Source organism: Leptospira mayottensis 200901116, assembly GCF_000306675.2.
In the GTDB taxonomy this organism is placed as follows: domain Bacteria; phylum Spirochaetota; class Leptospiria; order Leptospirales; family Leptospiraceae; genus Leptospira; species Leptospira mayottensis.
In genome coordinates this window covers 3,130,001-3,187,671 of the sequence record NZ_CP024871.1, presented here as the reverse complement: position 1 = coordinate 3,187,671, position 57,671 = coordinate 3,130,001, and the positions used below count along the sequence as shown (strand labels likewise).

The 57,671-nt window shown below is 38.6% G+C and carries 45 protein-coding genes, 4 tRNA genes and 3 pseudogenes (2 of these 52 running past the window's edge); 27 read left to right on the top strand and 25 right to left on the bottom strand.

Annotation, left to right across the window (positions count from 1 at the left end):
- Positions 1-678, top strand: the 3' portion of a protein-coding gene (locus tag LEP1GSC190_RS14550) for a motility protein A (RefSeq protein WP_002748557.1). It extends 57 nt beyond the left edge of the window; 678 of the gene's 735 nt are visible here — the last part of the coding sequence; the start codon falls outside the window, past its left edge; the stop codon is at positions 676-678.
- A 311-nt stretch (positions 679-989) separates the two neighbouring features.
- On the top strand, positions 990-2,330 hold the full coding sequence (locus tag LEP1GSC190_RS14540) for a PQQ-binding-like beta-propeller repeat protein (RefSeq protein WP_002760490.1): 1,341 nt from the start codon (positions 990-992) through the stop codon (positions 2,328-2,330).
- Positions 2,331-2,545: 215 nt separating this feature from the next.
- Here LEP1GSC190_RS14540 and LEP1GSC190_RS14535 read toward each other — a convergent pair whose 3' ends face one another.
- A complete protein-coding gene (locus tag LEP1GSC190_RS14535; protein WP_002748497.1) occupies positions 2,546-3,979 on the bottom strand; it encodes an SBBP repeat beta-propeller lipoprotein, LipL53 family in 1,434 nt (477 codons plus the stop codon).
- A gap of 183 nt (positions 3,980-4,162) precedes the next feature.
- On the opposite strand from LEP1GSC190_RS14535, the gene LEP1GSC190_RS14530 reads away from it, so the two are divergent.
- Together LEP1GSC190_RS14530 and LEP1GSC190_RS14525 are read left to right on the top strand one after the other, a co-directional pair.
- Complete coding sequence (locus LEP1GSC190_RS14530; RefSeq protein WP_002748438.1) at positions 4,163-5,176, top strand: DUF2804 domain-containing protein; 1,014 nt, start codon at positions 4,163-4,165, stop codon at positions 5,174-5,176.
- Positions 5,177-5,635: 459 nt separating this feature from the next.
- The gene (locus LEP1GSC190_RS14525) at positions 5,636-6,208 is read left to right on the top strand and encodes a DNA-3-methyladenine glycosylase I (protein ID WP_036048386.1); all 573 of its coding nucleotides are present in this window, start codon (positions 5,636-5,638) and stop codon (positions 6,206-6,208) included.
- Between the two features lie 493 nt (positions 6,209-6,701).
- Here LEP1GSC190_RS14525 and LEP1GSC190_RS14520 read toward each other — a convergent pair.
- Together LEP1GSC190_RS14520 and LEP1GSC190_RS14515 are read right to left on the bottom strand one after the other, a co-directional pair.
- A protein-coding gene (locus LEP1GSC190_RS14520; protein ID WP_237578308.1) for an IS5 family transposase occupies positions 6,702-7,498 on the bottom strand; the annotation gives its coding sequence in 2 pieces (ribosomal slippage) (positions 6,702-7,153 and positions 7,153-7,498; 798 coding nt in all).
- A pseudogene (locus LEP1GSC190_RS14515) lies at positions 7,450-7,794 on the bottom strand (transposase); the annotation flags it as partial. The pseudogene LEP1GSC190_RS14515 and the gene LEP1GSC190_RS14520, both read right to left, overlap by 49 nt.
- Positions 7,795-7,903: 109 nt before the next feature.
- On the opposite strand from LEP1GSC190_RS14515, the gene LEP1GSC190_RS14510 reads away from it, so the two are divergent.
- On the top strand, positions 7,904-8,956 hold the full coding sequence (locus tag LEP1GSC190_RS14510) for an IS481 family transposase (RefSeq protein WP_002745363.1): 1,053 nt from the start codon (positions 7,904-7,906) through the stop codon (positions 8,954-8,956).
- Between the two features lie 25 nt (positions 8,957-8,981).
- Here LEP1GSC190_RS14510 and LEP1GSC190_RS19895 read toward each other — a convergent pair.
- Both LEP1GSC190_RS19895 and LEP1GSC190_RS21195 read right to left on the bottom strand, forming a co-directional pair.
- Positions 8,982-9,296, bottom strand: a pseudogene (locus LEP1GSC190_RS19895) (transposase); the annotation flags it as partial.
- 386 nt (positions 9,297-9,682) lie between these two features.
- Positions 9,683-10,467, bottom strand: a protein-coding gene (locus LEP1GSC190_RS21195) for an IS5 family transposase (protein ID WP_420844262.1) whose coding sequence is annotated in 2 segments (ribosomal slippage) — positions 9,683-10,119 and positions 10,119-10,467 — 786 coding nt in all. Because the reading frame shifts where the segments join, the coding sequence is not laid out codon by codon here.
- A gap of 364 nt (positions 10,468-10,831) precedes the next feature.
- Between LEP1GSC190_RS21195 and LEP1GSC190_RS14490 the strand changes: the two genes are divergently transcribed.
- Positions 10,832-11,953, top strand: a complete 1,122-nt coding sequence (locus tag LEP1GSC190_RS14490) for a lipoprotein LipL36 (protein WP_081606760.1) — start codon at positions 10,832-10,834, stop codon at positions 11,951-11,953.
- A gap of 849 nt (positions 11,954-12,802) precedes the next feature.
- On the opposite strand, the gene lsa25.6 is transcribed toward LEP1GSC190_RS14490, so the two are convergent.
- Positions 12,803-13,498, bottom strand: a complete 696-nt coding sequence (gene lsa25.6 / locus LEP1GSC190_RS14480) for an adhesin Lsa25.6 (RefSeq protein WP_002749742.1) — start codon at positions 13,496-13,498, stop codon at positions 12,803-12,805.
- A gap of 454 nt (positions 13,499-13,952) precedes the next feature.
- Between lsa25.6 and LEP1GSC190_RS21190 the strand changes: the two are divergent.
- Positions 13,953-14,194 (top strand): annotated as a pseudogene (locus LEP1GSC190_RS21190) (DUF1564 family protein); the annotation flags it as partial.
- Positions 14,195-14,735: 541 nt separating this feature from the next.
- Here the strand turns inward: LEP1GSC190_RS21190 and LEP1GSC190_RS14475 are convergent.
- From LEP1GSC190_RS14475 to LEP1GSC190_RS14460, 4 genes are all read right to left on the bottom strand, one after another.
- Positions 14,736-15,488: a PPK2 family polyphosphate kinase gene (locus LEP1GSC190_RS14475; RefSeq protein ID WP_002749745.1), complete on the bottom strand. Its 753-nt coding sequence runs from the start codon at positions 15,486-15,488 to the stop codon at positions 14,736-14,738.
- A gap of 18 nt (positions 15,489-15,506) precedes the next feature.
- Positions 15,507-16,193 carry a TetR/AcrR family transcriptional regulator gene (locus LEP1GSC190_RS14470; RefSeq protein ID WP_002749752.1) on the bottom strand — a complete coding sequence of 229 codons (687 nt, stop codon included), beginning with the start codon at positions 16,191-16,193 and terminating at the stop codon, positions 15,507-15,509.
- An 8-nt stretch (positions 16,194-16,201) separates the two neighbouring features.
- On the bottom strand, positions 16,202-17,029 hold the full coding sequence (locus LEP1GSC190_RS14465) for an ankyrin repeat domain-containing protein (RefSeq protein ID WP_002749744.1): 828 nt from the start codon (positions 17,027-17,029) through the stop codon (positions 16,202-16,204).
- A gap of 588 nt (positions 17,030-17,617) precedes the next feature.
- Entirely contained in the window at positions 17,618-18,712 is a 1,095-nt protein-coding gene (locus LEP1GSC190_RS14460; protein ID WP_002749747.1) for an IS110 family RNA-guided transposase, read from the bottom strand.
- Between the two features lie 277 nt (positions 18,713-18,989).
- Here LEP1GSC190_RS14460 and LEP1GSC190_RS14455 point away from each other — a divergent pair, with 277 nt between their 5' ends.
- Genes LEP1GSC190_RS14455 through LEP1GSC190_RS14445 form a run of 3 tightly spaced genes read left to right on the top strand, consistent with a single transcriptional unit; the run spans position 18,990 to position 20,401 of the window.
- A complete protein-coding gene (locus LEP1GSC190_RS14455; RefSeq protein WP_002748893.1) occupies positions 18,990-19,340 on the top strand; it encodes a PadR family transcriptional regulator in 351 nt (116 codons plus the stop codon).
- A 2-nt stretch (positions 19,341-19,342) separates the two neighbouring features.
- Complete coding sequence (locus tag LEP1GSC190_RS14450; RefSeq protein WP_002748902.1) at positions 19,343-19,849, top strand: hypothetical protein; 507 nt, start codon at positions 19,343-19,345, stop codon at positions 19,847-19,849.
- 6 nt (positions 19,850-19,855) lie between these two features.
- The gene (locus tag LEP1GSC190_RS14445) at positions 19,856-20,401 is read left to right on the top strand and encodes a GyrI-like domain-containing protein (RefSeq protein ID WP_002748811.1); all 546 of its coding nucleotides are present in this window, start codon (positions 19,856-19,858) and stop codon (positions 20,399-20,401) included.
- 708 nt (positions 20,402-21,109) lie between these two features.
- Here LEP1GSC190_RS14445 and LEP1GSC190_RS14440 read toward each other — a convergent pair.
- Together LEP1GSC190_RS14440 and LEP1GSC190_RS14435 are read right to left on the bottom strand one after the other, a co-directional pair.
- The gene (locus LEP1GSC190_RS14440) at positions 21,110-22,801 is read right to left on the bottom strand and encodes an acyl-CoA dehydrogenase family protein (protein ID WP_002748877.1); all 1,692 of its coding nucleotides are present in this window, start codon (positions 22,799-22,801) and stop codon (positions 21,110-21,112) included.
- 262 nt (positions 22,802-23,063) lie between these two features.
- Positions 23,064-25,694, bottom strand: a complete 2,631-nt coding sequence (locus tag LEP1GSC190_RS14435; RefSeq protein ID WP_002748725.1) for a [protein-PII] uridylyltransferase family protein — start codon at positions 25,692-25,694, stop codon at positions 23,064-23,066.
- Positions 25,695-26,409: 715 nt separating this feature from the next.
- Between LEP1GSC190_RS14435 and LEP1GSC190_RS20410 the strand changes: the two genes are divergently transcribed.
- Positions 26,410-26,637, top strand: a complete 228-nt coding sequence (locus tag LEP1GSC190_RS20410) for a hypothetical protein (protein WP_002748795.1) — start codon at positions 26,410-26,412, stop codon at positions 26,635-26,637.
- 594 nt (positions 26,638-27,231) lie between these two features.
- Here the strand turns inward: LEP1GSC190_RS20410 and metG are convergent.
- The gene (metG, locus tag LEP1GSC190_RS14425) at positions 27,232-29,346 is read right to left on the bottom strand and encodes a methionine--tRNA ligase (protein WP_002748821.1); all 2,115 of its coding nucleotides are present in this window, start codon (positions 29,344-29,346) and stop codon (positions 27,232-27,234) included.
- A 116-nt stretch (positions 29,347-29,462) separates the two neighbouring features.
- On the opposite strand from metG, the gene LEP1GSC190_RS14420 reads away from it, so the two are divergent.
- Complete coding sequence (locus LEP1GSC190_RS14420) at positions 29,463-29,966, top strand: tellurite resistance TerB family protein (RefSeq protein WP_420844312.1); 504 nt, start codon at positions 29,463-29,465, stop codon at positions 29,964-29,966.
- A gap of 65 nt (positions 29,967-30,031) precedes the next feature.
- Positions 30,032-31,006: a hypothetical protein gene (locus LEP1GSC190_RS14415; RefSeq protein WP_002748729.1), complete on the top strand. Its 975-nt coding sequence runs from the start codon at positions 30,032-30,034 to the stop codon at positions 31,004-31,006.
- 435 nt (positions 31,007-31,441) lie between these two features.
- On the opposite strand, the gene LEP1GSC190_RS14405 is transcribed toward LEP1GSC190_RS14415, so the two are convergent.
- On the bottom strand, positions 31,442-32,614 hold the full coding sequence (locus LEP1GSC190_RS14405; protein ID WP_002748762.1) for an AraC family transcriptional regulator: 1,173 nt from the start codon (positions 32,612-32,614) through the stop codon (positions 31,442-31,444).
- A 1,015-nt stretch (positions 32,615-33,629) separates the two neighbouring features.
- Between LEP1GSC190_RS14405 and LEP1GSC190_RS14395 the strand changes: the two genes are divergently transcribed.
- Both LEP1GSC190_RS14395 and LEP1GSC190_RS14390 read left to right on the top strand, forming a co-directional pair.
- Positions 33,630-34,208: a DUF1569 domain-containing protein gene (locus tag LEP1GSC190_RS14395; RefSeq protein WP_002748823.1), complete on the top strand. Its 579-nt coding sequence runs from the start codon at positions 33,630-33,632 to the stop codon at positions 34,206-34,208.
- A gap of 272 nt (positions 34,209-34,480) precedes the next feature.
- Positions 34,481-34,557, top strand: a tRNA-Val gene (locus LEP1GSC190_RS14390).
- 165 nt (positions 34,558-34,722) lie between these two features.
- On the opposite strand, the gene LEP1GSC190_RS14385 is transcribed toward LEP1GSC190_RS14390, so the two are convergent.
- Entirely contained in the window at positions 34,723-35,598 is an 876-nt protein-coding gene (locus LEP1GSC190_RS14385; protein ID WP_002748862.1) for a HEAT repeat domain-containing protein, read from the bottom strand.
- Positions 35,599-35,649: 51 nt separating this feature from the next.
- Entirely contained in the window at positions 35,650-36,210 is a 561-nt protein-coding gene (locus LEP1GSC190_RS14380) for a polyhydroxyalkanoate synthesis regulator DNA-binding domain-containing protein (RefSeq protein WP_002748788.1), read from the bottom strand.
- A gap of 76 nt (positions 36,211-36,286) precedes the next feature.
- Here LEP1GSC190_RS14380 and LEP1GSC190_RS14375 point away from each other — a divergent pair, with 76 nt between their 5' ends.
- A complete protein-coding gene (locus tag LEP1GSC190_RS14375; protein ID WP_036034677.1) occupies positions 36,287-37,159 on the top strand; it encodes a hypothetical protein in 873 nt (290 codons plus the stop codon).
- 228 nt (positions 37,160-37,387) lie between these two features.
- Here the strand turns inward: LEP1GSC190_RS14375 and LEP1GSC190_RS14370 are convergent, their stop codons facing one another.
- The gene (locus tag LEP1GSC190_RS14370) at positions 37,388-39,055 is read right to left on the bottom strand and encodes a GGDEF domain-containing phosphodiesterase (RefSeq protein WP_162882183.1); all 1,668 of its coding nucleotides are present in this window, start codon (positions 39,053-39,055) and stop codon (positions 37,388-37,390) included.
- A gap of 574 nt (positions 39,056-39,629) precedes the next feature.
- On the opposite strand from LEP1GSC190_RS14370, the gene LEP1GSC190_RS14365 reads away from it, so the two are divergent.
- Positions 39,630-40,037 (top strand): hemerythrin domain-containing protein, encoded by a 408-nt coding sequence (locus LEP1GSC190_RS14365; protein WP_002748812.1) that lies wholly within the window; start codon positions 39,630-39,632, stop codon positions 40,035-40,037.
- A 6-nt stretch (positions 40,038-40,043) separates the two neighbouring features.
- Here the strand turns inward: LEP1GSC190_RS14365 and LEP1GSC190_RS14360 are convergent, their stop codons facing one another.
- Entirely contained in the window at positions 40,044-40,910 is an 867-nt protein-coding gene (locus tag LEP1GSC190_RS14360) for an MBL fold metallo-hydrolase (protein ID WP_002748759.1), read from the bottom strand.
- Positions 40,911-41,323: 413 nt separating this feature from the next.
- Between LEP1GSC190_RS14360 and LEP1GSC190_RS14350 the strand changes: the two genes are divergently transcribed.
- On the top strand, positions 41,324-42,991 hold the full coding sequence (locus LEP1GSC190_RS14350) for a hypothetical protein (RefSeq protein WP_002748882.1): 1,668 nt from the start codon (positions 41,324-41,326) through the stop codon (positions 42,989-42,991).
- A 348-nt stretch (positions 42,992-43,339) separates the two neighbouring features.
- Here LEP1GSC190_RS14350 and LEP1GSC190_RS14345 read toward each other — a convergent pair whose 3' ends face one another.
- On the bottom strand, positions 43,340-46,453 hold the full coding sequence (locus LEP1GSC190_RS14345) for an efflux RND transporter permease subunit (RefSeq protein WP_036034679.1): 3,114 nt from the start codon (positions 46,451-46,453) through the stop codon (positions 43,340-43,342).
- Positions 46,454-46,504: 51 nt separating this feature from the next.
- Between LEP1GSC190_RS14345 and LEP1GSC190_RS14340 the strand changes: the two genes are divergently transcribed.
- The 8 genes from LEP1GSC190_RS14340 to LEP1GSC190_RS14305 all read left to right on the top strand — a co-directional run bounded on the left by LEP1GSC190_RS14340 (position 46,505) and on the right by LEP1GSC190_RS14305 (position 50,349).
- A complete protein-coding gene (locus LEP1GSC190_RS14340; RefSeq protein WP_237578307.1) occupies positions 46,505-46,813 on the top strand; it encodes a hypothetical protein in 309 nt (102 codons plus the stop codon).
- Positions 46,814-46,845: 32 nt separating this feature from the next.
- Complete coding sequence (sppA, locus tag LEP1GSC190_RS14335) at positions 46,846-47,799, top strand: signal peptide peptidase SppA (protein WP_036034728.1); 954 nt, start codon at positions 46,846-46,848, stop codon at positions 47,797-47,799.
- 8 nt (positions 47,800-47,807) lie between these two features.
- A complete protein-coding gene (locus LEP1GSC190_RS14330) occupies positions 47,808-48,407 on the top strand; it encodes a hypothetical protein (protein WP_002748797.1) in 600 nt (199 codons plus the stop codon).
- Entirely contained in the window at positions 48,404-49,156 is a 753-nt protein-coding gene (surE, locus tag LEP1GSC190_RS14325; RefSeq protein ID WP_002748832.1) for a 5'/3'-nucleotidase SurE, read from the top strand. Before LEP1GSC190_RS14330 ends, surE begins: the two co-directional genes overlap by 4 nt.
- 211 nt (positions 49,157-49,367) lie before the next feature.
- Positions 49,368-50,060, top strand: a complete 693-nt coding sequence (locus LEP1GSC190_RS14320; RefSeq protein ID WP_002748840.1) for a tetratricopeptide repeat protein — start codon at positions 49,368-49,370, stop codon at positions 50,058-50,060.
- A gap of 35 nt (positions 50,061-50,095) precedes the next feature.
- Positions 50,096-50,167, top strand: a tRNA-Pro gene (locus LEP1GSC190_RS14315).
- A 13-nt stretch (positions 50,168-50,180) separates the two neighbouring features.
- A tRNA-Arg gene (locus LEP1GSC190_RS14310) sits at positions 50,181-50,257 on the top strand.
- Positions 50,258-50,273: 16 nt separating this feature from the next.
- A tRNA-His gene (locus LEP1GSC190_RS14305) sits at positions 50,274-50,349 on the top strand.
- A gap of 43 nt (positions 50,350-50,392) precedes the next feature.
- Here LEP1GSC190_RS14305 and LEP1GSC190_RS14300 read toward each other — a convergent pair.
- A complete protein-coding gene (locus LEP1GSC190_RS14300; RefSeq protein WP_051066347.1) occupies positions 50,393-51,022 on the bottom strand; it encodes a hypothetical protein in 630 nt (209 codons plus the stop codon).
- Between the two features lie 89 nt (positions 51,023-51,111).
- On the opposite strand from LEP1GSC190_RS14300, the gene LEP1GSC190_RS14295 reads away from it, so the two are divergent.
- A complete protein-coding gene (locus LEP1GSC190_RS14295) occupies positions 51,112-52,032 on the top strand; it encodes a TIGR01777 family oxidoreductase (RefSeq protein WP_002748727.1) in 921 nt (306 codons plus the stop codon).
- Between the two features lie 202 nt (positions 52,033-52,234).
- Here the strand turns inward: LEP1GSC190_RS14295 and LEP1GSC190_RS14290 are convergent, their stop codons facing one another.
- The 5 genes from LEP1GSC190_RS14290 to obgE form a co-directional block, all read right to left on the bottom strand.
- Positions 52,235-53,410: an Lcl C-terminal domain-containing protein gene (locus LEP1GSC190_RS14290; protein ID WP_002748845.1), complete on the bottom strand. Its 1,176-nt coding sequence runs from the start codon at positions 53,408-53,410 to the stop codon at positions 52,235-52,237.
- Positions 53,411-54,162: 752 nt separating this feature from the next.
- Positions 54,163-54,753, bottom strand: coding sequence for a nicotinate (nicotinamide) nucleotide adenylyltransferase (gene nadD / locus LEP1GSC190_RS14285; protein ID WP_002748833.1), 591 nt, complete (start codon positions 54,751-54,753; stop codon positions 54,163-54,165).
- 3 nt (positions 54,754-54,756) lie between these two features.
- On the bottom strand, positions 54,757-56,007 hold the full coding sequence (locus LEP1GSC190_RS14280; protein WP_002748829.1) for a glutamate-5-semialdehyde dehydrogenase: 1,251 nt from the start codon (positions 56,005-56,007) through the stop codon (positions 54,757-54,759).
- A complete protein-coding gene (gene proB / locus LEP1GSC190_RS14275; protein WP_002748857.1) occupies positions 56,004-56,870 on the bottom strand; it encodes a glutamate 5-kinase in 867 nt (288 codons plus the stop codon). The genes LEP1GSC190_RS14280 and proB overlap by 4 nt, the downstream gene beginning before the upstream one ends.
- Positions 56,871-57,129: 259 nt before the next feature.
- Positions 57,130-57,671 carry the end of a GTPase ObgE gene (obgE, locus tag LEP1GSC190_RS14270; protein WP_002748732.1) on the bottom strand. 556 nt of this gene lie beyond the right edge of the window, so only the last 542 of its 1,098 coding nucleotides appear in the window; the start codon falls outside the window, past its right edge — the gene reads right to left on this strand; it ends in the stop codon at positions 57,130-57,132.

The window sequence follows — 57,671 nt, the reverse complement described above, 5'->3', positions numbered from 1 at the left end:
TCTTTGGAAGGCGCACATTTTCTTTCCTTTTTCAAAATCTCCGCTCTTTTACTCATCATCGGGGGAACGGCGGGCGCGACCTTTGCAAGTTTTTCCCTTGAACAAATCAAAGATCTCATCTTGAATCTTCAGACCGCAGTTTTTCCAAGACGTAAACCCCCTCTTGGCGAACTCTTTTTGGATTTTGCGGAACAAGCCCGTAAAAACGGTCTACTTTCTCTTGAAGATAGTCTTAAATCTATCCAAGATCCGTTTCTTCAAAGAGGAATCCAATTGATTGTGGACGGAACGGATCCTCGTGCAGTGGAAGAAATTCTTTTTGAGTCCGCTCTCGCTATGGAAGACAAAGAAGCGAACTCTGCCAAGATCTTAGAAACTGCGGGAGGGTTTTCTCCTACGGTAGGAATTATAGGAACCGTTATGGGTCTTGTGGGAGTATTGGAGAATTTAGGTGCGGGCACTCGGGCGCTCGGAGAAGGAATTGCTACCGCGTTCATTGCAACTTTTTATGGAATTGCGTTTGCAAATCTTCTCTTTTTTCCCCTTGCCAATCGAATCAGATCTTGGTCTAAGGAACAATCGGATCGTAGACAAGCGGTTATTCGGGGGGTCATCGCTCTTCAAAGCGGAGACAATCGCAGAATTCTGATGGAAAGGATGACTCCGTTTATCAGTTGAGAATTTTAGAATTTACTCATATTTTTCTCCGAAAATTTGTCTCAAAAACCCATGCTTAGTTGTCTTGGAATGTAATTTTACTTGGGATGATTTTAAGATGGAAACAAACGTTGTTAGAACGTGAAATTTGAAATATACTTTTTTTTCTACATCGGATGTCACATTTTCCGCGTATTTCTTTTATTAAAAATTTATTTTCGGGGGCTCGTTTTATTGTACAAAATTTAATGCGAAGTTCCGTCCGGATTTGAATAAATTCTTTACAATTTTAAAATCTCTCGAACACTTCACTTTCCACAGGGAAACATACGATGAAACGAATGTTTGTTTTTTTAACTTTTCTAATGTGCGGTACTTCCGCTTTCGCACAAAATAATTTTCTTTGGCAAACCCTTTTCGGAGGGGAACAATACAACGGATTAAAACCAAACGAATGTCCGGAAGAACTTCCATCGGGAGTTGTTTCTTTAAAGGACGGGAATTACGTCGTTGTCGGCTCTTCAAACGATTGTTCGAGACTAGATACGAACTCTAAAATCGAACAAAAAAAATACAGCGCTGCTTGGTCCGCAAAGATCGATTCTTCCGGAAATCCAGTTTGGTGGAGATATCTTTTTACGAGTAAACCGGTGGATATGGAAGGTTATACGGTCAACGTTCACAACCATGATAGTATTCGGGGAGAGAATCTTCTTGCAACTCAAGACGGAGGTTTTGCCACCGCTGGATCGATTGGAAGTGGAACTTATAATCGAAAGATCGTTTTTTCGAAGTACGACGACCGGGGAGGTCTCGCAAACGATCGAATCCTTGAGGCGAAAGAATTTTGCGATGGTTTTTGTGGATTTGAGGATCCTCATATATTTCATCTTCAAGAACTTTCCAATGAAAAGTTCAGAGGACTCGTTTCGGTTTCTTATAAAGCGGAAACTACTGAAAAACAAGGCGAGACCACTGTCATCGTCAATGGGAATAAAACCGGTTTCTTATATACACTTTTCGGTAAGGACGGTTCCGTAAAAAATTCCAAGTATATTCCGGATTTGGAATTTGCCCCGAGTGCTACGGTGGCCTACGAGGAAGGAATCGTTTTTGCAGTAAGTACGGATAACGTGTCTGGAAAGGAACTTCAAAGAGACTTGGTCATTCATCGATATGATTCGGACGGCAAACAACTTTGGAAAAAAAAATTCGGAAGTCCTAACGTGGAGGATATGGCCATTTCTATCCTCAAACTCTCCGACGGAAATTTACTTTTGTCCGGAGGAATTTCCGGGCCGAGTAGTCAAGCGGTTTGGCTCTTGAAGTTTTCTCCGAAAGGTGAAATGATCTGGGAAACCAAACAGAGATTAGGCGGCCATAATTTTATGGGTCCGATCATAGAATCCCCGGATCAGGGTTTTTTCGGTGTACTTTCCGATGGAGAGGGACCGATGATTGTCGTTAAGTTTGATTCTAATGGAAAAAAAGTCTGGGAAAAAAAACATTCTCAAAGACTTTATATGGCGAATAAGATTTTAAGAAACGATAGAGGTTATGTCATCCTTTCTTATACGAAGAAAAAACCGGCTCAGTACGTGGATGCTCTCCTAATTCAAATGGATTGGGATGGAAACGTTTCGAAGGAAGCTTTAAGAAAAAATTTTCCATAGAACAAATCTCAAATCTTGCGAATGAAATTTTTGAACTTTTTATTGAAAACGAATTCATTGAATGATTATGGCCGGGTTCTTAGAACCCGTCTCGAATATTTCTTAAACGGTTCGGCAAAACTCTAAAAAAAACGGGGAGTTCCCGCGTTGTGTTTGTGCGTTTAAAATGTTAGGAACTCCTATATTTTAAGTTTTGAGGCCCCTTTTGCCCTAAGTTATTTGAACTTCAGAAGAAACAGATCGATATCCCCTTGACTGACGGCGATTTCGTTGATTAAAAAAGCGTCCGCTTCTCCCACGCAATAAAGGTTTCCTTCGGGGTCTTGTCCAATTTCCTCGCCTTTTATTCTTATTCCGTCGATTCCGATTTGTCGGATCCATTCCTCGTTCCCCAAAGAATCGTGTTTGGTAAGGAGTAAATCCATTCCGACTTCGTTCCGTCTTCCATCCGTCATATGATTGCTTTGACTGGTCGTAAAAATATTCCCTTCCGAATCCGTTATGATTGAGGTGATGGAACTGGTTCTATGACCGTTGCTCGGACCCAAGTATCGAATCCATTGTCGAACACCAAGAGAATCATACTTTACTAGGATTCCACGATCACTTTCTACAACTTCGCCACCTGGTTCGAAATTTGCATTACTCGTTCCGCCGACAAAAACGTTTCCGAACGAATCTAAAGCTATAGAGTTACCTTCGGTTCTACCCAAGGCTTGACCAAGTTGTGCGAAAAATTGTCTTCTTCCATTTCTATCGTATTTAAGAATAAAAAGATCAAAGTTTCCTATTCCCGGAGCTGTATTGGTTTCTAAGTTTGCATTTGCGGTGCCGGTTACGAATACATCTCCTGTGTTGTCTGCGACTGTGACTCCTGTCAAATATATCCTGGCGCCGGGAATAGAGATAAACGAAGTATCGCCCCAGTTCCCTTGTGTATCGATTTTAATGAGAAATCCACTATCGGTTCTAACGTCGTCAAAATTTCTCATTGCGTTTGATATCGTACCGACTATGTAAGACGTGCCGGATGAATCTACGAAAATTTTTTCAGGGTGAACAGTGTAGTTATTTCTCTCCCCAAGATTTGTTTGTCGTCCCCAGATTGTATTCCCGTTCGTATCGAATTTAAATGCGAATAAATTTTTATTTCCAAAACCGATGCTTCTACCGGCGATTACGTAAACGTTTCCTCTTGCATCCACTCCGACATCGGCAACATCAAAATTTACATCCCGAATTCCGACTTGTTTTGACCAGATAAGTTGTTTTCGAGAATTATATTTTGCGAGAATAAGATCCTGGGTTCCGATAGGATTCTCATTGTAAATGCCAGCGTTTGTGTTTCCGGCAACGTAGATAAATCCGTTAGTGTCAATAGCGAGTCCTGAACCTAAAGTATTTCTGTTAGGTGCTCCGACTAATAAAGTCCATGAGGCGTCGGCGTTTTCATTTAAGACATTTTCTTCGGCGACATCTTCATGCGAAGGTGCTGGATTTTCAATGGGGCCAGGATGGTTATTCCCTTGGAAAAGTCCTATCCACCAGTAATCGTTTGCATTTGAATTGGATCCGCTTAAGTTGAGCAATTCTCCAATGGGCGAACAGGCTTGAATGAATATAAAAAGAAAAATATAAAAATGAACCAAGATAATGTGTACCTCCTAACGTATTTTTCGACTAAAAAGATTGAAGATTCCACGAAAAGAAATTCTCGAAAAAATAGGGCGTTTCATCCTATCCGAACAATGAGAATAAATATGGAAGAAAGAAGTCGACTTTTCGAGTGGGGATGGTATCCGTGCTGATAACTTAAAAAGAGTGTTCTTCAAATGAACTTAGAGACTGAAATTAGACAGGAAACGAATCTTTGCGATAAATTCGGAAACCTCAATTTAAACTCGGTAGGTTGGTCTAAAAAACCCCTACACAGATGTAATTTAAGCAGACATTATTTGAGAAAAAAAAAGTGGAATTACTGGTGCGTCTACGACGAGAACTTTTTGGTATCTTTTACGATTTCGGATCTGGATTATGCAGGGGTCGTTTTTGTTTATTGGTTGAATCGAAAAACGGGAGATTTCGAGGAAGATACGATTCTTACTCCTTTCGGATCGGGGGTCAGTCTTGGTCAACTCGTGGTAAGCAATGCGACGTATATAGGAAATAACGCGCGTTTACAATTTTTTAGAGAAGAAGAAGGTTATCGTCTTTCGGTGAATATCTCGCTCAAAAATAAAATTCCAATTCAGGCTGAGATTTTGGTTCCAGTTCCGGAGAACTGGGAAACTCTAAATGTAGTCGTTCCTTGGTCCAAAAGAAAATTTCAATTTACGGAAAAATTGTTCGGAGTCGGGGCGCAGGGAAGTGTTCGTTACGGAGCGATGGAATATAAATTCGAACTCGAATCTTCCTTTGCCTGCATGGATTACGGGAGAGGCATCTGGCCTTATTCCACAAAATGGAATTGGGCTTCTATGATGACACATAACGCAGGAAATAGAATCGGAATAAATTTGGGAGCTGGCTGGACGGACGAAACCGGTACAACCGAAAACGCTATTTTAATCAATGGGAGAATTTATAAAATTCCTTCCGATGCTGTTTTTGAAGTGGATCGTGAGAATTGGATGAAACCTTGGCGTCTTTATACGAAAGATTCTCAAGCGATCGATTTGCAGTTTATTCCGGGGTTTCATAGAAAGGCCGTGACAAATGCGGGAGTTTTCGCGTCTTCTGTTCATCAGATGATAGGAAAGTTTGAGGGAATTATACGGCTTGGAAAAAACGAATATAAAATTATAAACGGTCAAGGTTGGGCGGAAGATCACATTGCAAGATGGTAATGTAGGATCTGAATTCTATATTACACATTCCTTAATTTCTGAGGATCTTTATAGTTGTTCTACTGATCCCTACATAAAGAAATACCATTAGTTTTAGCAGAAATCCTCCTTATAGAGGCAGAATTTTGGAAACTCTATTATATAGAGATCAGTAGAAAGATTAAAAGTCTGTCTCAAAACCCGAAAAAACGCGAGAGGGATTCCTACAGGTTACGTCTCTTGAAATGGTTGGATTCTAAATAGTCTTTTTCTTTGTTCAATTCCCGTTTGGTTCCCACACTCAAGGTTTTTAGGTCGACTCTAAGTTTGTTAAAGAGGACAAGAAGAATAATTTTTATATGTTTAAAAATATCTCTCTTGTTTTATACTACAAAAACGGAATGTAATCTTAGGAAGATTGAATCTGGTTGGTTTGTCGAAATAAGTCAAAACAGAAATTTGTTACAATGGAGCGAAATTTTGGAGCAATTTTTAAAACGTTGTGATTGGGTTACAAAAGATCCGCTCTATATCTATTACCACGACAAAGAATGGGGGATTCCCGTTCATGACGATCGAATGTTATTTGAATTTTTAATTTTAGAAGGTGCACAAGCCGGTCTTTCATGGATCACGATCTTGAAAAAAAGGGAAAATTATCGGAATGCTTTCGACAATTTCGATCCAGTAAAAGTTGCCGCGTATAAGGAAGAAAAAATTCGTTCTCTTCTTAGAGAAGAGGGGATTGTGCGCAACGAGTTAAAAATTAGATCAACTGTTATTAATGCACAAGAATTTTTAAATATTCAAAAAGAATATGGTTCTTTTGATAAATTCATCTGGGGTTTTGTGAATCACGAAACGATTTATAATTCATGGAAGACGATCAAAGAAGTTCCAAATAGTACCCCTATCTCGGACGAGATGAGCAAAGAACTCAAAAAGCGCGGTTTCAAATTTGTAGGTTCTACGATTTGCTATGCGTTTATGCAAGCGACGGGTATGGTTATGGATCATACTATCGATTGTTTTCGTTTCGTTAAGAAAAAATAGGATTCTCTAAAAGTTGATAAAATCCTTGTAAAAAATCGATATACATAACATATCCCGTCTCAAAACCTCAAAAGATATCCGGTAAGTTTCTAAAAAACGTAGCAGTTCCCACAGATTAGATGTCAGTGTAGTATCCTAGAAAAGTGTCAGAAAAAATGGACAAAAACAAAAGCTGAGAGTAGAATCGATCCTTCAATTCTGGAGGTTCAGCGAGCCATAGAAACGGGGTCAGATCATGTCAGACATAAAAACGGAAGTAACGACAATTGAGAAAGAGTCAACGGGGGCCATTACCTAATTTTTTTGAAAGATTTCAAGAATTGTTTCCCAGAGGGTGTCAGCTTGGTTGTGTAAATGACATATCTTAAAACGAATCGAACTTCAACCGATCGCCGAAAATGATTGAAAATTGGTTCATTGCTTTTCCCCAATCTTGAATAGGCATGGTCCATTTTTTAGACATATGATTCAAAGCTAAGAGCCGGTCTCAAAACTACCTATCAAAAAAGTTAAAAGCAATGATAGAACTTGCGAGATAAAGAGATGCAAGATAATTTTCAGATTTTCTTTCCCAACGAATTAGGATAGCTCTGAATCGATTGTGCCAACTGTTAGTTCTTTCAACGACCCATCGTCTAGATTTTCCATTGTATTTACCGATGAGAGGCTTTTCACCTTTTTTCCGAATATGAGATTGAATGTTTCTTCTTTTGATTAAAACTTCTATATCTTGGAAGTCATAACCTTTATCTAAACAAAGATGTTTTGGCTTTTTTCTTCTTTTTCCGGAAAATATTAGGATTGAATTCAACGTATCTTTTACACCGTGTTTGTCATGAACGTTAGCTCCAGTCAACGTAATTGCCAAAGGAATTCCATTTCCATCCGTAAGGATATGCCGTTTAACCCCTAATTTGGCACGGTCTGTAGGATTTTTCCCGGTTAAACTCCCCCTTTGGGAGCCTTAACCATTGCCGAATCCATCGAAGCCCAGTCCCATGCTATCTGATTCTTTACATCATAATATTTTAAAATAGATTTATAGATCTTTTTGAATACCCCTGCCCGTTCCCATTCTTGAAATCTTCTGTGACAAGTTTGACCAGATCCAAACTCATTGGGAATTGCACGCCACTGACAGCCTGTTTTCATTCGATAGATGATACCTGCCATTACTATTCTTGAAGGAACACGATTGCGACCTCCTTGAAGATTGGGCTTTTCTTTAGGAATCAATGGTGCTATTTTTTCCCAAAGCGCATCGGGGATTTCTGAATAATATTTGTCCATTTCACATTTATATTTTTACACTTTCTCTGTACAACCAGTTTTGAGACCGGCTCTAAATAAAGAAGCTTGATAGCCGCTTCATCGGTAGGAAACGAACCCCGATTCTTGATAATTTTTCTTAAGAGTCCGTCCCAAAACCATTCGATTTTATCAGAATCTCTGGGGATCGGTGTGATCGTTTTGAGTTTTGGGACAGACTCTAAACCCATATTCATAGATTCGATGGCGTTTGTGGTGTAAATCGCCTTCCGAATATTAGGTGGATAAGCCAAAAAAGGAATCACCGATTCCCAATTGTGTGTAGTGATAGTATTCACCTGACAGTCGGGTAAAAATCAGTGGTCCCGATTTCTTCTGAAAGTAAAAATGATTTTACCACAAATTATTTAAACTCAGGAGAAACCGATGACCACCAACGCCAATGCGACGACAAAAGCTACGAGAAGAAAGCTAAATTTATTAGAACTTGCTAACGAATTAGAAAATGTAAGTAAGGCCTGCAAAATCATGGGATATTCCCGTCAGCAGTTCTACGAGATCCGAAGAAACTTTCAAACTTACGGAGCAGAAGGACTTTTGGATCGAATGCCTGGAGCAAACGGACCTCATCCGAACAGAGTCAGCGAAGAAATCGAGAAAGAAGTTTTAGAATATTCTCTACAACGTCCTACCCACGGTTGTTTAAAAGTCGCACAACAACTCAGCCTCAAGGGAATCAAAGTAAGCTCAGGAGGAGTCAGAGGAGTTTGGGCGAGGAATAAACTTGTAACCAAACATCAAAGGCTTCTCAGACTTGAAGAACATCACAAAGATCAAATCATCCCTCTCACCGAGGATCAGATTAAACTCCTTGAAAGATTCGATCCAGAATACAGAGAAAGGCACATACATGCCGATTCTACCGGAGAATTGGTCTCTATGGACACGTTCATGGTCGGTTCCTTAAAGGGAGTTGGAAGAGTCTATTTGCAAACCGTAATCGATTGTCACAGTCGATTCGCTTGGGGAAGGCTTTTTAATACGAAGATTCCTGTTACCGCTGTGCAAACTCTCAACAACGACGTCCTTCCATTCTTCGAAGAACATAACGTTAAAGTTATGACCGTTCTTACCGATAATGGTCGTGAGTATTGTGGAAGAGAAGATCAACATCCGTTCGAACTCTTTCTTCAATTAGAAGAGATCGAACATCGGACTACTAAAGTGCGAAGACCCCAGAGCAATGGATACGTTGAACGACTTCATCGAACTTTGCTCGACGAGCATTTCAGAATTGCTGGTAGAACCAAATTCTACGAGGCGATTGAAGAAATGCAAATCGATCTGGAAATCTTCTTTGAGGAATACAATTACAAGAGAGTCCATCAAGGAAGAAACATGAACGGAAGAACTCCATTTCAAGTATTTTTCGAAGGAATTAAAGTCGAAGAGGACGAGGAGCCTAGTTCAGAAGATTAGTCAATTTCTTTCAGAAGTGTCAGGCGAATACTGTTACTGTACACCAATTGTATCTCCAGGACTTGCTGATCATCGGATATTGACTGTCCCATTTGGTTGAAAAATCATCAAGGCTTTTCTTAGCAATCTCTGCCGACGGAGATTTGTAGATAGCCTTTAAATCAATCATCAACTCTTTCTTCTGTTTGTAAGAAACCCATTTCAAACAATTCCTTACCATATGAACGATACAAAGTTGAACTTGTGCATTAGGAAAAACTGATATGATCGTATCCGGAAATCCTTTTAACCCGTCAGCGCAGGCGATTAAGATATCTTCAACTCCGCGATTCTTTAAATCTATCTCCGTAACCTGGACTAAACTCTTGTAAAGAACATTCTCTATCGTCACATTCGATAACGCTTTTTCAAGTTCTCAAGTTCTTTCTCTGTCTCTTTGAGAAGGTTCAATTCATTCTCTGTTTCCACTCTCACTACTTTACTCATCAGATGATTCTTGCCATGCACCACAGCCTCGGATCCTCACTGAAATTTGTGTACCGTAGTTTCTCATCGCCTGGGTCTGTTATATGGGCCATCCTTATTTTCTGGATCACTTTTCTCTTGAACGCTTCGCTGTAACGTTTGATCGTTATTATGGCACCTGTCTGTTTCTGACAACTTTTTCTAGGACGATACATGCTACATTATCCACTGGCATCTAGAAACTAATTACTAGAGGTTATCTCAAAAACTCCTAATAACGATCATGATACATGCGAGTATCAGAATTCCATAAAAGTTTTGATCGTTTCGTTCGTATCGAGTTGCAAATCTTCTGAAGTTCTGTAGCCAAGAAAAAGTTCGTTCAATTTTCCATCTTTCACGATATTTCCGCAACTTACGTCCATCCTGTGTCTTTTTCTTTTTTCGATTTGATTTGTGTGGAGCGATCAAATTTACTTTATATTTCTTTTTAAGATATTCATCTAAAGGATCAGAATCGTAAGCACGATCTCCGACTAAATCTTTGATTTTGCCTTTGACTTTTTTGCGGATGATTGCACCTTCCGCGAGCTTACTTTCATGCGGCGAAGCACTTTCAATCCCGGCGGAGATAGGAATACCATTTTTGTCGACGATAACCATGACTTTTGTACCCTTTCCCCGTTTAGTTTTGCCAATACGTAGGCCCCTTTTTTTCCAGGAACAAAAGTCCCGTCAATGAAACACGTACTTAAATCCATCTTGCCTCTTATTTCTAAGTCATGAAGAAGCGCTTCTAAAATTTTATCCAGGGTTCCATTTTTGCGCCATTCTTGAAATCTTCGATGGCATGTTTGATATGCGGGATATCTATCAGGTAGGTCTATCCACGGAGCACCAGTGCGAAGAATCCATAATATACCGTCCAAAATTGATCTTGAATTTACACGCGGACGACCTTTACCGTCATCTCTTGCTTCGGGTTCTACAAGTAAATCGCAAAGCAAATCCCATTGTTCGTTCGTTAAGTCACCTAATCGGCTCATAACGATCAATTATATTATTTATAGTTTAAGTACAAGAAATTTTAAGTCTGACTACACGGATGACGGTTTTTGAGATAACCTCTAATTAAATGTAGAAATATCAAGATTTCAATTCTCTGAAACGAAAAGTGAGAATATTAAAGCCACAATAATTTTATATTCAATAAAAATGATTTCATGTTATATTTTGAATTAAAAATTATGAAAATTAGAGTGTCAACCTATCCTTAATTTTTATAAAAAGATGATCTCAAAAATTTCATTTTTCTGTATAGTATTTGACCGAAATTGCCTTATAAAAAGAATATTATGACTTAGATAGTGATTCAAGAATCACTCAAAAATCACAAGAGGTTTTTTCTTTATGAAGAAAAATGTAATGAAATTTGCCGCAGTGGCTGCTTTAACAGTTGCACTTTCGGCTTGTAAAAAAAGCGAAAACAACGATGACGATGCGATCACACTAGCGTTATTGTATTTAGTGGATCAAACTAGCGGTAACTGTGTGACTATAACTAAAGACGATGCTGCACATTCTGGCGCTGCAGGAGCCGGAGACGGAAAACCTACTTATACAGCAACTGGAACTACAAAGCCGAAAGCTGCCTGTGGTTCTACTTTCAATGCTGCTTTTATTGTAAATAATCCGGACGCAGTCGTAGCTTCCGTTCAAGCATCCTACCAGGCGGCTAAAACTAAGGCAACTGACAGTGGCTCCAATTGTGCAGCAGTAAATACTACATTGCAAGCCCTGACTGATAGTGCAACAGTTCTTAGAGTACAGCAAGCTCTTGCAGCCGACGCTGGTAATTGTGTAACTCTATTAGCAGGCGGTCCTTTCCAGACTCTTTGGAACCTAAATCCTTTAACTTTCGGTGGAAGTTCCGTGAGCGTAGACCCTAACCCTGAATATTTCGGAAAAACCGTTTACGCATGTTCTTCCGAACAAGCAAAAGAAAGACGTCTTCTTCAATTAAAGACTGCAACTTTTTCGACCATTACAGGATCGGTTGCAACCGATATGGCAACCAATCTTACTTTTTGGCAAAAAAACGCTGCGGTTCCTGCATTTAATACTAAATGGACTGCAGAGGCTATCGCTGCGGGGCGTTTGATCAATGTTACTGAATTGACAACTGCAGGTAAATCGGGAGCGGCTTTAGTTTCATTTGGAGGAGCCCTACTTAGCGGAAATCGTGCTTGTGCTAAGGATATTTTATCTAAGGAAAGTGAAGCGGTTCAAAATATTGCTTTTTCCATCTTAGATAATAGTAATAATATGTTTTTTGGGGCAATAACAGGCAATTTATTAGACAGCGTTATTACTACTGCTCAAGCAGCAACTGTAAAGGAAGTTCTTTTGACTCAACTTCAATGTAAATACGGTGATTTTGATGAAGAAGCCGCAGGTAACAAAACTACTGTCGGAACTGAAACAAACGTAAAAAATATTGGAACTTGCCCCGCAACCTATCCTAAAAACTAATTCTTTTTTGGAATTCATGTAAATTAGGAAAGACCGCACTTTTTTGTGCGGTCTTTTTTTGAAAAATAGATTTTTGAAAATTTTTCTCATTCTGCAAATGATTCTCTTCGAACTTTAACCATTTTAAATTTTTATCATATCGTATATAAAGTCGTCTTCAGCGATTTCGGTAGAGGGATTTGGTTTCACTCATTTCTAGATGAAACCTATTTCAAAGGTGTCTTAGAGTTTGTCCCAAAGTCTGAAAAGAAATCAGTTATAACTCTTCAGTAAATCTATAATAAAGCGTAAGAGTTCCCACATTCAGAGAACCGATGACAATGTCGCGGTAATACCTCCCACGCTAGAAGGCAGTTTCGGGACGCGCTGTAAAGTATTTTTGAGATAGGTTTTAGTAAACAGAATGGCAAAACGATATTTTTAAGAAATACGAATCAATCACATTGTAATTCTCTAATGTAGATTATTCCAATGGGATTCGCCTTTTTCAGCATTTTGGATATAGGGAAGTGCAATATTGCAGCTTTCTGAACTCTCCGAAGCACTTTCTTTTTTCCTTAAATTCAATGCATCGTCTATGGTCTCGTCTGCAAGTCGTGTTCAAACTCAGGCAAAACACCCTCTATGGATCGAGTTTTGGGTCCGGGCCTTCGAAGACAAAAAAATAGCCCGGTAAGGGGGTGAGCGGAGACTTTGGCTCCGCTCAGGGGGACTTTTCCCCCTTCTAAATTTATTTTAGACAATTAGAATGTATTTGATTTCTATTTATTGATAAGAACTGAAAACGTGATCCTGTTTTTTGTCGGATTGATTCAAATACTTTCTTACATGAACTCACGTTATTCAACTTTAATTTACTGGAAAAAGGCTTTGGCTAATCAACGCTTGATAACGAGGATTTGCGATTTGTTTCGGATTTAAAACCCAAGAACTACTCGCCGACATCGGACTAAAATCCTTTTTTGAGATTTCTTTTCCCTTTTGGAGTTTTGCGAAATTTTCCAACATACGATCTTGGTTGGTCAATATTTGATCCGGTTTTCCATCCTCGTTTGAATCTAACTCCATCCGAGTTTCCGGAAAAATCCATAAACTTGGTTTACCTTTTCCATAAAGATCTACTTCCACATGTGCTACAATCCGCATCGTTTCCTTGGGAATGGCGGATGCGTTGTAATAAACCATCGACTCCCAACGACCATCCTCATCCCAATCGTTTTGTTCGATTAATTTTCTGTTGCCCGGACCGTACCAAGTCCGACTGTGGTTTCCCTTTCGGATGAGTTCCTCAAAAAAGACAAGGCTTGCTTTTGGATCCTTATCATCTCCTCGGACCCAGGTCCAAAGATCCGTCTTACCGTCTAAGTCCGAATCCGTCCGCACCATCACGAGTAGCTTTTCGGGCTGAAGAACGAAGGCGGTTTGATTTTTCTTATCTTTGTCAATTACACCTAAGTCGCTTATTTTGATCCTGTCGTCTTTACAAGCGGATAAAGCGAGTAGGACAAGTACTAAATTCAAATTTCTGATTATACTGAATTTCATTTTGAACTCCTTACACCAGGCTAAATATTAGCCGTCTATATAAAATAAAAAAATAACAATTAACTTGGAGTTTACTATAAAATGGTAGGCTCGGTTCAAAGAAATCCGGAGCTATCTGTTTATAGAAATTTGCAGTTTTTATAAAAAATGAGAGTAGTTGATGCTTTTGATTTTAAGCACGGAGTTTTGGGACTTTGTTATTTGCAGAGGTTCATAAGATTTATATGAATCGATTATTTTGGAAGTATGCCACCAAATGTAGAGACTCCTACTTTTAAAAAAGTTTTTTAATCTTATTATATCAAACTCATGTTAAAATATGTAGGATTTCTTTTCTATGATTTATCAAATTATCTCTTTGGCGCACGGCATTTTGGGTTTATTCTCTTCTTTATTTTTTGAAAATTTTTCTTTTCTGCCTGGGTAAAATTTTCAAAAAAATTGAATCCGTTTCATAACCGTATTCGGACTCAATTCCAATCGTAAAATCGGTTCGATTCTTCAAGAAGGTCGCTCCGAAACGGTCACCTTCTAATTCCGAAAGGCACCTGGTTTTGTTTTTTTCGAAAAAGATTTGAAATTTTTTCCAAAAAAAATCTTCGATTTTTGAAAGCGTATGGAAAGTTTTTTTCTGCCTGAAAACATCTCAGGTAAAAAATCCGGACGAACCTATATCAACCCAGTCCGGGAAACGAATGTCGTAGAAATAAAGGAGAAAGAAGATCGGTGCCTATAACAAAATATGAATTTTTAAAGATTCTTCCACGTATTTTGATGTTTAGAGCAAATTTAAAATGAAATTTTTTCCGATTATAAATCGATGAATCAATCTTACTAAAAACCCTCACTTAAAATCTTAGAATAAATCAGTTACAGTCATTCAGTAAGTTCGTAACAAAACGCGGGGAAGCTCCCGCAGATTTGAGTGGTTGGATTTTAAATGACTTCGTTGTTCAATTTCTGTTGGGATTACTAAGTGCCATATATAATAGATGTCGGGAATTCCAAATTTTAAAAGCGGCTTTGTATCAAAATTCACGATATATTATAGTCAGGATTTAGTAAAACAGACTCTAAGTTGATGATTCGCTTTAGGATACGCCCTAAAGTTCTACCCTAAAAAATATAAAAGCTGATTTTGAATTTATCTCGGCTTGACTTGAGGAGTTTTAATAACAGTAGTATTTATATTTTATTAATATTCTTATTTATTAATATTAGTAAAATATTCCGATCCTTATCGGTGTTGCATGTGATCTTGATCGTTTTTAAGGGAGACGACTTTTTTTAGTTCCTTACAAAGAATTTTTGCGACTTGATAGTTCCGGAACCACTTTTTATCTGAGGGAATTAGGTTCCATTCCTTAATTTGATTTTTATCATTCAAGATCATTTCATAAGCAGATTGATAATCCTCCCAACGATCCTGAGTGGTTTGATCGGACGGATCGTATTTCCAATTTTTATTTGGATTATAAAGCCTTTCTTGAATTCTTTCTCGCTGTTCTTTTTTGGAAATATGTAGGAAAAATTTTAGAATAACGGTTTTGTTTTCTCTGGAAAGATGCTCCTCAAAATCCCGAATCGATTTCATTCTTTCTTTGATTCTTTTGACTGAAAGTTTGCTCTGGATGTTAGGCATTAATACGTCCTCATAATGAGAACGATTGTGAATGTAGATCATACCTTTTGGAGGAACAAATTTATGAATTCTCCAGAGGAAATCGAATTGTGTTTCTTCGGAATTCGGCTTTGCCCAGGATTTAACATAACAACCTTGGGGATTGATTCCCCCAAAAACGTGTTTTATCGTTCCATCTTTGCCTGATGTATCTACTCCTTGCAGAAGAACGAGAATCGAGTATTTTTTCTGAGCATATAATTTTTCCTGAAGATGAGAAAGGTTTCGAATGTATTTCTCCGTTTTTTGAAGAGTCTTTTCTTTGATTTTATTTTTCGGCGGAAGAGTGTCTATTTCCTTTAGACGCATATTATGGTTTCCTTATGATTATTTTTTGAATAAATCTATTATAGATAACGCGGACTTACGGACGGATCGAAAAATGGGCAACGAGGAAAGTTTCAAAAGTTGGAATATGAGATCCAATCCTTTATCGATTAAAAGTTCGGTTTTTCTTTTATGGAAGGATTGGTCGAAAAGCCAAACGTATATGACTCCGAGTTGAAAAAGCCAAAATAAAAAAGGAAGGTCCTGTTTTAAATCGGAAGAAAAAGAATTGTTCGAACCTGAAATTGCGTCTCTAAAAAGAGAAATCGCATCTTCCCGAATTTGTCGCGTTTCCTCGCTAAACGGGGAAAGAGGGTGGTTCGGGTCCCCTCCGTTTCGTGAAAGGACGTGTAAAAATTTTTCGTAACCCCTAAATTGCTCGAGTTTGAATCGAATTATATTTTTCACTCTCGCTTTGAGGTCGAAATCGGTTTTAGAAAATTCAATATTTTGAATATTTGCTTCTTCTTGAGTTGTTCTGTAAAACTCGAGAACTATTTCCTCCTTCGTTTTGAAGTGATAGTAAGAGGCTCCCACAGAGAGGCCGACCTTTTGGGCGACGATTCGCATCGTAGTTTTGTCATAACCTTCCTTTTGAAACAATAAAATTGCGGTTTTAAAAAGAAGAGACCTGGTTTGTTGTGATTTCCCGGTCTCTTTATGTGCCTTGGTCTTTTTCCGAATCATGCCGGGGCTTAGGTTTCTCCGAAGGTATTGGAGATTTTTTTTCTAAATTTTGCAAACAAAAATAGATTGAAAAAATGCATTGCTCCTAAGATCAAAAGAACGATTCCGACTTTTCTAGTCAAAATTTCGATACATTCCGCTAGATCCAAAGGTTTTTGACTGGAAGTCAAGGAAAGGCTTATGTAACCGATATTGATCAGATAAAATCCTACGATCAGAAGATGGTTCACGGAATCCGCGAGTTTTTCTTCTCCGCTGAACATTTTTACAAGAAAGATTCTTCCGTTATTAAAAAGCGTCCTTGCGACCCAGATTGTCATTAGAATGCCGATGATCAAATATCCGAAATAAAGACCGATCGTGTAAGGGCCGGAGTTCATTTTAGAATGTTCAATACCCTGAGCCGCCAAGAAAGAAACGACTGCGGTATTTTTATAGCGCGAAGCGACATCTAACGCATTTTCGCCGTTACGATTCGCATAATCCGCATAAGGATATCGGGAGTAATACAATTCCATAATCCTACTGTCCGGAATTTGAGCGGCAAAGTGGATGGGATAGTCCCCGGCATTATCGGGAGTCGGATCCATTTCAGATTCGTTTATCTTGGATAAAATAAATTTCAACATATTTGTGTTTCCGCTTTCAATCGCAAAAAAGACCGCACTTCTACCTCTGCTATCTTTTTGATCCAGTAACTCAGGTTCCAAAGAAAGCATCTTTTCCACCTGTATCAGATCGCCTGTACGTATGTTCTCGAAGAAATCGGCCCGGGAATTTGCCGAAGTCGAAATGGTGATTCCAAATAATACTGTCCAAAAAATAATCCGTTTCATAGTTAGCTCCAAAATTGAACATATTCAAATATTAAATCGAATACGTTTTGTTTGCAATCTAAAAAATGAACGCGTTTAAATTTATTCTTGTATCGCCGTACAAAAGACGCTTTTGACTTTCATCGTGTGCGATCTGCAATTTGAAGCAAGAAAGATAAAGTGTCTCAATTGCTTTCGCATTTGTTATACAGAATACTCGACTAAGACTTGCCAAATCCGTCGAGCGCTAATAGAAAGCGAGACGCTTGAGTTTCACAAAATGTGGAAACTACTACAATTTCTTTTGAGATTTTGAGACGGGCTCTGATATGGCGCCCCCATCCGGAGCCGTAAATATTTTTTCGCATTTTTTTTTAATCACCCAATAATTTAACTCGTTAGAGAAAAGCATTCGCGACGATTGATCAGACTGATATTCGCGGGTTGGATACCGCAGGATAATCTATACATCGGGAGCTGTTCTTAGTCTTAAAACGAAGGTCAAATTTGAAATTCAAATTTGCTTCAACACTGAGCCAACAAGTATTCCTCCTTTATCGTACATCTTCTCTAACGAATTCAATTATTGGATGAAACATTACTCTAACTCTATGCAACCAGATTCATCGCCGCCCAAAGAAATCCGGATAACTCTCTTGAAACTGCCGTTATTATTACCTGAGGAGTTTTTCCTCTTTGCTGTAGATTACGAAACTTCTTGTGTAATCTGAGAGATGCTTTTTCCGCCAAAGCAACAACTAACGCAGGTTGTCCCGATCTACGTGCGGTTACAATCTTACTTCCTGTTCCAGGGAAACGATGTTGCCAAGCTGCTTCTGTCAATATTCTTCGAAGTCTGGGACTTCCAGTTTTTGTTATCCCTGTTTGTTTTCTTTTGGAACCGCTGGAATATTCTCCCGGAACAAGTCCTAAAAAACTCATGAACGAACCGGCTGTTTTGAATCGTTTGAAGTCACAAACCTCACAAAGTAAAAACATTGCGGTTAGATAATCCACTCCTCGGAAACATCTTAATATTCCTACTTTCTCTCGATACGGTTCACTTTCCGCTATCTCTTGTATCCTCTTATCCATCGCTTTTAAATTCTCTTCTTGAACTCTTACCCGACTATAATAGTCGTTAAATGTCTCTTGAAGGATCTCATTGTTAAACTGTAGAGTGTTCAACCATTTGTTATGACTCACTGTCCAATACTTTGTTTTTGAATAAGTTATACCCTTTCTTAATAAGAATTTCATCAACCTCTGACGATTCCTTCCTAAATCCAAACGAAGGCTGTCACGGGATCTTAGATAATCCCTTACCGCTTCGTCCTCTTCACTCGGTACATGAATCGATTCTAATTCTCCACTTCGTAATAATTTTGCTAATTTGATCGCGTCTCTCTTATCCGTTTTGATCTTATCCGAACTTTGTCTTGGTATCTTTCCGGGTGCTACAAGGATACAGTTCACTCCCAAAGACTTTAGATATCTGTAAAGTGGATAACCGGTTACTCCCGCCTCGTAACAACTATGTATCTCGTTCCATTCTGATTTTAGTTTATTGACGAACTTTTTGATCTGAACCTCATTATGTTTTATCTGCTGTTCTTTTACTATTTCCTTTGTATTGCTCGTTAAATTCGCAATTCTGTTCGTTTCTTTGTGGACATCCATTCCTACATATACTTTTCTTTTCATTACGTTCCTTCTGTTGGTTTTCTTGTTTTGTGGTATATGCTTGCATCTAACCCACGCTTTTCAAGCCCAGAAGGGGCGCCATTTTGTCTTAAATAAAATTTGTTCAAAATTTTACCTTTAAACGGGAATTCGTTTCAAAATTCACGGTAATCTATTATATATAAGCATCTATTTTTTGAAGGGTCGCTTAAGAAGCTTTCGTTGCAAATAGAGAACGATAGCGGAATTCCTTTTGAAAAATGCTTGAGTCCGAGTTAGATATATCTATAATGGATATATGACAACCAAAGAGGAATCCGTTGAAGCAAAAGGGATTACTCCTGCAATGTTTCATATTCTCCTTTCTTTAGCGGAGGGACCACAACACGGATATGGAATTGGAAAATCGATAGAGACTTCTTCGGAAGGAAGTTTTCGCCTTGGACCTGGAACTTTGTATAGAACCTTGGAGTCGATTCGCGGTTTTGGTTGGATTCGATATTCGAAGAGAAAAATGCTGGAAAATGATGATCCAAGAAGGCTTTACTACGAGATCACTTCCGATGGAAAAGAAATACTCGTTTATGAACTTAAAAAGTTAGAAGTAGCCTTAAAAAAAGCGAAAAAGTTGAAGCTTTTAGGAAATTAAAAATGATTTTTCGATATTTTCAAATCCTCATTCAAGTTGTGTATCCTGCTTCTCATTCTAAAAAAATGAAGGATGCCCTTCAGATTCATTTAGAGGATTCTTATCGGGAGGGATCTTTTCGAATATTCTATTTATTTGATATTTTGGCTTCAGGTTTACAGGAGAGAATATCCAGTGAGATAAGATCGTTTCGACTTTTATGGGAATACGATCATCGCTCTGCTTTTGGGCTCATGATACTGATTCCGTGGAATTTATTTTTAGTTATGATTTTTGCAAGTTTGTTCGTAAGGGGCTCGGGATGGTTAAAATTCTTTCATGATTTTCCCTACAAAAGAAACGATTCCGCGGAATTCCTTCTTCTTTTCTTATTATTTCTTGCAGGAATCCTGCTTGTCCAAGATCTACTTCTTTTTAAAAAGAAACGATCCATTTTTAAGAGATACTCTTACATGTTCTATATAAATATGAGTTTGATAGTTCCTTTTTTTCTAATTTTAATTCTTTGAGGGTTTATGAAAATTTTCGCGCTGAGTATTTTAGTTTTGGGATTGTTGCTTGTTGTTTTTTTGTTTTACATGGGTGCGTTCGATCAAGTTCGGATTCAAGAAGAAACGAAAGGACCTTTTTACGTTCTTTCTCATGAAAGAGTTGGTGATTATAGAAACGTAGGTCTTATTTTTGAAGTGCTTCAAAAGGAGTTACCCGAAAAAGGAATCCGTGATTTTAAATTGTTCTCCATTTATTTGGATAATCCAAATGACGTTCCGAAGGAAAAGTTACGATGTGAAGTAGGTGCGCTTTTTGCGGAGCCATTGTCAAAAGTTCCCGAAGGACTTTCTTTGGATCTTAAAACAAGAACCATTCCTTCTCGAAAATATATCTTTGCGGAATTTCCTTTGAAAAATTTTCTTTCCATCTTTCTCGGAATCTACAAAGTTTATCCGAAACTTTTTAGAGCCTGCGAGGAAAGAGGTTGTGATCTAAAAGGGAGGGCATCAATGGAAATTTACGAACCTCTCACGGAACACAAGACAACGTATCTACTTCCTATAGATTGAAAATTTCTACGAAAACGAGGTCTTTACTTTTTTAAACGTAAGTCGCGTTCTTTTCGATATTGTCGATTGAAGCGGATAAGATGACAAATGGGAAAAAGATCATGATTCTGGCGTTTCGTTTACTGGTACATTTTGTAAAATGCGGGAATTGCTGTAATCTCGATTGATGAATCTTGATTTTATATCGCTTAAAAGATCGAAGAACTTTTGTAATTTAATGTGGGTTTGTAGAAAAAGTTTGGGTGAATCGTTCGCAAATTTCATAGTTGAAATGGCTCGCAATTTGAAACGCTTTCTTAAAAAGCGTTTCATTAAGTTTTTTCGTTCAAATTCTTTCGGAATTTCCACTACAATCCCTTTCGTATTTGTTATGCCGGCTCAGGTTAAATTAACGTGAGTTCGATAAGAAAATGAGAAAGAATTTTCTAAAAGTAGGAGTTCCTACAATTGTAAAATTTGTTCGTAAAATCGTGATTTGCGGTAATTTCCACATTTGAACAACCGATTTCGATCCTCTACGAAAAGTTAAGTTATATTAGAAGGAATGCATAGAGTTTAGAGAGGGATCTGTTGAATTTTTTATCGGAATGCAACGAAGGGCTATACGGTTGGAGCAAGCCATAAAAAATCGAGAAACGGATCCGTGGATTTTTTAGAATCGCACGGACTGCTATGGCCTAAGTTTATGAGCAAATTCTAAAATTCTTTTTAGAAATGAATCACCGATTTGAGACGTTCGGCGTTTCCTGAAAAACTCCCTACTTTTGAAAACGAGTGAGGAGAATTTATCAAATCCAGGTAACCGTCTCGATACGTGGACATATCCTTTTGAAGACTTGAAGAGTTTTTACCGGAAACGTCTGATAGTGCCGCTAAAGCGAACGTTTCAAAAGCCAAATCCGCGATGTAAATCCGGTTCAGATCCAATTCTTCTGAACTTGAATTGTTCAGCAATTCTTGTAAAAGTGTCGATTTTTTTCGAATCGTTTCCGCGGCTTTTGAATCCGTTATCTCTTCCACGTATCTGAAGAACGCTTTTGCCACCTTTTCTCTTTTAAATCCGCGAAGGACGTGTTCGCTTAACAGTAAATGTGTCCCTTCCCATGTCTCATTAATGATGGAATCGTTGTGTAATCTGGGAAGTACGGAGAAATCTCCCACAATTCCGTTACCGCCCAATACGAGGATTGAATTGTATGTAATCTCAGTGGAAGTAGCGGAGCATTTATACTTCAGAAGAGGAGCCAGTACTTCTCCTGCAAGTTTTAATGGTTCTGGGGTATGGAAATGTCTGAAGATGGAAGTCAACATTGCGGTGTGCTTGAGTCTTTGATCGCTTAGTTGTTTCAGTAAAGAAGGGAATTCTAATATTTTACTTCCATAGGCGGTTCTGAATTTTGCGTATTCGTAGGCCTCCATCCAAGCCCTTCTAGAAATTCCAGAAGCCGCAAGCGATACGTGCAATCTAGAAATTCCGATCACATATTTCATAAGATTTGCGATTCCGTGAGTAGGTCTTCCTAGAGCCTCTGCTTCGACTCCGTCATAAATGATTTCGACGGTAAGCTTTCCTCTGGAACCGATAATGTCTTTTTTGCGGAGAATATGATGTCCGTTTAACGTTCCGTCATCTTTGATTCTCGGAACTAAAAACATTCCGATCGTGTTTGTATCTTCAACTCTTGCTGTGGTCACCCAGAGATCTCCCGGATTGGAGCAGAACCATTTTTCTCCGGTAAGAATCCATTTACCGTTTTCCTGCTTCCTTGCGATCGTTCGATTTGCACTTACGTTGGAGCCACCGACTCTTTCGGTCACATACTGTCCCGCCATAAAATGAGAATCGCTTTTTTCTCCTGCGACAAGAGATAGATACTTTTCTTTTTGTTCGGGAGTTCCAAGCGCTTCTAAAACTTTGATCATACCTTCAGTCATTGCAAGCGGGCAAGTGACTCCTCCTTCTCCGTTTTGGTTGGCAAGATAGGCAAGCGCGTAACGATGCAAGTCAGTGAAAGGGTGTTTCCAGGAGGAATGGTAATTGAGATTAACGATTCCATAGTCATAGGAAATCTTCCTGGAAAGTTTTTGTTCGTTAGAATACACCACCGCATCGATTCGATTTCCCGTTCGATCGTATTTTATGACTTCTCCGTATTTTCCTTCTTTGTGGGAAGCTTCCGTGAGTTCGTCGAGAACTCCTCCTACTAAGGCACCGTAGCCTAAGAGATGTTCGATCATCGCTTTCTTATGTGGGACATCATAATCTTTGGAATATTTTTCCACAAGTGTCTGTAATACTCGGTCCTCTTCGTAAAAATTCTTTCCTCGATTGCCGCGATAATTCGAAATATCAAAAGGCGCAAGGCCTGGATTCGCGGTTTGATTTAAAGGATACTGCATCATTCTCTCCTAATTCGCTAAATTTTTTTAGAAGCGAATCACTCTATCTTTGACTTTTAAAAGGAAATTCTTTGGAAAGTATAAGTCCACCTTCGTTTTCAAGCGAGCGAAAAAAGGGAAAGAAACTCGGGTATTTATTCAAGAACGGATTCGATTACAACTTTTCGGAAATACTAAACAGGATTGTATATCTATCTTCCGGGACAAAGTGGAAAGTTTTTCAGATAGACTATAATCGAATTTCTAAAGTGGGAATTTTCGTTCAAAGAGGGGTTTCTTTTAAAATCTGTTCTCTGAATTGGATCGTAAGAATTTTTTCCCGCAATGTAAAAAGTAAATTCGGATCTTCCAGTTTGGCTCCGTTGGAGGTTTGAAGATAAAAAGAATCGTATGCATAATCGGCGCTGGTCGATACTCTCAGATAACGAACTTTTAAATCCAGATAAAGAATGATTTGGAGAATTCTATAAACCAGACCTACGACGTCTGGCATTCTTACTTCCATGATGGTTACATCCGGAAGATCGTCGTTATAAAATAGAACTGATCGATTGATTATACTTTCCGGAGTGGGCTTTCGTGGATTCCAATCAGTCCTTTCAAAGGCGATACTTTCCCGTTTCAAATTTCCGGAAGAAATTGACTTTAGTTTTGCTTCGATTCGATCTAATTTTTCGTTCGGAAGATTTCCACCCCCGGTTGAATCCGTCAGTTGGACCGTCGTGATCCAATATTCTCCGAAAGTATAACTTTTCATTCCTAAAAGACTGAGACCCTCGGAGGAAACGGTGCAGGATAAATCCAAGAGAATCTCGGGTTGATTTGCAGTTACCACGTCGATCGTTACGAAGGCCGGATCTTGTTCCGTTTCGAATTTCATTCCAAAAGATGGGTTTTGCACAAGTGTTCCGATCGATTTAAAATTTCTTAATATTTTACGATTGGATACCGTATTGAGATACGAGGAGGGTAGTACTTCATCCGCGAATGCGACGATGGATTTGATGATGTCTTCGTCTAGATCTTCTTTGGCGAGGAGATAACTCCTTAAATTCTCCAACTGAATGCTTCGGGTAGGACCTGTTTCCCCAAAATCATCCTTTGAGTCGCTTGCGAAATACGGAATCGTATTTTGATAGAGAGTGTTTAGTATCGAGCTCTTCCAGTTGGTAAGAACCCCTGTTCCTACTGATTTCGTGTCGATTACGGTAAGAATATAAAGTTTTCTTAATCTTTCTCGGTTCCCCACGATTCTCGCAAAATCCATGATTAGTTTCGGATCTCCTATATCTCTTTTAGAACTCAACTCCGACATAAGAGTGTGTTTTTCCACGAGAAAGCGGCAGAGATCCGTGTCTTCTTCGTCGAGTCCGAGTCTGTCTCCCACGGAAACTACAAGTTCGGCTCCATATTCGGAGTGGTCTCCTTCCTTTACTTTTCCGGCATCGTGAAGTAGGATCGCAAGGGCCAAAAGTTCAATCTTAGAACATTCCTTATATGCCTTTTGAACTTCGGTGTCTTCGAATTTTCCCTTATCCAGAAGGTCGAGTTCATGCAAAATCAATAATGTATGTTCGTCTACAGTGAATTCATGATGGTAGCTGAATAGAGGAAAATTGGTACAGGCTCCGAATTCGGGGAGAATTGCTCCTAAAACTCCGGATTCGTGCATCAACTTTAAAACCCTTCCTCTCTGAGAAGGGGTTCTTAAAATTTTTAAGAATTCTTCGTTTACTTCGGAAGCATATTTAAAGTCGTCGTCCAAAAAATTCGCCGCAAATCGAAATTCGTTTAACAACGTTCCGGAGATCTGCACGTTCTTTTCCTGAATCATTCTAAAAGAATGCATGATGTCCCGATAGATCGTATGTGGGTTTGTGAATAATGTTCCGATCACGGGTGGAAAAACAGTATCTCCGATCCTAAAAAAGTGAAGATCTTCGTAGGAGAAACTTTCGCCTTTGGAATTTTTTCTTTTTTCGATAATGGAATCCAAATAAGTACGGATAATGAAGTAGATGTTTTTCTGGTGGCGATACAAGGTATGCATGAATTTTTCAACGGAAGAAAGCTCTTCTTTTTTTCCGTAACTTAGGTATTCTGCAACTTCTTGCTGAAGACTAAGATCTAAACGATCTGTTTTTCGAGCAGTGAGCATGTGCATCGCGATTCTTACCCGTAGGATGAAATCGTAAGCTTCTTGGAGAAGTTGTATTTCTCCTCTTTGAAAAACCGGAAGTATGGATAATCCTCCTATAGAAGGAAGATTTCGGACGGATTTTTCCATCCAAAACATATATTGGATGTCCCGGAGTCCGCAAAGGTCCGTTTTCAAATTCGGTTCGCTTAACAAAATGGGACGTTCTTCGTTAAGAAACCGGGAGGTTAAAATCTCCTCTTTGATTTCGTTGTAACGTTTTGTCCATTTTACGGGAAGTTTTTCCAGAAAATCAGTTTTAAACTTTTCGAATAAGGTTTTAGATCCCGTAAGAAAACGAGCATCTAGAAAGGCGTGATAAGAAGACATATCGTCCAAGTACCGAAAACATTCCTTAATCGTTCTACAGGAATGCCCGACTACTTTTCCGGAGTCATAGAGATATGTGTTGATTTTGGATATAACTGATTCTAATCTTTGTTCTTTGATTCCGTTGTGTAGGTAGAGTAGGTCGATATCGGAATGAGGAGCCATTTCCATCCTTCCGTATCCTCCTAACGCGACGATGCAGAGTTTGTCTTTGGATTTTAATCCGACTTTGGAACTTTCAAACTTGGAAAGAATAAAGGAATCTACGATATGAGTCAATTGTCTGGATACGAGTCGGCCGCCGACATTCTTGCTCTTTTCCAAGAGTCTCTGAAAACTGTATGCGATATCCAATTGTAAAGGCATATAATAAACCGTCTTAAAAAGACAAACGAAAGTGCAAACGCTCAGAAAACTAAAAGTTTTCCCCGAGAGGTGGCTCTAAATAAAAAACCAAATCTGAATATATTCTATTTAAAGTTCTAATTAGGAATATTTGGTTTCTATAATATACAAATCTGCAATCACATTTACCGGAAAGACCTAATTAACGTAAATTTGGTGTAAAAAATGAATCCTGTCGACTGGATCGCGCATAAACTCAACACTCGTTATCTCAACATAATGTTTTGGCCACAAAGAATATGTTTTTTTGTCCAGTTTATAGTCTGCCCCAAAACCTTAGAAGAAATCAATTACATTCATTCAGTAAATCCGTAATAAAATGTAAAAGTTCCCACAAATTACGCCTTTTGGTGTTTTATGGACTTTCAGACAGACTTTTTGTTGGAACATTCTCGTTCGGAGTTTCTACATTCTGAGGTTTTGGGATAGACTCTTATTTGATTTTGGAATCTTTTGCCAGTTCTTAAAAGTCTCAAGAATTTTTTTAAAAAAATGGCACAGGATCATTCGATCAAGTATTTAAAGGAAAAAACAGTTTGAATTAAAGAAAACTCTAAACCCTTTTTAGAGTTTCTTTGTGGAAATCAAGAATATGTTAAGAAACATTTTTATACTTATGCTTAGTTAAGTATTTTTAACATTTTATCAACAGGGCAAGTCGGCTGAGGAACACGTTATGTCAACTTTGGGACTAATTTCTTCTATGTTAAATTTCAAAACTCATTCTAATCCCCAAAACACAGTTCCCGACCAAAGTAAAGATTTTAATCAAAGCACAGTCTTTCTACCCTCTTACACAAATCTTCTGGTTGGCGAGGAAGTTTCCGAACTGACAAATCCGGATATTCCTCTTCCTGCATATGTCATTTACAACCTAAGATATTTTCCAAACACGGATACTTGATGTAGATTGCCCAATTTACAATATATGAGATACGGACATTACTCTGCTATCTTACCGAATGGAGCTAAATTTGTTTTTGGCGGATTAGGACCATACGAGCAGAAAGGGCGGAGATTTTTCAGTAAAGATTCTTGAAAAAATTTAAGTTCAAAAGCGAATTTTGAACTTTTAAAATCTTATTTCTTCTTAAAATTTATTATATTTTAAAATGAAAGTTTGGTGGTTTTATATTCGAACTTTTAATAGTAAGTAAGAGGAATTTAAAGGAAAGAGTTTTTCAAATTTTAGAATTTTATTGTATTTTAAAAATCTATTTCACTTTTGTTTCTTCGGAACTAGGTTTTTCCGGTAGCTTCGACGGATGATCCTCCATACGGGCCAACATGGAAAGTGATTTATTAAAATTGTCACGGCTGGTCTTTAAGGGGCTGTAAGTTATCCTTTTTTTAGCGCTTAAAATTTAAAAAACATTTTCTAGAAATAACAATGAAATTATAATGATTTTTTAAACTGTATTTTCAATTACGCATATAAATTTGTCTCGGCACAAATAGAGTGGGTTTGCGTAGGTCGCAATGCAGTTCCATAATCCGCTTATTTCAATCGATCTCCCGGTTTAGCATCCTTATGAGGAACGAATAAACTCAAGGATTCTCCTTCGCCGGAAGCAAGCAACATCGCCTCTGAAATTCCAAACTTCATTTTTCTCGGTTTGAGATTGGCAACAACGACAACTTTCAAACCTTTGAGATTTTCCGGTTGATATGCGATTTTGATACCCGCAAAAACGTTTTTAATCCCGAGTTCACCGAGATCCACTTTTACATTTACGAGTTTATCCGCTCCTTCGACTGATTCCGCTTCCACGATTTCGCCGACTCTTAATTCTACCTTAGAGAGTTCTTCGATCGAAATTTCAATTTGTTCTTCCTTATCGGAAGATTTGGAAATTTCTTCTTTTTTCGGATATTCGGATTGTTTGTTTTCTTCCAACATAACTTTGATTGCCTTTTCGTCCACACGTTTGGTGAGCATTTCGTACGGATTTATTTTCGTTTTTTCTAATATTTTAGATTTATCCAGATCTTTGAATTCGGGAGATCCTTTCAAATTCAGTAACTTATATATTTGTTCTGAAATTTTCGGGACAACGGGGTAGAGATAAATCGCTAGAAATCTGCTTGCATTCAAAACGACCGTCACGACTTCTCTCGCTTTTTCTGGATTTTCTTTGATAAGTTTCCAAGGGGCGTTATCGTTTACGTAACGATTTACTCGATCTCCCAAACGGGTGATTTCCCTCATAACTTTCGCATAATTTCTTTGTTCATACGCAATTTTTATAATGTTTTGAATTGAGTTGTCTCCCGTGCCCGCTTTAACTGGTTGAGTCAGAATTTCCTCAAGGAGCGCGAGTCCTTCTTCGGAAACGGTTCCTAACGTTCGATCCAATGTATCTAAAATTGTGGTGGAAACTCTAGAAACGGAATTGATTAAGTTCCCGACTAAATCCGCGTTGACTTTATTTACGAAATCATCAAAAGAAAGATCGATATCGTCCATTCCGGGACCTAATTTTGCGGCTAGGTAAAAACGAAGGTGTTCCGCATCCAAGAATTTCACGAACGTCTTCGCTTTGATGAAAGTGCCGCGAGATTTGGACATCTTTTCTCCATTTACTCCGATAAAACCGTGAACGTGAATTTTAGAAGGTGATCTATAACCGCTTCCTTCCAACATCGCGGGCCAAAATAAAGTATGAAAGTATAATATATCCTTACCGATAAAGTGGACGATTTCCGAATTTTTATCCTTCCAAAAGGAATCGAATTTGTTCGGTTCGTTCGGAAAATTCTTGTCAAAGAAGTTTTTGGAGGAAGCCATGTAGCCGACGGGAGCATCTAACCAAACGTAAAAATATTTATTTCTCTCACCTGGAATTTCGAAGCCGAAATAAGGTCCGTCCCTGGAGATGTCCCAGTCTTGCAGCCCTGCGTCGAACCATTCTTTTAATTTCTTTTTAACTCCTTCTGATTCGGAAACAGCTTCGCTCGTTTCTATCCATGATTGTAAATCGAAATCCACATTCGATTGTTCTGTCTTTTTATGAAAGTTTCCGAGTTTAAAAAAGATATGATCCGAGTTTTTAATGACGGGAGGAGTTCCACATAAAGCGCAGTGGGAATCGATCAAATCTTTCGGATTATATGTCGTCCCGCAAACCTCGCAGTTGTCTCCGTATTGATTTTTCGAGTTACAATTGGGACAGGTGCCTTTAATAAAACGATCGGGAAGAAACATTCGATCCTTTTCACAGTAGGCTTGTTCGATACTTCTTTTCGAAATATGGCCTTTCTCTTTCAATTTCAGGTAAATATTTTTGGAAATTTCTTGATTCGCTTTTGAATGTGTGGAATCATAATTATCGTAATTAATTCCGAAAGAGGTTAGATCTGCATAATGTTCTTGTCCAACTCTTTCGATAAGTTGTTCCGGAGTTATTTTCTCTTTGAGTGCTGCCAACATTACGGGAGTTCCATGCGTATCGTCTGCACAGAAAAAATAACATTCGTTTCCAATCGCTTTTTGAAAGCGAACCCAAATATCCGTTTGAATACCTTCCAATACGTGACCTAAATGGATCGGTCCGTTTGCATAAGGAAGTGCGGAAGTAACTAATATCTTTCTTTGAATGGAAGAAGAGTTCACAAAAGTCAGGTTCTTAAAATTTAGGTCAAAATCAACGTCTTTCTTTTCGGATTTTCATTGCAAAATCAATAGTTCGGATAGAATTTCCTGAAAACCTGGAGGGAACCTCGATGCCAATGGAAAATCTTTCATCCCTTGCAAGTAAAGTCCTGCCGGGACATGAATTCTATGAAAAGTTCAGAGAAGAAATGAACCCGGAACAAGAGATATTCCATTTGAAGATGAACTATGCAAAGGTTCTCGTCAGCATTTGGTCTTATTCCTGTATGGCCGACGGAATCTTTCATCAAAAAGAAGGAAGTCTTGTTGGGCAGATGGTGAAAGCGCTGTTTGAGGAAGATTGTATCTTCTTCGATCATCAAGGCGAAAAAACTTCCATCATCAGCGAGTTATCGGACGTGTTTGAAAATCCTCTTCCCGTAAAAACGGTTCGTAATTTTTCGGAAGGAAATCCGATCATGGCGGCCGGTTTTTACGAAGACGCCTGCGTCATCGTTTCGATGGACGGAGCTCTTACAAAAAAAGAAAGGGAGTTCTTGGATGATCTCGCGAAGGAACTCGAAATATCTTCGATGGATAAGAAGAATATCGAAAGTAGAATTCTTGAGAAAAAGAAGTAAATCTATCTTTTGAGAAACGGTCGCTTTTTATTATTTCAAACATCCAATTTCAAGGAATCAGTTCCGTGAATTGGGTGGAGGAAACGTTATTATATCTTTTAATCATCTATGCCGGTCTTCAGTTTTTGGTTTCCGGTCCGGTTTTACAACTTCTCATTAATTTTTTTTCGTTTCGTCATTTCAAATTTCGATGGTTTTCTTCTGGAGTGATACTTCCAATTTTTTACGTAGTCTCTAAAAATTGTACGGTCGAATTCCCCGGGATATTGAAAACGGATCAGGTCTATGCGAGAGTTTCCTCTTTAAATCTGAAAATTGATTTTTTTTCCCTTTTCAGAGGAAAATTGAGAATCTCCTCTTCTATATTCAAAAATTTTCATATGGACTATACGAATATCATCAGTCCTTATAAAAAAATAGGACTGATGCCTAAACGTGGAAAGATCGTATTTCAGAATATGAGAATAGAAAACGGATCGATTTCGATTGTGGATAAAACTTTAACTCCTACTTATACGATTCAATTGCACGATATTGCAATCGAAGGCGGATATATGGATTCTGGATCTCCTCTTGAAGTTCTATTTAGAACCAAAAGCGGAACTTGTAGGCTCGGTAAAAGAGGTTCCCTTAAAATCGGAGTATTAGACGGAGAAATGAGAGGGTTTTTATCGTTAAGCGACATCACTTGGTCGGAACTTGCGGGATTACAGGTGATTCCGCTTCCTTTTCTTAAAAACAGGGTTCGAATTTATGTGGAATTCAAACATATCAATTCAGACGAAACGACCTTGGAAGGAACTCTAATACATTTCGCTCCACATTCTCAAGATAAATCAGAACAGAGCTATCCGTTTCATTTTACGATTGTATGGCAAAATTATAACTTACCTTTTGACCTTGCACTTAGAGAGCTCGTATTGGAATTATTCCTCAAAATCAAATTGAAAGGAGTGATGACGAGGATGCTTCAAACCGTAGCAAAGGGATTGTATACGCTTATAGGAAGAAATCGTTCTTACAAACGCCATTCGCGCTAAATTTTATACATAATAAATTTATAATATACATACTTTCCTTTCGGTCTGTGATCGAAAGGACCGAGTTCTGTCGCAGTTACATTTCATTTCGGTCTCTGATGCGGAAATTTTTCCAATGGTGATTTTCTGACAATTGGTGGTTAGAAATTGAGTGATTTGTGGTCCTGGAATGCATTTTCCTTTTTTCGAGAGAAAAAAAGGAAAATGAACAAAAAACAAAAGTTACACAACTAAAAAAAGAATCAAGCCGCCAATTACGAAGGTTCGACGCACCATTGAAACGTAGATCGTGCCGGCATAGAAACGAAAGTAACGACAATCGCAGAGGTAAGTGAAGAATATTCTGTAATGATCATCCCAAAAATGTTCCAGATATATAGAATGATACGTACTAAGACGATATATAAGAACCGTTTTGGGACAGACGCTTAACTTTTAGATCGAATGGGAATATCTGGTAGAGGAGCCTAAGTTACCCATTTGGTTTTCCTTACTTTTATAATTGGGAAAATTTTCTTCTCGAAAAGCCTTTGGAGATTTTTTAACTTCTTTCAAAAATGCCCTGTGAAATGCGGAGGAAGAACTAAAACCGACAGCCATTCCGATCGAAAGAATGGAACGGTCAGGCTCGTCAAGTAGCATCACTTTCGCCTCTTTTACCCGGTGGTGATTGATAAAGGAATTGAAATTCATTCCCATGTGTTCGTTTAAAAAAGCGGAGAGATGATGTACGGAGAGCCCCATCTCCGACGCTAAAGAAGGAAGCCGAAGTTCTTCATCCAGATGAATTTTTTCACTCTGCATCAATTCCGTGAGTTTACTTTCGACTTTTTCGATGTTAAGGTCTTCCAAAAGAGATTTTTTGTCTTGAATGGAATCTCGTTGAGAAAAATTTTGATCCGAGATTCTTTCCCCAGATGAATTGCTGACTAATAAAAGTTCGTTTTGGTTTTTTTGAATATTGGAGAGAACCGAAATACATTCGCTCAAGATAATTGGAGAAAGAATTAGAAAATAATAATTAATTTTATTGATTGGCTCGATGATTTTTACGTTTTCAAAGTGACGAAACACTTCCGTGAGTTTGATTACGAGCAATAAACTAATGGAAGGAAGAATTTTTATTAGGGCTTCTTTGTTTTTGGCAGAACGTAAAAGAATTAAGACATGAAATAGAAGGCAAATGAAAAATAAAAAGATTCCTAAAGATATTACCTGGGAAAGATTAGGAATTTTGAATTCGCCAAGCAAATCCCAAAGGACGACGATGGCAGCAGTGGAAGCAAAACTACGCAGAAATAATCTCCGAAGAACTGTAAAGTTAGTGTAAACATACCGGAAATTATCGTGCTTCATACTTGTTGCAAAACTTATAAATAAGAAAGCAACTGCAATCGAAAAGTAAGTGTAAAAATACTGAGCCAATTTCTTTGCAAGAGTATTTTCCGAGGTAAAAATCGTGGCCGTAAAAGACCAAAAAGTACAAGCCATTAAGAAAAACAGCACCAGGGCAGAGATATTCTTTTGTCTGTTGCTTTTGAGAACTCCGAATACGGCAATCATAGAGTATAACGTTGCCGCTAAAGAATAATATTCAATCTCTTCCACATTCGAATCCTTTTATTGTTTTTGTTCCTATTGCTCCCAGAAACACTTTTTTCTATAGGGAAGAAATATTATCTCCGTTTGGTTATGCAAACAATTCTTTCAAAATATACTTTGTTGTTCTTATAAGCAAACAGTTTTCTCCATATCGGTTATAACAAAATGCTTCCGCGCTTTTGCATGTTTTTTGAAAGTTATAATTTGAACTACCTAAAAGAATTTGTAGTTGGAGAAGATGGCGATTTTTGTTTTTTACTAAAACGATTTTTTGTTTAACGACGGGAAAGTTGAAGGATCGAAATTTCGCCATTCCAAGGTAAGTTGAATCGTGTGCATATCTTTTAAGCTTTTTGTGATGGTAAGATTTTAATCGGTTCCAACATACTTTTGACTGTAGAATCGATTGTAAATGAAGTTGCAACGGATATTCTAGTATTTTACTGCTTTTTCGTTTTTAGAACAGGATTTACAAATCGAATTGGTATAGGACGATTTTCGCGCTAGTTCGGGGGAATAACGAAACGCTTCGAACGGAAATAGATTTGTGCCTTCGATCCGGAAGTTGTTTGTATTCAAGAATGGGTCTTGGATTTTGATTATTTTGAATTAGAGTCTGATATATATGCAAAAAAACTAAAGTTATTGACGCTTCTTTCAACTTTTGAAGGAGTCATTTTTTTCCGGAAAAGAATTTCGGAGGAACTCAAACAAAATGGAGCTTTCTTAAAAACTTATATTCTATCCTGAAATGGCGAGACAAACGAAGGGTTTAACGGTTGAATGAAAAAAACCTCCGTTTTCTCCATTGTTTTGCAGAGCGGAGATTTTATTCTTTTATCAGGATCGAAATGGATGATCGAATTCAAAAATTCTTCTAAGATTCGACTTTACTGATTTTTACATAATAGGGTAATATGAGTTTTGAGACGAATCTCTGTTTAGACGCAGGATTGAGGTGTTTTGTTATATGTTTTCAATAAGAGCGTTTTAATCAGAAACCATAAGAGAAAAAATCTATATGCAGAAACTCAATAGAAGGGAATTTTTGAATTCTTCCGTAAAGCTTTTCGTTTTCATCGGTGCGAGCGGAGCAATTGTGCCGAGTTTGACCGGATGTAATTCCGAGCCGAGGGGAGTCGTGAATGGAAATCTGTCTTTTGTTTCCCTTTCCCAAGTGTTAAATGAATTAGAAGTATTCAAAAAATTGAATTCAATTCGAGGATATGGAGCTTGGGATGCGGGCAAAGTGTTTCTTCACTGTGCTCAATCGATCGAATATTCGATCCAAGGTTATCCCGAAAATAAAAGTGCTCTTTTTCAGAATACGATCGGAAAGCTCGTCTTTTTAAACTTCGTATTTTCCAAAAAAATGTCCCACGATCTAGAGGCTCCGATACCCGGTGCTACGGAAATACGAACCGGTACGGATTGGAAGGAAAGCCTTTCGACTTTACAGGAAACCATTCTTAAATTTCAAACTTATGACGGAAAATTGAAACCTCATTTCGCTTACGGAAGTTTATCTAAGGAAGAATACGATTTGGCACATGCGATGCATATTGCCAATCATTTTAGTTTTTTAACTTTTCATTCTTGAAAAAGATAAATTTCGGTATTGTATTTCGCAAAATGTTTTGCTCTTTCCTGATTTTAAAATCGGCTGTACTCTATCTTAAAAATTATGGTATCGTATAACAGCATTCAAAGTAAATGAGAGAGTTTCTTAGAGTTCTAGAATTTTTCCAATGAAAATCCAGATTTTTAGATTTTGATGGGAATCCTAGAAATTGAAGTTTGAAAACGAATTTCAAGAGATAGGAATCTTCTTTACGAATTATGCGGGAAACAAATCCTGGAAAGCGATTGATTGGGGGATTAGCTCAGCTGGTTAGAGCGCTACCTTGACATGGTAGAGGTCACTGGTTCGATCCCAGTATCTCCCACCACTTTCTTAAATGCCGTTTTTGGTTATTTCTCGGTTTTTAAAAATGCGGGAACTCTTTACATTTCAAAAAAATATCCGAACAAAATAAAAAAGCCCCGAGTTCGGAGCTTTCAGGTATTGGTTTGGTTTTTCTTTTTTGATTTAGGAGAATTTAAAAATTTGGTTCTTATTCTGCAAAGATTACGGAAATCGTGGGCAGTTTAAAACCGAGAACAGTCGCTAAGTCTTTACGAATCTGATCGCGAACGTTTTGTTTGTCTTCCACCAAAAGAGCCTGACGAAGATGAAATTCGGCGGCCTTTAAATCCACTTCGCCCAAAGCCATAGAAGCTCTATAACGAACCGAAGGGCTTTCACTTTTCAGCATATCGCAGAGAGCATAAAAACTTTTATCGGCAACCCTCATGATATAAATGATGGAGTTTAAGATTGCCGCTTTAGTAAAATCGTTCTTTTCTTTTTCCAAAGTGGAAACAAGAAAGTTCACGGTTTCTTTGCGGTTCATATATTTTAAACCGTCGGCGGCTGAGGCGCGGATATAATAGTTCGAATGGCCGAGGGCGTTTACAAGAACGTCTTCAGATTCTTTCGCATAGGGATAACTTCCTATCGTTCTTAAAATTTCACCGGCTGCCATCACCATCGTATAGTCTTCCTTCGAAGTGAAATAAGGCTCGTCCTTCTCTTGGATGGTGGGTTCTAATTTTTTATATTCTTCTATGGTCGGTTTGATTGCAATTTCCAGATCTATTACGGAAAGGGCTTGAGCGACAGTAAATTTGAGATAAGGATGATTTTCAAGAGACTTAGGAACTTTAGGATTTCCACGAAGCGCATTTAGAAGAGGGCGGACGGCAAGTCTGTTGCTTACGAACTTAAGATAATCTGCGGCGTCTAACTTTTCTTCATAAGAACCGGACTCGAGTTTTCTAACCTGTTCGAAATATACTTTATCGGCGTATTCTACCGCCTTATCCGAAGAGAATAAAGGCAAAACACTGATAGAAAACGAAATGATAGAGATCGAAATATTTTTAAACATGGCATTCCCTCATCTGTTAATATCGGTTTTTGAAATTGTCGACTTAAAGTTTCAGGCTTCTTTTTCTTTTACGCTTTTGGCAATTTTACGGATTTTTTCGGATAAGTCCTCTAGTGGTAGATTGGTTTCCGTGGAATCTTCCAGTTCTTTACCGATCTTTTTGAGGTCTTCTTGGATTCTCAACTTGTTTTCGGAGGCCCTGTTCGCCATATGTGTAAGGAGATCATCTCTGAATTCCGTGGCCATTTCGAGTTTGAGTTCGCCTAACGAAATCATGGATTGAAGAATTTTTTCCAACCGATCTCGAGTGAGATAATTCGCACCAATTCCACCTAAGACTAATCTGCCGAACAGGGAACTTATATCTTTCCCGGTTTCTCGAATCAGAGCCGAAAGCATGAAGTTTGAAAATTCTTCGTTTCTTTGTCCCAGAGAAACTTTGAGAAAAGTTTGTCCGAGAATTTTCGGAGTGATATCGGAACCGGACATGTTATCAATCACACGAATTTCTTCGCCATTGATAATCATATCCGCTACATCCTCAAGAGTGATTGTTTTACTCGTCTCGGGATCATAGAGCCTTCGATTCGCGTATCGTTTTAGAAGTTTCATCTTAATTGGTTGCGTCTTTTGCGCATTGCACAATTATAGGATTCGTCGGAAAAGTCTTCGGTCAAGCAAAATACCCATGGCAAGCCTATTGTTCGATTGTCTCTTCCTAAACGGGCTTACAAAAAAGGAAGAAAGGTTACTGTTCTCACTTTTGGATTGGAAAGAAATTTCAGTTCAAGAATGGACGGAAGCCGGAAGATTTCCGGAATCAAATTCCGGACAAATCGTTGTTCGCAAAATGATTGAGGTTGATTCTTTACAAACCGCAATTGATTGGTCGAAACAACCTTTATTGATCGGAAGAATCGAATCCTCTCCATTAAAGAAATTATTTCAACAAGGTCTCAACTACTTTTTAGATCTTCAAACCTCTCAGATCATCGATATCCCGTTGGAAAATGTTCTGCAAAAAAAAGGATTGAATTCGATCGTAATCGGGCCCGATTCACTTTTGTTTCAAAGAATTCGGGCTCATCTCAAAGTTCTAGGATGGGAGACGATTCCTTGTAAAGAGTTATCCGCGCTCAGGGAAATATTTAAGGAATACGAGCCCGGCCTATTTTTCGTGGATTGGGAAAGATTGAACGTTAGGGAGACGGTGGATCGGTTGAAGAATCTGCCTCAAAGAGGGATTTTTCCGTCCGTGATTGGAATCAGGGACATAAGACGGGAAAATCTTTTTCAAGATCTTTCCGCTGGGATCGGAGACTTCTGTCAGGAATTATATTCAGAAAAGGAAATATTCGAAATTTTGAATTATTCTATTCCAGATTTGGAAGGAGAAAGTTATGGTTCTGAAAATTTTAAAAGATTAATCTTTAAGTTTAGAACTGGAATTCAACCTACCGAAATTCGAGTCGAAAAAACCGCACCGACTCAGTTGTCCGGTTCTCATTTGGAAAAAATCAAACAGAGAAAAATACTCGGTTGGATGAATGAGTTTCTCTGAGAGTTTGCGTTTAAGAGAACAAAAGGCGGGTAATTCGCTCGCAGAATACGATCGTATTCAAAAGCGAGCTATTCCGCTTGAACTCTCTTCACTATGGTTCGAAGAAACGTAATGCCTCAATTCCCGACGACGATTCTGATCAAAACGAGAACTTACTTGAGATCACGATCCATTCAGATTTGGTGAGAATTTTCACTACAATCGTTATTGTAGGGATTTTACCGATCCTTAAGAGAAGGGAGTTTCCTTATTTCGAACTAATTTTTCCGCGAGATCGATTTCCATCGGGTGAGAATAATAGTACCCCTGTCCGAAATTGCAATTGAGTTCTCGAAGGAGCTTGTGTTGTATTTCGTTTTCCACTCCTTCCACAATGATCGCCTTGCCCATTGCTTGCACCAAATTTACCATGGAAGTAATCACCGCGCGAGTGGAAGTCTGAAAGTAATTGAAAAGAAACATTTTGTCCAACTTGATATAATCGATCGGAAGATGAATGAGCCTTCCTAAAGAAGAATATCCTTTTCCGAAATCGTCGATCGCGAATTTAAATCCATAATCTTTCAAAGAGGTGATGACCTTGCCGATTTGGGATTCTCTTGAATCGAAAGAATCTTCTACAATTTCTAAAATGATATGACTCGGTTGGATTTTATAATAGTCGCTCGCTTCTTTAAGCAGCGGAAAGATGTTTTTATCGCCGAGTTGTTTCGGAGATATGTTCAGGGATAAGGAGACATTCTCCGATTTTAATATTGAATTTTCGTAATATCGGAACGTTTCCCAGATCATCCATTCCCCGATGTTTTTGATAAAACTGGAACTCTCGGCGATCGAAATAAAACTTCCGGGAAGAAGTTTGCCTTTTTCCGGATGGTTCCAGCGTACCAAAGTTTCCATAGAAAAAAATCGGTTCTCTTTTAGATCGATGATGGGTTGAAAATGGATTTCCAATTCGTTTCGGTTTAGTACCTTTCTTAGGTCGATTTCGATTTTCGCTTTTTCCGAAGTTGCGGCGATTGCGTCTTGGTCATAGTAGAACAGGGAATTTGGGCCGAGTAAACAGGATCGTTGGAGAGCCTCTTTTAGCATTCCGAGTGCGTTCATATCCGATCCCGATTTAGGATCGAATTTTGTGTAGCCGATGTTCACGTTAAGATGGAATTCTCTTTCTTCGTAAGTGAAAGGAAAATCGAAAAGCATTTGGACGCATTCCGCAAACCATTCCGCTTTGATTTCAGAATCTACATGTACGGATGAAATTAAAAATTTGTCGCTTTCAATTCTAAATAAGTGGTCGTTTCGATTAAGATACTTTTTCAATCGATCGGCTACTTTCGCGTAAATATATTCAAAATAAGAGTTATTTTCTTCGGATATGATCGAGTCCGGATTGGATATGGAAATCAAAAATGAAAAATGTCCGTTAATGGCGGATTCGTCTTCGGTGATTTGTTTTCCAAAATGATTTAAAAAATATTTTTGATTGGGAAGATTCGTGTTTCGATCCCAGTGACCTGTTTCGTATTCTTTTTTGGGTTGTGCATTCGGCTGAGGTTTAAACCGAATCATATAAGAGTCTTCAAAATTGTGAACGCTGAGCTGTAGCTGGAAATTCGTTTCTTCTAAAAAGGAATCTTCGGGATCTTCGATTTCTTGAAGAAGATGGGATATGTTCGTCTCGTTTTCCAAATGTTGATTTTCCTTGGATTTCAGAAGAGGTATTATCTTTTCATAAAGCACTTGGAAGTTTGGGAAGGACCAAAAATTTTGAAATTTATGATTTGCATACACGGTTTTCCAGTCACGGTCCAAAACAACAATTCCTTCCGTCGATTGATCCGAAAAATACAACAATGATCTTTGCAAGGACGGTGATAGGTTTTGTATTTGCATTCCCATGTATGAAATTGTAACGTCAGATAGCAATAATGAAATCCGTACTATAATTCAAAATATTTTTTATTATAATTTTATATAGAAAAATGCAATTTGTTTCAGTTAGTTCCATGGAAAATTGTTTTTATCTTTTCTCTTTATAAAATTATTTTGTAGAACCAATGAGAGTTTTCGTTCGAATGAGAAAATTGAAAAGTTAAACTGATTTATTTTCATTTTCTGGTAGTTATTGTAGGTTTTTTAACAGTGAAATGAAAAAGAGATCGGAGATGATTTTTTTGGGATCGAATTACTAGAAATCATTTTCTTAATACGAAATGGAATTTTTCAAGCCGTATACGGATGCAGAACAAATTAATCACTTGGCCTCAGAAGAGTTTTTTACTTTCTGGAATTAAGGTTTTTATCTTTTCGGCTTATTTTGAACGAGTTGTAGAAAAAGATTCATTAAAAGCCTTTCCTAGGACTTTAGGATATGGGAACTCCCAGGTTTTGTTATAAGCTTGCTTGGATGATTGCAACCGGTTTATATTAAGGTCTTGAGGCAGGCTTAAATACAAGGATAAAGGTTTTGAACATAGAGTTTTATAAGGTTCAGTACACCGAAATTCAAAAACTGCTGAACGATATTGAAAAAAGACTTCTTAGGGAAGGGGAAATTTCCGAAGGTATGGATGAGCTTTTGCACGAGCTTGCAAGTTTTTCTGCGAGATTGAAGCTTCATCTCAATTTGGAAGAGAATTTGATCTACCCCAAAATCAAAAGCCTACAGATTGAAAATATTTCCTCTCTTGCGGAAAATTTCAGAAGCCGCTCCGTCGACCTAAAAAATTCTTTTAAAAAGTACTATTCCAACTGGTTACTCCCTTCCTCCATTTTAAAAAACGAAAGCCAGTTTCGGGAAGAAACGGAGGAGTTGATTTTCAATTTGAGGGATAAGTTTCGAAAAGAAGAAAATGAAATTTATGTTCTTCTTTAAAGTCGCTTAACGTTTTTCCATCCAGGAAATACATTCCTTTAAAAGATTTTGCATCGTTTTGTATTCCTTTTTTATCGGATATCCGTGCCCTGGTAAAATCCATTCGAAAGGATAATCTTTCAGCTTTTTCATGGAATTGATTTGTTCTGACCAAGAATACCAACAAACTCCCTTGAACGCAATCAGGCGGTCTTTTTGCGGATCATAGGCGAGATGATCTCCCGTAAAAAGAAACCGATCTTCTAATAATAATACGGAGTGTCCTTTTGTGTGTCCCGGAGTGGGAATGATTTTGACATCATTTCCGAGTTTGAATACTGTTTCGCCCTTTAGGACAATTTCCGGAGAAGGAATCGAACTTCGATCATATTCGTGGATGATTCGATTACACCCAAATCGTTCCCTAAATTTTTGATGATCGGCGACATCGTCTTGATGGGTTAAAAAATGATAACGGATTCCTCCCAAAGATTCTATCTTATTTGCAAGAGAAGGTACGAATCGGGGAGAATCCACGAGAATGTTTCCATCTTCCCTAAGGATAAGATATGAAAATGCTCCGAAAGAATCCTTTGAATGATAACCGCAATAATATACATTTGCTTCAATTTTGGAAGGAAACGTTTCCTTCGCTTCTTTTAGATCCATTCTGTCCTCGGTTCCGATAGAAGTTGTCGGACAAGAAAGCAAAGCGCGAAGTGCTTCGATTTTTTCAGATTCCGTTTCCGGTTGTTTCCTAACGTAAGAACCTCCGTTTTTTTCGGAGAACGTAGATGGTGCGATGATTCTGCACGTTTCGCAGTCGATGCAGGTGGAATCCACGTAGAAATTGCCTTCTTGATTCTCTTGGCGTTTTTTCAGCTGGTTTGCCACGCTCTTTAGACGCCGAAAGGATTGATTCCGTTTTGGACGGAGAGGGATTATAGAAAGATAGTTCCCAAATCAGCTTATTTTTGCCCGAATTTGTCTAGTTTAGAAATAATTTTTTGAATTTTCTTTTCCCTTAGATTTTAAAAGATTTCTTTTCGCGTCTGTTCAATTGATACTTTCGCTTCGCGGTTCGACCGAGCTGTAGAGACATTGAGATCGAGATCGTTTTGCGCGTTCGAAAAATATTCCGATATTTGCATTTAGTTAGGCCTTGGCTACGTTATGAAGATCGCGAGATTGTAATTGAATTGAAACAATTCCCTCATCTGATTGTAATGCAAATGAAATATAGATTTCGGTGGAATTACAAAAGCTCAAGCAGAGAAGGGGAAAAGGTCGTTAACCGACATCTTGAAATGGAAAAGCAAAAAAAATGTAATAAAAGAAGTAGAAAGTTACAAATCGGTTTTCAGATTTTTGGTTTAATTTTATCCATTGAAACCGGGTTATTCGCTCAAGAAAAACCTACCGGTGTAGATTCTAAACCTCCTGAAAAACCGAAAAAAGAGTTTTATGAAGACAATGATACCGGTTTGATTTATACAAAACCGGGCCCGAACCGAACTAAAATCGATTCTTTAGGGAAAGAGAATAATTATCCAGAACGTAAGGATATGCAACTTCCCAATCATTTCAAACACAGACCTGAAAATATCAATGAAGAGAAACTCGTAATTGCGGCAAGAACTCAGTTCCGCGGCGTCAGTGGGGATCGTCAATCTGCTTTTTCTGGGAACGAGAACTTTCATGCTGTAGACGCGAATTTTAGGCGACTCCGTCTTGGTTTCTTTTATCAAGGAGCAAAATGGTGGGGTTTTGCGACTCAGCTTCGTTTGGAAAACGCTCTCAATAGCCAGTTTTTAAGAATCACAAAAAATAAAACTACGGGAGACGTTCAAGACGTCACGTTGAACGATGCTCGAGGTTTGATCCATGAGGCTGTGATTTGGGCGAACATTCCGATTCTCAGCTCTCGTATTACTTTAGGGCAAATTAACGTTCCGTTTAACAGAGAGTATATTCAAAGTTCTGCAAATTTCATTTCCTTGGAAAGATCAATTGTCACCAACATGCTTCCTCAGTTTGATACAGGTGCGATGATTGCAATTCATCCTCTTGAAGCGATCGATAAAAAATATACACGATATTTGTCCCTTCACGGTTTTGTTGGAAATGGTCACGGTGGCGGAGGGGATTACGGTTACGGTAGAAGGCAGGATAACACGGCCGCACGCCAGAACCTTCCTCAATTGCTTGCTCCGATTTATTACGGAAGAGTACAATACAATGCCTTGGGAGGTCTTATAAAAAGGGGAAATGATATCGGTTGGGTGGAAGGAGACGAGATCTTTCAAGAAGATGCGAAATTATCTTTCGGGGCGGCAGTGGCTCAGACGACTCAACTCAAAACTTCTCAGCCGGTTCCAGTTGAGTTTCTTCTTAAGGATCAAACTCCGACGAGATTGGCGATTCAACAAACGACTCCTACCGGAGGAATCGATCCCACGGGACTTAAATCTGATTATCTTGCGGACAGAACGATCACGACTCCGGGGCGTCCAAATTTCGGAATCGTCGGTCATACATACGATATGACTTTTACTTGGAAGGGTTTTTATTTGAGTGGAGCTTGGAGTAAATTTTCTGGTTCTGCGGCCAACCAAGTGATGAGTTATCACGGTACGATCGGTTATAATTTTCATCTCTACGATTCGAAATATATCATGCCCGTTTTCAAGACCGAGTTTCTGAAAGGAGATTGGAATCAGAGTCAAATGTTCGAACCAGGAGAAGCCTATTACATCTACTGGGCAGGAATCAACTTGATGGGAGATTATCATCTCTATAAGGTTCAACTTTTTTATCAAGTTATTCATACAAATACGGCTAAGCACTATTTTTGGAATACTACGGATAACCGCGACTCAAGAACGGTTTATCTTCAGTTCCAAGCAAACTTTTGGACCGGCACTTCCTCTCCGGAAAATGTTTCCGGTGGAGCGATTTACAGACAAGATTATTGATCCAAATCGAGCGGATTGTTAGCTGATGAAGTGGGGATTGGTCGTAGAGTTTCAAAAACAATCCAATCTCTACATTTTCATTTCGAGTGCAGAAAAAAGTGTACACCTGATTGAGAGTAAAACTTTCGATTAAATGTCTTGAGGGTGAGGGATAGGAAAATCTGGCGTTATCGAAGTCTTTCCTACGTGATTGATACGTGTTTATGTTTTTGGGATGATATCTCCTGTACGATCGGTTGTAGTAGTTTATCTTTGTTTCCTGAGGATCTTTTCCTCTAATAGATCTTGAATCCGAAAAAGTTTTTCCCTTAGCCCGATTGAGTTTGATATTGATATTCAGTTAAAGTTTTACTTCTTTTTGGTTTTCTTTTTGCCAAATTTTATCATAAGATCGTTAAACACGGATAATGTGACAGGAACGTAGAAAAGACTTCCTAACGTTCCAAAGCCCAATCCCCAACCTAAGGCTAATGTCATCGGAATCAGAACCGGATCTGAGCCCCCGAGACTGTATGCGGTTGGTAATAAACCTGCAACCGTAGTAAGAGTCGTTAAAAGAATCGGTCTGAATCTTCTTTGGCTCGCTTCGATCAGGATCTCGTCCATACTTGCTTTGGAATCTTTTCTAATCGAGTCGATACAATCTACGAGGACGATGGATGCGTTTACGAGAACTCCCGCTAAACCTATGATTCCGATCATCGCCAAGAAGCTGATGGATTTTCCGGAAAGAGGAAAACCGATCACGATTCCGATAATTCCTAATGGAATTGTACTGAGGATCAATATCGGTTTCCAAAAACTTTTGATCGTCAACGCGAGAATTCCAAAGATACCGAAGATTGCTATAAGACCAGCTTTAGCAAGAGATGTCATCGATCTTTGGGTGTCTTTTTCCTCTCCGCCGAACGTAAGAGATATTCCGGGATACTGTCGTTCGATTAAAGGTTTGAATTCGTTCGCTACTCTTTGGTTTGCATCGTGGGCCGTTATTTCGTCTAACTTTACGTCTCCATTTACTGTGATGGCGCGATCAAAATCTTTATGCGCGAGAAGTTCCGGAGATTCGATCAGATTCATTTTGGAAATCTTTGCAAGATTCGTAATGTTCCCCGCCTTGTTTCTAAGAGGAATCGATTTGATTTCGTTTGGATTTTTGCGAAAGTCCTTGTCGTAGAGGACTCTTAAATATATTTTTGTTCTTCCCTTACGGACTGTTCCTGCTCTTTCTCCGTCGTAAGCCGTTCTCAAACCGTTTGCGGCGGATAATGTGGAGATACCCGTAAAACTTTCTAGTCCTTTATCGAGTTGGATGTACATTTGTTTGCGACCGTAACGATAGTCGTCTCGAACGGAAAAGACTCCGGGGATCGATTTTAAGAACGCCTGCAACTCGTTCGAAATCTTCTTTAGGGTTTCGTAATCATTTCCTTGGATCGATATCGTGATCGGTGCTCCGATTGGGGGAGCGTTTCCGAATTCTTCTAAAAAGACTTCGTTTACTCCTGGGGTTTTTCTGAGATCCGATTCAATAGAGCTAAGAATTTCGGACGCTTTTCTTTTCCGTTTTGTTTCCGGAGTCAGGTAAATTAGAATTACGGCGAGATTCTCGCCAAAACGTGATAAAGGATCGTCCGGATCGGTTTGTTGTACTCCGATTTTTGTGGAATAACTGACCAATTCTTCCTTTGGAATTTTTTGAACGATATTTTCCATATACTTCGTTTTTTCTCTGGTTTGGAAAATTCTGGAAGTAGGAGAAAACTCGGCTTTGATCATGATGACCTCTATGTCTTCTTTCGGAAAGAGTATAAAGTCCATCTGAGACATGGCGCCGCAGGATCCGAAGACCAACAACAGTATGATTGCAAACGAAGACTTTTTGTGTTGGATGTTAAACGAAACGAATTTTGAAAAACTCGTTTCGATCGAATGGAAGATGGAATCCATTGTGAGTCGGAATCGACTTTTGATTTTCATCTGGTCGGGAGTTTTTGCAAAGGCCACGATTCTTGCTGGTAAGAATAAGAAAGATTCTATAAGACTTGCAGTAAGTGCAACGATCACCACTAAGGGAATTTCCCAGATAAATTTTCCCATGATACCAGTCATAAATAACATCGGAAGAAAAGCTGTTACCGTTGTGAGATAAGATCCGAAAATCGGAACAACCATCTCTACGGTTCCGCGTAATGATGCAGTGAAGGTATCGTTCTTTTCCGAGAGATATGTGTATATATTTTCCGAGATTACGATTGAGTTATCGACGAGCATTCCCAACGAGATTATTAAACCCATCATCGAAATCATGTTAAACGAAACGTCAAAAAGTGGAAGAACCGCAAACGTCATTAACATTGAGAACGGAAGAGAAAGAGAAGTGAGGGTCGCTGTTCTAAAATCCAAAAATAAGAATAAAATTCCGAAGACGATCGTAAATCCGATCAAAGCGTTGGAAGAAACCACGCTGAGGCGATTTTTCGTTCTTTTGGCTTCGTCGTTCAGTATGAAGGTTTTCATACCAGAGGGATAAGTTTTAGACAATTCTTGCAGTTTGGAATGAACGTTATCCGCAACCTCAATTGCGTCTGCTCTTTCCTTTTTGATTACCGAAAGAATTAATCCTTGTTTTCCGTTTGCGATTGCAAGAAATCTTGGATACTCGAAAGTATCTTCCACTTTCGCGATGTCTCCGAGTTTTACCGTCGAAAAAATCTCGTTGGTCCTAGCCGGAATTTTGCCGATTTCAGAGGGATTTTTGAATTCTCCGTCGATTCTTAAATCGAATGCGGTTTCCGAATCCACCGAACCTGCGGGGATGTTGATATTTCTGTTGCGAATTGTGCTGATGATATCGTTTAAATCTAAAGAATATTGCTTTAGTTTATTAGCGTTTACTAAAATATGCCATTCTCTATCTCTTTTTCCGAAAACGTCCACCCTTGCTACGCCTTGAATTTTTTCTATTTCCCGTTCTATAAATTCGGCGGTCGTATGGAGTTCGATTTCGTCCTTTCCTCCGAAAATCGAGAATTCAAGTATTGGAAACGATCCCGATTTACGTTCTGTCATTTTCGGTTTTTCGGTGACTTGGGCCGGAAATTCGGACATAGCATTGTCCACGGCTCTTCGGATTTCATTTAAAACTTTTTCGGGATCTTTTTCTTCCAAATTTACCCGGACGTCTATGTCCGAAACAGAGTTGCGAGAAAAAGAGCGAATTTCGTCGATTCCGTCAATTTCTTTGAGTTTTTCTTCTATGGGATAAGTAATTCTGAGTTCTACGTCCGCGGGAGAGGCTCCTGGAAATTTTGTGGAAATGACCATTTGTTTCATGTCCACGTTAGGGAATGCGTCTCTTCGTAAACCTAGAAGAGAAACGATTCCCGATACAAGGATAAAGACCATTCCCAAATACATGAACAGGCGGTTTCTGATAAAAGATTCTATAAGTGATCCCATATTCTTCTGATTAATTGGTCGGCTTTATAGTAGATTTGCCTTACTGTCAAATTGGAAAATCCCATAGAAAGAAATGGGATTTGGAAGACCGGAACTTTGCGGGAAAAAACTGGAGGTTTGTATCGGAACCTTATGTCATATAGAAGGTTACAACTCCAAAGAAAGGCGGATTCTCCTATAAAATTCAATCAGATTCAAAACCCATTTGTTTGTGATTCGAAAAATGTGGAAGTTCCCGTAAAATTCGAAGTATTTGCAGTTCTTACCTGGTTCAGAAATGTGGAAACTTCTTCTAAAAAGCACGATTATTACTCTTTGCGCTTACGGATACTATTCCTAATACTTTCTTATTTCATTTGACACCACTTAGAGGGAAGAATCTGATTTCAAGAGTGGAAAGAAACCGTTTAGCATTAGCAATTACATTCGTATTAGCCACTTTGTCCGTATTGATCGGACTTGTGAATATCTCTTTATCGACTACGACTTCGAAATATTCTCGAGTCACAGGAGGAACCTTTTTCCGTACGGCCCCGATTGGTGCGGCGCTGATCAAGGTCGAAGGCGAGATTCATTCAGGACATTCTACCTTTGAATCTACAGGGTCCGAAAGTATTCTTCAAAAGTTGAGAGATATAGAACAAAACCCGAATATTAAAGGAATCTTAATCGAAATAAACTCGCCTGGAGGAACCGTCGGTGCCTCGCAGGAAGTTTATAACGAGTTGATGCGACTACGAAAAACAAGGAAGATCGTAGTGTCCATGAAAGATATGGCCGCTTCCGGAGGATATTATATCGCTTCTTCGGCAGATAAAATTTTTGCTCTCTCCGGGACGATCACAGGATCGATAGGGGTAATTGCGATGGCTCCGAATATCAAAGGGCTTTTGGATCGTTATGGAGTGAAGGTGAGGACGTATAAGGAAGGAAAGTATAAGGATTCCTTATCTTTATTTCGAGACTCCACGCCGGAAGAAGACGAGATGATTCAGAAAATGCTTTCCGATACGTATAATGAATTCATTCAAGACGTTGCGAAAGGAAGAAACCAAACCGTGAAGTCGGTTCAAAACTTAGCGGAAGGAAGAATCTATTCCGGACAAGACGCGTTTAGAAATAAACTCGTGGACGAAATCGGCGGAAGAAAGGAAGCCTTGGAGGAATTGTCCAGGCTCTGTCAGTACGACGGAGAGATTCCTCTTTATGAAGAGGACGAGTCTCCGTTTGACAGATTGTTTATGATGTTAGGATCCAAGATGAATTCTTTTTCGAGCGAAAAAATTTTCTTCAGAGAATTTAAAAATTCACCCGTACTCGTAATTCTTCCTCAGGCTATCAGGTAGGGATCTCATTGAAAGATTTATTTAATTCTATACTAGGATTGTTAGAAGCCGCTATTTATGAGCCGATTCGATTGGAAACGGCACTCGCGAATCTTTCCGAAAAAAATTTGAATTTTTATTCTTGGATCGTATTAATTCCGAGTGCGTTGAGTATCTCCGTCGGTGCTACTTATCTTTCTCCTCCTTACACGGGTAATTCTATGGGAATGATCGGACTTGCGTTTTTTGCAAACCTATCCATGATTTCCATTCTTCCCATGATCTTAGGGGCTGTGATTGATTTTTACGCGCAGAGAAAACAGAGAACGGGTAACGTTCATTATTCTTACAATCTATGTCGTTTTGGAATGACGGTTTTTATTTTTTTTACTCCTATTTCCATTTTATTCCACGAGGTTGGCCTGACCGGAGGAATCGGTTATTTTTCGATTCTTCTTTTTTTGATCGGTTATTATGTTGCGGTTGTTTCAAAAGGGATTCAGTTTATTTATGATTTAAAAATTTCGGATGCGGTCCGTTTTTCTTTAACTGCCGTTTTGATTTCGGGTATTTTCCCTTTCGTATTCTATTTTTATATTTCCGGTTCCATTCTTCATTTGGTCTTATGAATATTTTAATTACAAACGACGATGGAATTGCTTCTTCAGGGATCAAAGCTTTGGAGGCTATCCTTCAGAAGGAACACGATACGTTCCTAATCGCTCCTTTGAGAGAAAGATCTGCAACTTCTATGGCATTGTCGATTTACGATTCGATGAGAGTGGAACGAATCAATGACAATCATTATATCGTGGACGGATATCCTGCGGATTGTGTGAACATAGGTTTACACGGAGATATTTTTCCGAAGATAGATTTTGTATTATCCGGAATCAATCGAGGTGTGAATATGGGCCACGATATTCATTACTCGGGAACGGTCGGAGCGGCGAGACATGGAGCGGTTCACAGCCGACTTTCTTTGGCTGTGAGTTCCGGAAATGTTACTAAAGATTACGATTATATTCGAGAAGCTGAATTCGTTCGAGATTTTATCAATGAGTATTCCTCTCTTTTAAAGGTAGGAATCGTCTACAACATGAATATTCCGTTCGACTTCGTCTCTTCGATGGAAAATCTTAGGATTACCAGACTTGGAAAGCGTACATACGAGGACACTTATTCTAAGAAGAATATCATCGGAGGTATTGCCGATTTTTATCTCGGTGGTTCCGAATTGGGACATGCCACGGAAGAAGGGACTGACTTTACCGCTTTTTTCTCCGGAAAAATTTCCTTAACTCCTTTGTCTCTCGATCAAACGGATCTTTCGCTTGTACACGAACTTTCGAATACTTTAAGCAAGAGTTTGTCTTAGAACCTCAAAAAAACCGGAGTGGATTCTCAAAGTTAAAAGAGTGGAAATCTATTTTAAGAAAGGGTAGTCCTTCAGGGGAAAAGTTGAAAGATTTTTGATTCGGAGTCTTTTTCAAAACTTTAGAATCCTACGTTGTATTATAAACTTATCGGATGATTGTAGCTGATTTCTCCCATGGATTCTAAGATCAATTTTTGGATAAATTATAAGAATGTCGGATAAAAGCAAAAAATCTAAAAGGAGGATTCTTCAGGAAATTGATAAGGGGAATTTTCTTTTTGCTCTTACACTGATTGATCGTGAAATTTCCTCCGGTATTGAAGATCCGGAATTATATTATAATTTTGCTATATGTTGTACTAGGACCAATAATCATAAGAAATGTATTTCCATTTTGGAGGAACTTCTTGAAAAATTTCCCAGATTCGGTGAGCGGGAAAATTCAATTCTTATGATTGTGTATGCTTTGATTCAAAATAAAGAATATACTAAAGCATTGGAAAAATGTGAGGAACGCCTCAAGATTCAAGTGGACGATTTGAAAATTCTTTCCATGAAGGCTTTTGCTCTGGAAAAGTCCGGTCGTATAGAAGACGCAATCGATATTCATAAAAGGATTCTTAAATTACATCCCGATTATAAGAACAGTTTAAATTCTCTCGGTTATCTGCTTTTGAATCAAAGAGATCCGAGTCCAGAAGAATGGAAATTGGCCGCTGATTGTTTAAAATCAGTTCTTAAAGGAGAACCTGAAAATCCCGCATATTTGGATTCATTCGGCGTGCTTCTCTACAAAAGTGGTAAAAAAGAAGAAGCGATTTTGGCTTTTAAAAAAGCCCTTTTGAAAGCTCCTACACATCCTGAGATCTTACGGCATATTGAAAAAGTGGAAGACTCTACTTGACAGTGAGACCGTTTTTAAAAACATGGAGTCGAAAACGGGATGTAGCGCAGGGGTAGCGCATCTGCCTTGGGAGCAGAGGGTCGTAGGTTCAAATCCTATCATCCCGATTTTAATCCTCAAGACTCGGTAGCTCAGTTGGATAGAGCAACTGCCTTCTAAGCAGTGGGTCGGGGGTTCGAATCCCTCTCGGGTCACCAGGATAAAACAGAGACGGAGAACGTAGCTCAGTTGGTAGAGCTCCAGTTTGTGGTACTGGCCGTCGCGGGTTCGATTCCCGTCGTTCTCCCCAGTGTTTGTGGGAACTCCGGTCGCTTTTTACGAAATTGTGTGGGTTAGTCCTCGCTCAGCCATATATCTTCCAAGCAAAATCCTTTTTTTTCATTTAGATGGTTCTGGTTTTCTGTGATCCAGGTTCCATTAACCATCCAAATAAACATTTTCTGCGGGAACTTAAAACTTATTTCTGGTTGATAATAGGGTTCTAATGGGATTTTAAAATGTTTAGATTTTGAAAAGTTCAAAACTTTTTCGCCTAAAATTCTATCCTTGGGCATTCTAAGCTCTTTGTCCATATCGATGGATTCTCTCAGAATCAAATCGAGTTTTAATTTTTCTAAAGTTTGTTTGCAACCTACAACATGAAGGGTTTTCCATTTTGAGATTTCAGGTTTATTTTCTTTAAGATGATGTGTTTGTCTTAATTCTAATAAGAAATCTTCCATTCTATTTGAATGGCGAAGTTTCGTCCATGTTGTATAAGGATTTCGATCCAAAAGATAACTGATCCTTGAGTCTTTGTTGGAAAGATAGGAATTTGTAAAATCGAAAGATAAAAATGGAGGCTGGATCATAAATGCTTCGATTTTATCTTTTGTAGTATTGAAAAGGTAAAGATTTCCGATTATGATTGCGATTGGGAAAATTGGGATTAAAATCTTCGAGAGTAGACTTTTGGGAATCATAGAATCAAAAATGTGAGAACTCGCACTTTGGGACAATCAGGATTCTGGTTTTTTGAATCTTTCAAACAAAAATAAAAAGGTGATAAATGATGAATATAGGAATTGCGGGTGGGACCGGGTTGATAGGAAGAACTCTTGCGCTTCGATTGCTTAAGGCGGGGCATTTTGTAAGAATTTTTAGCCGGTCTTCTGATATTCCTGTATTTTTCCGAGATAGGAAAAATTTGGAAATTGTGGGGGGAGATTATCCAAAACCGGAGCATCTGGAAGGGTTAGATGGCATTGTAAATCTTGCCGGAGCTCCTATTGTAGGAGTTAGGTGGACTGAGAAAGTGAAAGAGGAAATTCGTTCTTCCAGAGTGAATTATACTGAAAATTTGGTTTCTTCTATTTCTAGAATTGCGGGAACTCCGCCAAAAGTTTTCATCCAAGGATCTGCTATCGGATATTACGGTTTTTTTGAAAGTGGTACGGTGAATTTCTCAGAAGATTCCGCTCCTGGTACGGATTACCTCGCATCGTTATGCGTTGATTGGGAAACTGCTTCCGAGCCACTTTCAAAACTTGGGATAAGGTTAGTCCGAATTAGAATCGGCGTTGTTTTAAGTCTTTACGGAGGAGCTCTCAAAAGTATGCTTTTTCCTTTTCGATTGGGTTTGGGAGGACCGATAGGTTCCGGAAGGCAAGTCTTTAGTTGGATCCATATCGAAGATATGGTAGGTGCAATTGTTTATTTATTAGAAAATTCTAATCTTTCAGGAGCATTCAATTTAGTAGCTCCAAATCCGATAAGTAACGAGATCTTTTCGAAAACACTTGCACATACACTGAAACGTCCCGCATTTTTTAGAGTTCCGGCGACAATTTTAAAAGTCCTTTATCAAGACGGCGCGGACGCAATCTTAAAAGGCCAGAAAGTGATACCGGAAAGATTACAAAAATCCGGATTTTCTTTTTTATACCCAAGGCTTGACACTGCATTGCAGAACCTCTTGATCTCAAGTTCGTAATTTTCTAAAATTTAGAGCTTGTTCCAAATATCTCTAGAGTGTTCTCGGTAAGTTTCTAAAAAATACAGAGTTCCATTGTATTGGCGTTATGTACTGCTTTTTCCTGTCGTTTAAAAAATTACCGGAGTTCCTATTCGGAAGCTTTTTGGATAGGACTCTTGCTGAAATTTAAAATTGATCGGTAAGATCTGATTTTTTCGTATCAAAATGTTGTAACACAACGAACTTTGAGTGCCTGGAGTTTGTCATTTAGATCCATACGTAAGGAACCGGTCACGAAAGAGATAACGACTGCGAAAAAAGTATTGTTTTCATAGGTTGTCGATGTCCAATAGCTAGAGTTTGGAGTATTTGGGAAGGAAACAGCGTTGGTAGCAGGGTTGTTATTATTGAAATCGACGATGCTCAAAAGTTCGTTGGCGTTCGGTAATCTCCAGTTTGTCCTTCCTGCTAAATTTAAAACATTGCACGCATTTAGAGCCGCATTCCAATCCAAATCCAAAGATGCACCCGGACATCCTACGCCGCCCTGTCCTTCCGAACATTGAGACCAAAGAAGTCCCGTATTTTGGTCGGTGACAGTCCCGTTTCCATTATCAACAAAGGAGAACGCTGGAATCGGATTTCCAGAAACGCAGCGAAGATTGATGGTATTTCCTTGTGGCTCATTTGAAATCCCCAAAAGCGCGGCCGAAAAGTTGATCGCCCAATTGGAACCGGGTGTTGTAGTGTCGGCCGTATTTGTCATATATTTGGTTCCTGAAAATGTATTTGGAAACGAGGTGTTGTTTATATGCGGATTGTTCGAATAATGAATCAGAGAGGCTAATTCTTTGACTGTAGGGATTCTCCAATTCGTTTTTCTCGCATATCCTTGACCGTTGTTGAGTCCGTTTAAGGTTGTACAACTTCCTGCTAATCCGGCGTTTGCGTCGGTCCAATTAATCATGGTTGCTCCCCCGGAGCAATTCGAGCCGGTTTGACCCTGAGCACAAGTTTTCCAAGTAAGCCCGTGTAGAGTATCTAATGTAGTATAATCCGAAGTAAATTCACAGTGTGGGGTTGGAGCGGAAAAAGTGCGTGCGTTTGGAGTATTGCTAAATTCTCCATCACTACCGGTTCCCGGACATGCAACGACAGTTCCCACATTATCCCAGCAAATTGTCTGCCCCGTATCAAAAACGGCACCTGGAGTAAAATTTGTAGGTCCGTTCTGACATTGAGAAGTATTCGCCGAATTGTTTGTTTGTTCTTGTTCAGTATTAGAATTTAATTTTTGCAAATATTGGAGTATAACATAAGGAGGGTCCGGTTTGTTTGGAAGTTTTGCACAAAAAAAGAGAGAAAGAATAAAAAAAGATATGATATATCTACGCATTTGATTTGTACTTTACCCTCGGTATTTTTAATTCCTAACAAAAAGAAGTTCGCCAAAAGAGTTCATTTTATCACATGAACGATTTATTTAAAGACCTAATTCCAGGTTTTATAAAAAATACGAACCAGAATGGTATGTTATTCTTAAATTGAGTTTTTATAAAGTTAAATTTAAAACTAGAACGGTCAAATTATATTATGAATGTATTTTTTGAGAATCATTCCAACAGATTTTTTCAAAAGTTATTTTACATTAATGATTTAGAGTTTGTACAAAGATTTAAATGTGGAAACTACTACAGAAATTGAACAAAAATAAAATTTGTTCAAAGGTCATAAAATTCCCAAAGAGACGTAATTTATTAGAGTTCCCATGTTTTGTTACGAACTGACTGAATGATTTACAAACTGAATTCGTTTCGGTTTTGGATAGGCTTTTGGTATTTTCATATTTAATTTTGGCAGATGTTATTTGGTTTTAAGTGAGTTTGACAGGTACTTTTCTAGTTTTTGCAAGTAAGATGTGGGAATTTCCATATTTCAATAGCATTACCGTTACATATTCTTCTGATCTTTAGCGTTCAAAGTAATAGAGAGTTTTCACACTTTAGATCTCCTTTTATGTCTTTTTACGGTTTTAGACGATTTTTTCGCAATAAAGCTTCCTCGTAGTTAGGAAAGTGCTAACAGCTTTCATTTCGCGGGAATTCCTGCACTTGAGAGAATCTCTGATTTTTTATCTCATAACTCACTTTATTCTAAATAAAGTGAGTTTTTTAGAATATAATCCAAGATTTTTTTTGGAATTCGGTTCGGAATTGTGGATCGAAAGAACGATTGCCTTAAATCCGTGGAACTCACTGGAATTAAAGGGTTTTTCAAAAATTGAAATTGAGGGAAAAGTTTTGAATTTTGAGGAACTACTTCCGAGAATCTTCGAAAGACGAAAACTTTTCGAACTTCATCCAAAATTTTTTTATAATTCCTCCATTCGTGAAAATTAGAATAATTATCCTCTCCGATTAAAAGAACAAACTCTCGATTCGGATAGAGAATTTTGAGTTTTTGAATCGTTTCAATCGTATAACTCGGACCCGGATGATTCAATTCCAGATCCAAAATTCGAATCGGTTCCGAAAACTCGGAGACAAATAAATTCAACATTTCTAATATGTTTTCGGGAGAAGAAAACTTTTCTCCTTTGAGAGGGTTTTGTCGGTTTGGAATCAGAAAAACTTCCTCACAGTCCGGGACTTCCTGAAAAAAAGACTTTAAAATTCCTGAATGTCCTTCGTGAGGAGGATCGAAACTACCTCCGAAAATTCCCGTAAGGACTTTGGTCATGGGTTAATTTCGGATTTGTCCGTTTCCGGTTACATAAGTAGTTGTGGTCGTGAGGTGGATCAAACCCATAGGACCACGGACGTGTAACTTGCCGGTGGAAATTCCCACTTCGGCGCCGAGACCGAATTCTGCGCCGTCGTGAAAACGGGTGGAGCAATTGACAAATAAAGCGGCGGAATCTAAGGAATTGGTGAAAATTTTAGCCGTGTTTAAATCTTCTGTGATGATGGCTTCTGTATGACCTGAAGAAGTTCTTTCGATAAAGGCTAACGCTTCTTCCAAACTGGAAACCGTTTTTACCGAAAGACGAAGATCCAAAAATTCTTCCTGGTAGTCTTCTTCTTTAGCCGGCTTTCCTTTCGGATATAGAGAGAGCGCGGAAGGATCAAGTAATAGTTCCACACCTTCTTTGGCTAGGGCTTCTAATAGTTCTTTCCGAAATGGATAACCGTTGTGAAGTATTAAATTTTCCGTAGCGTTGCATACTCCTGGTCTTTGCGCCTTGGAGTTGATTACGATTGGAATCACTTTTGCAGGATCAGCATCTTGATCAATATAGAGATTACAAACACCTTTATCATGTTTGACGACTGGAATCATAGAATGCTCTGAGACAAATTTGATCAAACCTTCTCCGCCTCTTGGAACTACTATGTCGATCAAAGAAGTTTGTTGAAGGAAAGGAAGCATAAAGGAGCGATCCGTTTTGTCTACGAAAGTGATCGTGCTTGTATCGATTCCTTCTTTATTTAGAATTTCATGAAATAGTTTTATTAAAATCTTGTTGGAATGAAACGCTTCGCTTCCCCCTCTGAGAATACATGCGTTTCCCGATTTGAAAGAAAGGGCACCTACGTCGATCGTTACGTTTGGACGAGATTCGTAGATGACCATCACGACTCCGAGAGGAACTCTTTTGGTCACAAGTTCGAGACCATTTGGAAGGGTCAAACCTCTCGTAACTTCTCCGACGGGGTCTGGAAATGAAACGATTTCTCGAACTGCGGAAGCCATGGAAGCAATTCGTTTATCATTTAATAAAAGACGGTCCATCAAAGCGGAAGAGAGATTCTTTTCTTTGCCGTTCTTTAGGTCGGATTCGTTTGCGGAAAGGATTTCCGATTTACGTTTTTCTAATAGGTCTGCAAGTCCCAAAAGAACCTTATTTTTTTGGGATGAAGGGAATGATTTTAAAGTTCTGGAAGCTTTTTTGGCTTGATAAGAAAGTTCTTTAACGTACTCGATTTCTTTCATAGATGATTTTCCCCGTTGCCGTTTCGATTTTTGCGAATGATTTCTTTCACATCTTCCTCAGAAAAAACTCGGTTTCCGGAAGGCGCAATCAAAGTTCCAGCCGAGTTTTTTTCCAAAAATTCTCGGATCGCGTGCATTTTCTTGCCGTTTAAAATTGCGGTCGGTATTCCTGCTTCTGATAATAAACTGGCTGATTTAAGTTTGGTGAACATTCCACCGGTTCCGGGGCCGCTCGGGCCGCCCGCGAGCTTCAGATCGTCTTTGGAAATTCTTTCCAAAAAAGGGACTACTTTCTCTTCTTTAAGAAAGCCCTCCACTCCGGTTAAAATGAGAAGTAAATCCGCACCTACAATCAAACTTACAAGTGCGGAAAGCATATCGTTGTCTCCAAACTTCACTTCTTCGGTTGCGACCGAGTCGTTCTCGTTGACAATAGGAAGTATTCCCCATTCCAAAAGTTGAGTGAACGTGTTCTTTAGATTTTTATAACCTTCTTTGGATTCAAGATCCAGAACGCCAAAAAGAATCTGGGCTATGTTCAAGTTCGCCTTGGAAAAAAAACTGTCGTAAAGATTGATGAGTCTGTTCTGCCCCATGGCGGCTAACGCTTGTCTTTCGAAGAGGGAATCTCTAAAAGAGACGGAAGAGGGGAGTTCATTTAACAAAAGTTTTCCTCTTGCGATCGCACCCGAGGAAACTAGGATCACTTTTTTATCGAGATCTCTGAGATGACGAATGTCGCTTACCAATTGAAATAGAAAATCGTTCACTTCCGATTCGGGACCGGACAGCCTCGCGGAACCTACTTTGATGACGATTGTCTCTGCACTGTGGATTTTTTCTGACAGTGAATTTCGTTCCATATTCGTTCTGTTGTATCCTGTAAGTCGATTCTAGTTGGAAAAGTTTTTTTGAATCTACTTTTACGAAGCTTGTTTCTGCACCGCAAGTGTCTGTCCCAAAAATTTAAAAAAATCGACGACAAACATTTGACAGTTCGTAACAATATGCAAGAAAGTATTACGCCTCTTTGGCAGAGCCTTAAGCATCCGTTACGGTTTTTCGCATTTTAAGGCCTTGGAAACAACCTCCAAAGAAAAAAATGTTCTAAAACTGAGGATTTCATTCTTTAACTTCCTTCGAGTTTCCGAAAGAATCTAAAATATCGGATTCGTTTGAAGAGACCGATTTTAATTCTTTGGTTGATTTTAGGACCTTTTCGATTTCATCCTTAAAAAAAGTCTCGTCCATCGCTTCCAAGAGTTTTTCTAGATCTATCTCTTTATCCGCGGAGATGGCGATCACTTTGCCAAGATGAGTAATTTTGGAAATTATATCCTTCGTAAATTCGGGATCATCCCAAATATCAATCTTATTTAGTACAATAAGATAAGGTCGATTGAGTAATTCCTGGTTGTATGTGAAAAGCTCGTTTCGAAGCATTTTCAAATCTTCCTCAATATCCAGAGAAGAAGCGTCGAAAAGATATAGAATTCCTTTGACTCGTTCTATGTGGCGTAGAAAAGAAAGACCGAGTCCGATTCCCATACTAGCGCCTTCGATAATACCGGGGATGTCCGCGATCGTAAAACGAAAGATATCGCCTCTTCGTTTAACAACGCCGAGATTCGGAGAAAGGGTCGTGAACGCATAACCCGCTATTT

Coding starts and splice junctions, on each gene's coding strand:
- LEP1GSC190_RS14540 (WP_002760490.1), top strand. CDS start 990: ATGAAACGAATGTTTGTTTTTTTAACTTTTCTAATGTGCGGTACTTCC.
- LEP1GSC190_RS14530 (WP_002748438.1), top strand. CDS start 4,163: ATGAACTTAGAGACTGAAATTAGACAGGAAACGAATCTTTGCGATAAA.
- LEP1GSC190_RS14510 (WP_002745363.1), top strand. CDS start 7,904: ATGACCACCAACGCCAATGCGACGACAAAAGCTACGAGAAGAAAGCTA.
- LEP1GSC190_RS14490 (WP_081606760.1), top strand. CDS start 10,832: ATGAAGAAAAATGTAATGAAATTTGCCGCAGTGGCTGCTTTAACAGTT.
- lsa25.6 (WP_002749742.1), bottom strand. CDS start 13,498: ATGAAATTCAGTATAATCAGAAATTTGAATTTAGTACTTGTCCTACTC.
- LEP1GSC190_RS14475 (WP_002749745.1), bottom strand. CDS start 15,488: ATGCGTCTAAAGGAAATAGACACTCTTCCGCCGAAAAATAAAATCAAA.
- LEP1GSC190_RS14470 (WP_002749752.1), bottom strand. CDS start 16,193: ATGATTCGGAAAAAGACCAAGGCACATAAAGAGACCGGGAAATCACAA.
- LEP1GSC190_RS14465 (WP_002749744.1), bottom strand. CDS start 17,029: ATGAAACGGATTATTTTTTGGACAGTATTATTTGGAATCACCATTTCG.
- LEP1GSC190_RS14460 (WP_002749747.1), bottom strand. CDS start 18,712: ATGAAAAGAAAAGTATATGTAGGAATGGATGTCCACAAAGAAACGAAC.
- LEP1GSC190_RS14455 (WP_002748893.1), top strand. CDS start 18,990: ATGACAACCAAAGAGGAATCCGTTGAAGCAAAAGGGATTACTCCTGCA.
- LEP1GSC190_RS14450 (WP_002748902.1), top strand. CDS start 19,343: ATGATTTTTCGATATTTTCAAATCCTCATTCAAGTTGTGTATCCTGCT.
- LEP1GSC190_RS14445 (WP_002748811.1), top strand. CDS start 19,856: ATGAAAATTTTCGCGCTGAGTATTTTAGTTTTGGGATTGTTGCTTGTT.
- LEP1GSC190_RS14440 (WP_002748877.1), bottom strand. CDS start 22,801: ATGCAGTATCCTTTAAATCAAACCGCGAATCCAGGCCTTGCGCCTTTT.
- LEP1GSC190_RS14435 (WP_002748725.1), bottom strand. CDS start 25,694: ATGCCTTTACAATTGGATATCGCATACAGTTTTCAGAGACTCTTGGAA.
- LEP1GSC190_RS20410 (WP_002748795.1), top strand. CDS start 26,410: ATGTCAACTTTGGGACTAATTTCTTCTATGTTAAATTTCAAAACTCAT.
- LEP1GSC190_RS14420 (WP_420844312.1), top strand. CDS start 29,463: ATGGAAAATCTTTCATCCCTTGCAAGTAAAGTCCTGCCGGGACATGAA.
- LEP1GSC190_RS14395 (WP_002748823.1), top strand. CDS start 33,630: ATGCAGAAACTCAATAGAAGGGAATTTTTGAATTCTTCCGTAAAGCTT.
- LEP1GSC190_RS14385 (WP_002748862.1), bottom strand. CDS start 35,598: ATGTTTAAAAATATTTCGATCTCTATCATTTCGTTTTCTATCAGTGTT.
- LEP1GSC190_RS14380 (WP_002748788.1), bottom strand. CDS start 36,210: ATGAAACTTCTAAAACGATACGCGAATCGAAGGCTCTATGATCCCGAG.
- LEP1GSC190_RS14375 (WP_036034677.1), top strand. CDS start 36,287: ATGGCAAGCCTATTGTTCGATTGTCTCTTCCTAAACGGGCTTACAAAA.
- LEP1GSC190_RS14370 (WP_162882183.1), bottom strand. CDS start 39,055: ATGCAAATACAAAACCTATCACCGTCCTTGCAAAGATCATTGTTGTAT.
- LEP1GSC190_RS14350 (WP_002748882.1), top strand. CDS start 41,324: ATGGAAAAGCAAAAAAAATGTAATAAAAGAAGTAGAAAGTTACAAATC.
- LEP1GSC190_RS14345 (WP_036034679.1), bottom strand. CDS start 46,453: ATGGGATCACTTATAGAATCTTTTATCAGAAACCGCCTGTTCATGTAT.
- surE (WP_002748832.1), top strand. CDS start 48,404: ATGAATATTTTAATTACAAACGACGATGGAATTGCTTCTTCAGGGATC.
- LEP1GSC190_RS14320 (WP_002748840.1), top strand. CDS start 49,368: ATGTCGGATAAAAGCAAAAAATCTAAAAGGAGGATTCTTCAGGAAATT.
- LEP1GSC190_RS14300 (WP_051066347.1), bottom strand. CDS start 51,022: ATGATTCCCAAAAGTCTACTCTCGAAGATTTTAATCCCAATTTTCCCA.
- LEP1GSC190_RS14295 (WP_002748727.1), top strand. CDS start 51,112: ATGAATATAGGAATTGCGGGTGGGACCGGGTTGATAGGAAGAACTCTT.
- LEP1GSC190_RS14290 (WP_002748845.1), bottom strand. CDS start 53,410: ATGCGTAGATATATCATATCTTTTTTTATTCTTTCTCTCTTTTTTTGT.
- nadD (WP_002748833.1), bottom strand. CDS start 54,753: ATGACCAAAGTCCTTACGGGAATTTTCGGAGGTAGTTTCGATCCTCCT.
- LEP1GSC190_RS14280 (WP_002748829.1), bottom strand. CDS start 56,007: ATGAAAGAAATCGAGTACGTTAAAGAACTTTCTTATCAAGCCAAAAAA.
- proB (WP_002748857.1), bottom strand. CDS start 56,870: ATGGAACGAAATTCACTGTCAGAAAAAATCCACAGTGCAGAGACAATC.